The sequence below is a fragment of the Clostridium zhoujianii genome (assembly GCF_051590805.1).
Lineage (GTDB): Bacteria > Bacillota > Clostridia > Clostridiales > Clostridiaceae > Clostridium.
Window position 1 is genome coordinate 1 of the sequence record NZ_JBPUTF010000001.1, and the last position, 57,671, is coordinate 57,671.

Annotated in this window: 58 protein-coding genes, 1 tRNA gene, 2 rRNA genes, 2 riboswitches and 1 other annotated feature (1 of these 64 running past the window's edge); of the genes, 52 read left to right on the forward strand and 9 right to left on the reverse strand. The window is 30.2% G+C overall.

Translation table 11 applies throughout. From position 1 onward, the window contains the following. The 16 genes from ACSYT2_RS00005 to ACSYT2_RS00080 form a co-directional block, all read left to right on the forward strand. Nucleotides 1-108: ribosomal RNA gene (locus ACSYT2_RS00005) — 23S ribosomal RNA — on the forward strand; the annotation flags it as partial. A gap of 121 nt (nt 109-229) precedes the next feature. Then, a 5S ribosomal RNA gene (rrf, locus tag ACSYT2_RS00010) occupies nt 230-346 on the forward strand. A gap of 134 nt (nt 347-480) precedes the next feature. Further along, nucleotides 481-834, forward strand: coding sequence for an arsenate reductase family protein (locus tag ACSYT2_RS00015; protein ID WP_430857594.1), 354 nt, complete (start codon nt 481-483; stop codon nt 832-834). Nucleotides 835-842: 8 nt separating this feature from the next. After that, nucleotides 843-1,613, forward strand: coding sequence for a peroxide stress protein YaaA (yaaA, locus tag ACSYT2_RS00020; RefSeq protein ID WP_430857593.1), 771 nt, complete (start codon nt 843-845; stop codon nt 1,611-1,613). A gap of 14 nt (nt 1,614-1,627) precedes the next feature. Next, nucleotides 1,628-2,011, forward strand: coding sequence for a DUF3783 domain-containing protein (locus tag ACSYT2_RS00025; RefSeq protein WP_430857592.1), 384 nt, complete (start codon nt 1,628-1,630; stop codon nt 2,009-2,011). Nucleotides 2,012-2,104: 93 nt separating this feature from the next. After that, the gene (locus ACSYT2_RS00030) at nt 2,105-2,788 is read left to right on the forward strand and encodes a response regulator transcription factor (protein ID WP_438382712.1); all 684 of its coding nucleotides are present in this window, start codon (nt 2,105-2,107) and stop codon (nt 2,786-2,788) included. Between the two features lie 2 nt (nt 2,789-2,790). Next, nucleotides 2,791-4,017: a sensor histidine kinase gene (locus ACSYT2_RS00035; protein WP_430857590.1), complete on the forward strand. Its 1,227-nt coding sequence runs from the start codon at nt 2,791-2,793 to the stop codon at nt 4,015-4,017. 148 nt (nt 4,018-4,165) lie between these two features. Beyond that, nucleotides 4,166-4,963: a DUF368 domain-containing protein gene (locus tag ACSYT2_RS00040; RefSeq protein ID WP_430857589.1), complete on the forward strand. Its 798-nt coding sequence runs from the start codon at nt 4,166-4,168 to the stop codon at nt 4,961-4,963. A 191-nt stretch (nt 4,964-5,154) separates the two neighbouring features. Further along, nucleotides 5,155-5,775 (forward strand): hypothetical protein, encoded by a 621-nt coding sequence (locus tag ACSYT2_RS00045; RefSeq protein ID WP_430857588.1) that lies wholly within the window; start codon nt 5,155-5,157, stop codon nt 5,773-5,775. Between the two features lie 2 nt (nt 5,776-5,777). Continuing rightward, nucleotides 5,778-6,056, forward strand: a complete 279-nt coding sequence (locus tag ACSYT2_RS00050; RefSeq protein ID WP_430857587.1) for a phosphopantetheine-binding protein — start codon at nt 5,778-5,780, stop codon at nt 6,054-6,056. A gap of 4 nt (nt 6,057-6,060) precedes the next feature. Further along, nucleotides 6,061-7,269 carry a beta-ketoacyl-[acyl-carrier-protein] synthase family protein gene (locus tag ACSYT2_RS00055; RefSeq protein ID WP_430857586.1) on the forward strand — a complete coding sequence of 403 codons (1,209 nt, stop codon included), beginning with the start codon at nt 6,061-6,063 and terminating at the stop codon, nt 7,267-7,269. Between the two features lie 58 nt (nt 7,270-7,327). Beyond that, the gene (locus ACSYT2_RS00060) at nt 7,328-7,735 is read left to right on the forward strand and encodes an acyl-CoA thioesterase (RefSeq protein ID WP_430857585.1); all 408 of its coding nucleotides are present in this window, start codon (nt 7,328-7,330) and stop codon (nt 7,733-7,735) included. 35 nt (nt 7,736-7,770) lie between these two features. Next, a complete protein-coding gene (gene fabZ / locus ACSYT2_RS00065; protein WP_430857584.1) occupies nt 7,771-8,220 on the forward strand; it encodes a 3-hydroxyacyl-ACP dehydratase FabZ in 450 nt (149 codons plus the stop codon). After that, nucleotides 8,213-9,271, forward strand: a complete 1,059-nt coding sequence (locus ACSYT2_RS00070; protein WP_430857583.1) for a beta-ketoacyl synthase N-terminal-like domain-containing protein — start codon at nt 8,213-8,215, stop codon at nt 9,269-9,271. Before fabZ ends, ACSYT2_RS00070 begins: the two co-directional genes overlap by 8 nt. A 20-nt stretch (nt 9,272-9,291) precedes the next feature. After that, nucleotides 9,292-10,035, forward strand: coding sequence for a 3-oxoacyl-ACP reductase FabG (fabG, locus tag ACSYT2_RS00075; RefSeq protein WP_430857582.1), 744 nt, complete (start codon nt 9,292-9,294; stop codon nt 10,033-10,035). A 177-nt stretch (nt 10,036-10,212) separates the two neighbouring features. After that, nucleotides 10,213-10,368 (forward strand): zinc-ribbon domain-containing protein, encoded by a 156-nt coding sequence (locus ACSYT2_RS00080; RefSeq protein WP_430857581.1) that lies wholly within the window; start codon nt 10,213-10,215, stop codon nt 10,366-10,368. 117 nt (nt 10,369-10,485) lie between these two features. Here the strand turns inward: ACSYT2_RS00080 and ACSYT2_RS00085 are convergent, their stop codons facing one another. Further along, nucleotides 10,486-11,415, reverse strand: a complete 930-nt coding sequence (locus ACSYT2_RS00085; protein WP_438384984.1) for a transketolase family protein — start codon at nt 11,413-11,415, stop codon at nt 10,486-10,488. Beyond that, on the reverse strand, nt 11,412-12,230 hold the full coding sequence (locus ACSYT2_RS00090) for a transketolase (protein WP_430857580.1): 819 nt from the start codon (nt 12,228-12,230) through the stop codon (nt 11,412-11,414). The genes ACSYT2_RS00085 and ACSYT2_RS00090 overlap by 4 nt, the downstream gene beginning before the upstream one ends. 280 nt (nt 12,231-12,510) lie before the next feature. Here ACSYT2_RS00090 and ACSYT2_RS00095 point away from each other — a divergent pair, with 280 nt between their 5' ends. The 17 genes from ACSYT2_RS00095 (at nt 12,511) to ACSYT2_RS00175 (ending at nt 30,254) form a co-directional block, all read left to right on the forward strand. Beyond that, on the forward strand, nt 12,511-13,503 hold the full coding sequence (locus ACSYT2_RS00095) for a LacI family DNA-binding transcriptional regulator (RefSeq protein ID WP_430857579.1): 993 nt from the start codon (nt 12,511-12,513) through the stop codon (nt 13,501-13,503). A gap of 225 nt (nt 13,504-13,728) precedes the next feature. Continuing rightward, nucleotides 13,729-14,634, forward strand: a complete 906-nt coding sequence (gene rbsK, locus ACSYT2_RS00100; protein ID WP_438382717.1) for a ribokinase — start codon at nt 13,729-13,731, stop codon at nt 14,632-14,634. Nucleotides 14,635-14,671: 37 nt separating this feature from the next. Continuing rightward, a complete protein-coding gene (gene rihC / locus ACSYT2_RS00105; RefSeq protein ID WP_438382719.1) occupies nt 14,672-15,598 on the forward strand; it encodes a ribonucleoside hydrolase RihC in 927 nt (308 codons plus the stop codon). Between the two features lie 25 nt (nt 15,599-15,623). Next, nucleotides 15,624-16,982, forward strand: a complete 1,359-nt coding sequence (gene dcuC, locus ACSYT2_RS00110) for a C4-dicarboxylate transporter DcuC (protein ID WP_430857576.1) — start codon at nt 15,624-15,626, stop codon at nt 16,980-16,982. A gap of 4 nt (nt 16,983-16,986) precedes the next feature. Next, on the forward strand, nt 16,987-17,463 hold the full coding sequence (locus ACSYT2_RS00115) for a GNAT family N-acetyltransferase (protein ID WP_430857575.1): 477 nt from the start codon (nt 16,987-16,989) through the stop codon (nt 17,461-17,463). 18 nt (nt 17,464-17,481) lie between these two features. Beyond that, nucleotides 17,482-18,126, forward strand: coding sequence for a fructose-6-phosphate aldolase (fsa, locus tag ACSYT2_RS00120; RefSeq protein WP_430857574.1), 645 nt, complete (start codon nt 17,482-17,484; stop codon nt 18,124-18,126). Between the two features lie 305 nt (nt 18,127-18,431). Beyond that, nucleotides 18,432-19,859 carry a nicotinate phosphoribosyltransferase gene (locus ACSYT2_RS00125; RefSeq protein ID WP_438384985.1) on the forward strand — a complete coding sequence of 476 codons (1,428 nt, stop codon included), beginning with the start codon at nt 18,432-18,434 and terminating at the stop codon, nt 19,857-19,859. An 83-nt stretch (nt 19,860-19,942) separates the two neighbouring features. Next, entirely contained in the window at nt 19,943-20,080 is a 138-nt protein-coding gene (gene scfA / locus ACSYT2_RS00130; RefSeq protein ID WP_003371542.1) for a six-cysteine ranthipeptide SCIFF, read from the forward strand. 57 nt (nt 20,081-20,137) lie between these two features. Beyond that, complete coding sequence (scfB, locus tag ACSYT2_RS00135; RefSeq protein WP_438382721.1) at nt 20,138-21,505, forward strand: thioether cross-link-forming SCIFF peptide maturase; 1,368 nt, start codon at nt 20,138-20,140, stop codon at nt 21,503-21,505. A gap of 4 nt (nt 21,506-21,509) precedes the next feature. Further along, a complete protein-coding gene (locus ACSYT2_RS00140; protein ID WP_438382722.1) occupies nt 21,510-22,724 on the forward strand; it encodes a M16 family metallopeptidase in 1,215 nt (404 codons plus the stop codon). A gap of 4 nt (nt 22,725-22,728) precedes the next feature. Continuing rightward, nucleotides 22,729-24,141 (forward strand): aminotransferase class I/II-fold pyridoxal phosphate-dependent enzyme, encoded by a 1,413-nt coding sequence (locus tag ACSYT2_RS00145; protein ID WP_438382724.1) that lies wholly within the window; start codon nt 22,729-22,731, stop codon nt 24,139-24,141. A gap of 258 nt (nt 24,142-24,399) precedes the next feature. Then, on the forward strand, nt 24,400-25,386 hold the full coding sequence (locus tag ACSYT2_RS00150; protein ID WP_430857570.1) for a DUF4003 family protein: 987 nt from the start codon (nt 24,400-24,402) through the stop codon (nt 25,384-25,386). 90 nt (nt 25,387-25,476) lie between these two features. Continuing rightward, nucleotides 25,477-25,911: a hypothetical protein gene (locus ACSYT2_RS00155; RefSeq protein ID WP_438382725.1), complete on the forward strand. Its 435-nt coding sequence runs from the start codon at nt 25,477-25,479 to the stop codon at nt 25,909-25,911. Nucleotides 25,912-26,061: 150 nt separating this feature from the next. Continuing rightward, nucleotides 26,062-26,670 carry a hypothetical protein gene (locus ACSYT2_RS00160; protein ID WP_438382727.1) on the forward strand — a complete coding sequence of 203 codons (609 nt, stop codon included), beginning with the start codon at nt 26,062-26,064 and terminating at the stop codon, nt 26,668-26,670. 241 nt (nt 26,671-26,911) lie between these two features. Further along, nucleotides 26,912-28,102 (forward strand): pyridoxal phosphate-dependent aminotransferase, encoded by a 1,191-nt coding sequence (locus ACSYT2_RS00165; RefSeq protein WP_438382729.1) that lies wholly within the window; start codon nt 26,912-26,914, stop codon nt 28,100-28,102. Nucleotides 28,103-28,314: 212 nt separating this feature from the next. Further along, nucleotides 28,315-28,560: a binding site (T-box leader), on the forward strand. Nucleotides 28,561-28,608: 48 nt separating this feature from the next. After that, nucleotides 28,609-29,091: an Lrp/AsnC family transcriptional regulator gene (locus tag ACSYT2_RS00170; RefSeq protein ID WP_430857566.1), complete on the forward strand. Its 483-nt coding sequence runs from the start codon at nt 28,609-28,611 to the stop codon at nt 29,089-29,091. Next, nucleotides 29,088-30,254, forward strand: a complete 1,167-nt coding sequence (locus ACSYT2_RS00175; RefSeq protein WP_430857565.1) for an aminotransferase class I/II-fold pyridoxal phosphate-dependent enzyme — start codon at nt 29,088-29,090, stop codon at nt 30,252-30,254. The genes ACSYT2_RS00170 and ACSYT2_RS00175 overlap by 4 nt, the downstream gene beginning before the upstream one ends. 161 nt (nt 30,255-30,415) lie before the next feature. Here ACSYT2_RS00175 and ACSYT2_RS00180 read toward each other — a convergent pair whose 3' ends face one another. Next, the gene (locus ACSYT2_RS00180) at nt 30,416-31,321 is read right to left on the reverse strand and encodes a prenyltransferase (protein WP_430857564.1); all 906 of its coding nucleotides are present in this window, start codon (nt 31,319-31,321) and stop codon (nt 30,416-30,418) included. 358 nt (nt 31,322-31,679) lie between these two features. Between ACSYT2_RS00180 and ACSYT2_RS00185 the strand changes: the two genes are divergently transcribed. The 7 genes from ACSYT2_RS00185 (at nt 31,680) to ACSYT2_RS00215 (ending at nt 39,518) form a co-directional block, all read left to right on the forward strand. Continuing rightward, a complete protein-coding gene (locus tag ACSYT2_RS00185) occupies nt 31,680-32,960 on the forward strand; it encodes a PTS sugar transporter subunit IIC (protein ID WP_438382732.1) in 1,281 nt (426 codons plus the stop codon). A gap of 188 nt (nt 32,961-33,148) precedes the next feature. After that, nucleotides 33,149-33,250: riboswitch (purine riboswitch) on the forward strand. Between the two features lie 116 nt (nt 33,251-33,366). After that, nucleotides 33,367-34,716 (forward strand): uracil-xanthine permease family protein, encoded by a 1,350-nt coding sequence (locus ACSYT2_RS00190; RefSeq protein WP_430857562.1) that lies wholly within the window; start codon nt 33,367-33,369, stop codon nt 34,714-34,716. Beyond that, entirely contained in the window at nt 34,700-35,275 is a 576-nt protein-coding gene (locus ACSYT2_RS00195; RefSeq protein ID WP_430857561.1) for a xanthine phosphoribosyltransferase, read from the forward strand. Before ACSYT2_RS00190 ends, ACSYT2_RS00195 begins: the two co-directional genes overlap by 17 nt. A 206-nt stretch (nt 35,276-35,481) precedes the next feature. After that, on the forward strand, nt 35,482-35,853 hold the full coding sequence (locus ACSYT2_RS00200) for an ACT domain-containing protein (RefSeq protein ID WP_430857560.1): 372 nt from the start codon (nt 35,482-35,484) through the stop codon (nt 35,851-35,853). A gap of 149 nt (nt 35,854-36,002) precedes the next feature. After that, a complete protein-coding gene (locus ACSYT2_RS00205) occupies nt 36,003-37,385 on the forward strand; it encodes an MATE family efflux transporter (RefSeq protein WP_430857559.1) in 1,383 nt (460 codons plus the stop codon). A 337-nt stretch (nt 37,386-37,722) separates the two neighbouring features. Then, nucleotides 37,723-39,231, forward strand: a complete 1,509-nt coding sequence (locus tag ACSYT2_RS00210) for a DUF1846 domain-containing protein (protein WP_430857558.1) — start codon at nt 37,723-37,725, stop codon at nt 39,229-39,231. Nucleotides 39,232-39,368: 137 nt separating this feature from the next. Further along, on the forward strand, nt 39,369-39,518 hold the full coding sequence (locus ACSYT2_RS00215; RefSeq protein WP_430857557.1) for a hypothetical protein: 150 nt from the start codon (nt 39,369-39,371) through the stop codon (nt 39,516-39,518). 50 nt (nt 39,519-39,568) lie between these two features. Here ACSYT2_RS00215 and ACSYT2_RS00220 read toward each other — a convergent pair whose 3' ends face one another. Then, on the reverse strand, nt 39,569-40,249 hold the full coding sequence (locus ACSYT2_RS00220) for a L,D-transpeptidase family protein (protein ID WP_438382735.1): 681 nt from the start codon (nt 40,247-40,249) through the stop codon (nt 39,569-39,571). A 214-nt stretch (nt 40,250-40,463) separates the two neighbouring features. On the opposite strand from ACSYT2_RS00220, the gene ACSYT2_RS00225 reads away from it, so the two are divergent. The 6 genes from ACSYT2_RS00225 (at nt 40,464) to ACSYT2_RS00250 (ending at nt 47,226) form a co-directional block, all read left to right on the forward strand. After that, the gene (locus ACSYT2_RS00225) at nt 40,464-41,177 is read left to right on the forward strand and encodes an ABC transporter ATP-binding protein (protein ID WP_430857555.1); all 714 of its coding nucleotides are present in this window, start codon (nt 40,464-40,466) and stop codon (nt 41,175-41,177) included. Then, entirely contained in the window at nt 41,170-42,765 is a 1,596-nt protein-coding gene (locus tag ACSYT2_RS00230) for a putative ABC transporter permease subunit (RefSeq protein ID WP_430857554.1), read from the forward strand. Before ACSYT2_RS00225 ends, ACSYT2_RS00230 begins: the two co-directional genes overlap by 8 nt. 117 nt (nt 42,766-42,882) lie before the next feature. Further along, on the forward strand, nt 42,883-44,163 hold the full coding sequence (locus ACSYT2_RS00235) for an ABC transporter permease family protein (RefSeq protein ID WP_430857553.1): 1,281 nt from the start codon (nt 42,883-42,885) through the stop codon (nt 44,161-44,163). Then, nucleotides 44,164-44,934, forward strand: a complete 771-nt coding sequence (locus ACSYT2_RS00240; protein WP_430857552.1) for an ABC transporter ATP-binding protein — start codon at nt 44,164-44,166, stop codon at nt 44,932-44,934. Nucleotides 44,935-45,136: 202 nt separating this feature from the next. Further along, the gene (locus ACSYT2_RS00245; protein ID WP_430857551.1) at nt 45,137-46,453 is read left to right on the forward strand and encodes a hypothetical protein; all 1,317 of its coding nucleotides are present in this window, start codon (nt 45,137-45,139) and stop codon (nt 46,451-46,453) included. 2 nt (nt 46,454-46,455) lie between these two features. Continuing rightward, nucleotides 46,456-47,226: an ABC transporter ATP-binding protein gene (locus ACSYT2_RS00250; RefSeq protein WP_430857550.1), complete on the forward strand. Its 771-nt coding sequence runs from the start codon at nt 46,456-46,458 to the stop codon at nt 47,224-47,226. 228 nt (nt 47,227-47,454) lie between these two features. On the opposite strand, the gene ACSYT2_RS00255 is transcribed toward ACSYT2_RS00250, so the two are convergent. Together ACSYT2_RS00255 and ACSYT2_RS00260 are read right to left on the reverse strand one after the other, a co-directional pair. After that, the gene (locus ACSYT2_RS00255; RefSeq protein ID WP_430857549.1) at nt 47,455-48,804 is read right to left on the reverse strand and encodes a dicarboxylate/amino acid:cation symporter; all 1,350 of its coding nucleotides are present in this window, start codon (nt 48,802-48,804) and stop codon (nt 47,455-47,457) included. A gap of 291 nt (nt 48,805-49,095) precedes the next feature. Next, the gene (locus tag ACSYT2_RS00260; protein ID WP_430857548.1) at nt 49,096-49,731 is read right to left on the reverse strand and encodes a hypothetical protein; all 636 of its coding nucleotides are present in this window, start codon (nt 49,729-49,731) and stop codon (nt 49,096-49,098) included. Nucleotides 49,732-49,900: 169 nt separating this feature from the next. On the opposite strand from ACSYT2_RS00260, the gene ACSYT2_RS00265 reads away from it, so the two are divergent. Next, nucleotides 49,901-49,975, forward strand: a tRNA-Gln gene (locus tag ACSYT2_RS00265). A gap of 44 nt (nt 49,976-50,019) precedes the next feature. On the opposite strand, the gene ACSYT2_RS00270 is transcribed toward ACSYT2_RS00265, so the two are convergent. Beyond that, nucleotides 50,020-51,060, reverse strand: coding sequence for a C40 family peptidase (locus ACSYT2_RS00270; RefSeq protein WP_430857547.1), 1,041 nt, complete (start codon nt 51,058-51,060; stop codon nt 50,020-50,022). A gap of 176 nt (nt 51,061-51,236) precedes the next feature. Here ACSYT2_RS00270 and ACSYT2_RS00275 point away from each other — a divergent pair, with 176 nt between their 5' ends. The 3 genes from ACSYT2_RS00275 (at nt 51,237) to thiE (ending at nt 54,247) form a co-directional block, all read left to right on the forward strand. Then, nucleotides 51,237-52,547: a hemolysin family protein gene (locus tag ACSYT2_RS00275; RefSeq protein WP_430857546.1), complete on the forward strand. Its 1,311-nt coding sequence runs from the start codon at nt 51,237-51,239 to the stop codon at nt 52,545-52,547. Nucleotides 52,548-52,624: 77 nt separating this feature from the next. Then, nucleotides 52,625-52,723, forward strand: a riboswitch (TPP riboswitch). An 83-nt stretch (nt 52,724-52,806) separates the two neighbouring features. Beyond that, on the forward strand, nt 52,807-53,625 hold the full coding sequence (gene thiM, locus ACSYT2_RS00280) for a hydroxyethylthiazole kinase (protein ID WP_430857545.1): 819 nt from the start codon (nt 52,807-52,809) through the stop codon (nt 53,623-53,625). Then, complete coding sequence (gene thiE / locus ACSYT2_RS00285; protein WP_438382739.1) at nt 53,600-54,247, forward strand: thiamine phosphate synthase; 648 nt, start codon at nt 53,600-53,602, stop codon at nt 54,245-54,247. The genes thiM and thiE overlap by 26 nt, the downstream gene beginning before the upstream one ends. A 58-nt stretch (nt 54,248-54,305) precedes the next feature. On the opposite strand, the gene ACSYT2_RS00290 is transcribed toward thiE, so the two are convergent. Both ACSYT2_RS00290 and ACSYT2_RS00295 read right to left on the reverse strand, forming a co-directional pair. Next, nucleotides 54,306-55,598, reverse strand: a complete 1,293-nt coding sequence (locus ACSYT2_RS00290) for a PTS sugar transporter subunit IIC (protein ID WP_430857543.1) — start codon at nt 55,596-55,598, stop codon at nt 54,306-54,308. Nucleotides 55,599-55,624: 26 nt separating this feature from the next. Further along, the gene (locus ACSYT2_RS00295) at nt 55,625-56,239 is read right to left on the reverse strand and encodes an AAA family ATPase (RefSeq protein ID WP_430857542.1); all 615 of its coding nucleotides are present in this window, start codon (nt 56,237-56,239) and stop codon (nt 55,625-55,627) included. Nucleotides 56,240-56,315: 76 nt separating this feature from the next. On the opposite strand from ACSYT2_RS00295, the gene ACSYT2_RS00300 reads away from it, so the two are divergent. After that, complete coding sequence (locus ACSYT2_RS00300; protein WP_430857541.1) at nt 56,316-57,011, forward strand: MurR/RpiR family transcriptional regulator; 696 nt, start codon at nt 56,316-56,318, stop codon at nt 57,009-57,011. Nucleotides 57,012-57,275: 264 nt separating this feature from the next. Next, nucleotides 57,276-57,671: the 5' portion of a cytochrome c biogenesis CcdA family protein gene (locus tag ACSYT2_RS00305; RefSeq protein ID WP_430857540.1), read on the forward strand. The gene runs 282 nt beyond the window's last position; only the first 396 of its 678 coding nucleotides appear in the window; the start codon lies at nt 57,276-57,278; its stop codon lies beyond the right edge, outside the window.

Below are 57,671 nucleotides of genomic sequence, written 5' to 3' on the forward strand. Positions count from 1 at the left end.
AGCATAAGCTAGTAAGACCCCTTGAAGAACACGAGGTTGATAGGTCAGAGGTGTAAGTGCAGTAATGTATTGAGCTGACTGATACTAATAGGTCGAGGGCTTGACCAAATAAATAACGAGAATACTTGATATATACTATGTGCAATTTTCAGAGAATGCTCTGAAAAGGAAACTCAGCACAGCTGAGTACAGTTCTTTTAGCTAAATTAAAATTTAGAAAGAACTAGCATCTAGTGATGATGGCGTAGAGGAAACACTCCTTTCCATTCCGAACAGGAAAGTTAAGCTCTACAGCGCCGATGGTACTGCATGGGAGACTGTGTGGGAGAGTAGGACGTTGCTAGGTAAGTAAAAAGGATGGTTAATACTATCCTTTTTTTGTTTTATAAGATAAAAATTAAATCAATTACTTTAATTTTTACTTTTCCATAAAATATGTTATAATAAATAATAATTATTATTTAATAAGAGGTGGAGAAAATGGAAACAATTTTTATAGAATACCCAAAATGTACAACATGCATGAAAGCAAAGAAGTTTTTAATCAATAATGGGGTTGAATTTATTGATAGACATATAGTAGAAGAAAATCCAAGTAAGGAAGAATTATTGAAATGGTTCGATATGAGCGGATTAGAAGTAAAAAAATTCTTTAATACATCTGGTAAATTGTATAAAGAAATGAATTTGAAAGATAAGGTGAAAGATATAAGCAAAATAGCAGCAGCAGAGCTTTTATCAACTAATGGCATGCTTATTAAGAGACCAATACTTATAAAAGGTAGTAAGGTGCTTGTAGGATTCAAAGAAGATTCCTATATGGAAATACTATAGGTGATAGTATGTTAATGATTTTATCACCTGCTAAAACTTTAGACTTGAGTATTGAAGATATACAGAGGATAGAAGATAGTCAGTTAGCTTTTAAAGATGAAACTAAGGAGTTAGTCTCAATATTACAAGGGTACTCTATAGATGAATTAGCAAAGCTTATGAAGATGTCAGAAAAATTAGCAATATTGAACTATGATAGATTTAGAAATTTCTATGAAGAAACAACTAAAGAATACACTTCAATACTGGCATTTAAAGGAGAAGCTTACAAAGGGCTTGCTGTAGAGGATTTTACTGAAGATGATCTACAATATGCTCAAAAGAATCTAAGAATATTATCTGGTCTTTATGGAGTAATTCATCCATTAGATAAAATAAAGGAATATCGTCTAGAAATGGGAACTAAGCTTAAGAATAATCTTGGTACGGACTTATATTCCTTTTGGGGTGAAAAAATAACAATTGAGATAGAAGAAGGAATTAAATCCTCCTGCGGAGAAAAGGTTCTTATAAATTTAGCATCAAAAGAATACAGTAGTGCATTGAATATAAATAGGATAAAAGAAAAATATAAGGTTGTAGATATTAGTTTCATGGAAAATAGAAATGGAGAATTTAAACTTGTAGGGACATATGCTAAAAAAGCTAGAGGAATTATGGTAAGATACATAATTAAAAATAGAATTAATAGTATAGAGGAAATAAAGGAATTTAATGAAGAAGGCTATTTATTTAATAAACAACTTTCCAGTGATGATACAATAATATTTACAAGATAAAGGAGGAATAAAGTATGGTAAACAGACCATGTATTATTTTATGTAATTTTAATGAAAAAGAAATAAAGCTTTTAAAAAGCTATGGTGCTATGATGGGATTAAAAGATCAAATAATAGTTACTTGGAAAAATGGAAATAGTATTATAAGAGATATATTAGAGAACAATATAGATACTAATTCAGAAGTAGGAGTAAAGGATAGAGCAATCATATTTAATGATCTACCTAATATTAAAGTTAGCATGTTTATAGATAATATGAGAAAGATGAGAATTGCACCAGCAATGAAGGCAGTTGTTACAGAGACATCTATAGAGTGGACTTTAGATTATCTTCTTAGGAATCTAGTTGAAGAGAGACGAGCTGAAAAGCAAGGTAAAGTTGCCAAACATATATAGTTAAATGATAAAAGGCCAGATGGTATTTCCATCTAGGCCTTTTAATTTTCATTTAAGCTTTCTATGATAAAATAATATAGGAAGGTGATAAGAATGAGAATTTTGATAGTAGAGGATGAAAAGCAATTATCCGAAGCATTAGGAGAAATATTAGGAAAAAAAAAGTACATAGTTGATAGGGTTTTTGATGGAGAATCAGGATTAGATTATATATTATCAGATATATATGATTTAGTAATTTTAGATATAATGTTACCCAAAATGAATGGAATAGATATTCTTAAAGAAGTTAGGAAACAGGGAATATCAACTCCAATAATTTTACTTACTGCAAAAGGAGAGATAGAGGATAAGGTTTTAGGATTAGATTGTGGTGCTGATGATTACCTACCTAAGCCTTTCTATACAGAAGAATTACTTGCTAGAATAAGAGCCTTAAGTAGAAGGAAAGGAAAGATAGAAAATGATAACTTATTATCATTTAAGGATATAAATCTTAACATAGGAACATTGGAATTAAGCTGCAATGATAATAGCATAAAGCTTACAGCAAAGGAATCAGGGCTCCTAGAACTTCTTATAAATAGAAAAGATATGATAACAAATAAAGATGATATTATAAGTAAGCTATGGGGAATTGAATCAGAAGCGGAACATAATAATGTTGAGGTTTATGTTTCGTTTATACGTAGAAAATTAAATTACTTAAAATCTAAGGTGTTAATTAAAGCAATTAGAAATCTTGGATATATATTAGAATATAATGATGAGGAGTAGATATGTTTAAAAAACTTAAAATAAAGTTTGTAGTAACCTCAATGATTTTACTTACATCAATAGTAATATTAATTTTTACCTCAATTTATATAGGAATGAGTAAGAATGGTGAATATATGATGTTTTCACAAATTGGTGAAACATTAAGTAGTCTAAAAGTTGGACCAAATGGTGAATTATCTGCAAGAGGAAGGTATGAGAATGATAGCATTATAGTTGTATATGATGCAAAGAGTTCAAAGTTAATGTACAAAAGTTTTTATGATATAGATGAGAAAAAAATAATAGCTATTGTGGAAGAAGTTTTAGATAATGGGATACCAAAAGGATTCATAAAAGAAGGGGAGCTTTCTTTGGCTTACATGTATAAAAATTCTCCTATGGGTATAGAGATGGTATTGAAAGATAGTAGTATACATAATAATACAATGGAAAGGCTAATTATTACATCATTTATAATTGGAACTATTAGTTTGGGACTTTTATTTGGCGCAAGTATTATTATTTCTAGTAAAGCCATTAAGCCAGTTGAAGCAGCCTATAACTCACAGAAAAGATTTATTGCAGATGCTTCGCATGAATTAAAAACTCCATTAGCAGTTATAAAGACTAATCTAGAATTACTTAGTTCTAATGAAGAGGATACTATAAAAAATCAGAGGAAATGGATAGATTATATTTCTTTTCAAACAGAGAGAATGTCTAAGTTGGTAAATAATTTACTTTACTTAGCTAAAGTAGATAATAATGAAGAATTAGGAGTAAAGAGTAAATTTAATATTAGTGATGTGATAATGAATCAGCTATTAACATTCGAAGCTCTTGTATATGAAAATAAACTAAGCCTTAATTGCAATATAGATCAAGATATTCATTTACATGGAGATAGAGAAGGAATAAATCAACTAGTAGGAATACTTATGGATAATGCAGTAAAGCATGCTTATAAGAATACAGAAATAAAAGTAGAGTTAAAATATAGAAAACAATGTGTATACTTTTCTGTAGCTAATGAGGGGGATCCAATTCCAGAAGTAGATATAAATAAAATATTTGATAGATTTTATAGAGTGGATGAAGCAAGAGACCGGGAAAAAGGGGGATATGGATTAGGTCTATCAATAGCTAAATCTATAGTTGATAAACATAAAGGGAAACTTAGTGTAAAGAGTGAAGAAGATTCTACAATATTTATTGCTGAACTTAAAGATACAGAGGATAAAGATTAGAAAAATAGTAAAATAGTCATAATGTTAAATATAGGTTAGATTTAAGAACAAATTGTAAAAGATAAAGGAATGTCTTTGACAGTCTTAAAATGCCTATGATAAGATAAACAAAATCATTTTGAATAAAATTGAGAGAAAGAGGTACCTTATGACATTTATATTGAATTTTCTTAAAGGGATAGCTATTAGTATATCTCAGATAATACCAGGAGTTAGTGGTGGAACTATTGCAATAATTCTTGGAATATATGATAAACTGCTTCATGCAATAAATAATATTACAAAGGACTTCAAGAATCAATATAAGATATTACTACAAGTTGGTATAGGTGCAGTAGCGGGAATATTTCTATTTAGTAACATAATAAAATCTATTTTAGAGAGATACCCAGTTCCAATAGGATACTTGTTTATAGGAGTAATTTTAGGTGGAGCACCCTTGATGTTTAGAAAGGCAACTGTAAAGGGCTTTAATAAAAAAAGTTTGTTATATTTACTAGTAGGATTAGTGATAGTACTTTTGATGACTGGAGATTATCAAGAGAGTTCATCAGTAATAACATCAGTTAATATTTTTAATTTTATATGGCTATTTATTGGTGGCTTTTTAGTAGCAATAGCTTTAATATTACCAGGAATAAGTGGTTCATTTATGCTTTTAATATTAGGATTGTATAACACTGTGATTACGGCAGTTACGGAAGCTAATATTTCAATTCTTATACCTATAGCACTGGGTGGAGTTATTGGAGCATTGACTACAGCAAAAGTTATAGAAACTTTATTAAATAAGTATCCAGAAGAAACATATATGATGATATTTGGGTTTATTCTAGGATCAGTAGTAGGTGTATTTCCAGGTTTTGATGGGGTAAATAGTATAATAGGTATTTTATTGGGCTGTATAGGTTTTGCCTTTATATATTATATAAGTATGAAGGAATAATAAATGATAGTTAATGTTTCGTAGGGAGCATTAACTATTTTTTATTAATTCATAATGGGAATATATAGAATATTATACAAAAAAATATTATTATTGTTGACTAAATTCTAGCAAGATGGTATAAATAAGATAAATATATTACAAATTAATACAAATAAGTAATATAATATAAATATTAAGTGGGAATCGATATGATTAGTGAAAATATGAACTTATTTTCAAATTACTATGAAAATAATGATTTAAAGGATATTACAGTTGGAATTATTAAATTTCCTGAAAAAATATCTCGAAACAGAATGAGAAGGATAGCTCATGAAGTCTTTAGGACAAGCATTCAGGTTAAATATGATCTTTTTCAAATTAAGTTGAATGAGGTGGAAAGGAATATCCTATACGGATATACAGTAAAAAATGCAAGAAAGATTAGAATAGCTTATTCATTTTCATATGTGGAAGGTATTGCTACATTTATATATTCTGATATCTATAATGTAAGTTTAGATATTGAGAATCCATATAAAGTTGAACCACTAGATGTTTTTCTATTTAGATTAGATAGAGAAATATATAGGAAAATGGAATTATATGAATATGGTATTAAAACGTTAAGTTGGTGTTTGCAAGAAGCAATAGGTAAACTTGAGAGAACAGGATTAGATAAAAAACATGTTATATCAAATGTTGAAAAGAAGAAGAATCATTTTATATTGAATTACTATCAAGTAGGTTCAAATGAAGTGAAATACTGCAATATGTTAATAAGTAAAATCAATGATTTCTACTTAATTATAAATTATAGGAGGATATAGAAATGGAAGAAAACAAGTTAATTGAAGGACAGGTTCTAGAAATGATAATTGACAAATTAGGGTTAGAGGATATTGATGTATCAACAGTAAATTATGATACTCCAATTTTTGAGTCTTATGAGACAGATGACGAAGAGGGGCTAGGACTAGATTCAGTAGATGCCTTAGAATTAGTAGTAGGGTTAAAAGAAGTATTTGATATAAAGGTTAGTGATCAGGATATGGCAATATTTAAAAGTATAACTACTATAGCTGATTACATTAGAGAAAAAAGGATATAAAGTAATGAATGAAGAGAATAGGGTAGTTGTTACTGGAATTGGAGTAATAGCTGCAAATGGCAATAACAAAGAAGAATTTTATGAGAATTGCGTAAATGGAGTTTCTGGAATTAAAAAATGCACAATTTTTGATACATCGAAGATATGTACGGATTATGTTGGAGAGATAGAAAGAAAACTAACATATAATCCAGGAAAAGATTATGAAGATGATAGGATTACAGAAATTATACGTATTGCTGTTAATGAAATGTTTTTAGATGGTAAGTTAACCCCAGATGATATTAGGGAATGTGATAATAGGGCATATTTATCATTAGCAACTTCACTTGCTGGTAATAGTAGAGTATTAAGATTTGTAAGAGAACAGGAAAAAGGAAATTTTGAGGTTGAATCAATATTACAGAGTGCAGACTTTGTAGCATGGATAAAAAAACTATGTAAAATCAAAGGTGGCTGTTATACAACGATGTCTGCATGTGCAGCAGGATCCACTGCTGCAGGAATAGGATTTGATTTAATAAAAGAAGGAAGAGCAGATTTAGTAATTGTAGGTGGAGCTGATCCATTAACTGAATTTTCTTGCATGGGATTCCATGCATTAAAGTCACTAAGTTCAGATGTATGTAAGCCATTCGATGAAAATAGAGATGGAATTAACATAGGTGAAGCAGGAGCTTTTATGATATTTGAAACCCTTGAACATGCAAAAAAAAGAAATGCTCATATTTATGGAGAGATTCTTGGATATGGAATAAATAATGATGCATATCATATTACAAGTCCAGATCCTAATGGGACAGGAGCAATAGCTTCAATGAATATGGCAATTACTGAAGCTGGATTAGAGCCAAAGGATATAGATTATGTAAATGCACATGGAACTGGGACAAGGCTTAATGACAAAATGGAAATGTATGCAGTAGATAATGTTATGAAGGATAGAAAAAATGATATAGCTGTATCATCAACAAAGTCTATGACAGCACATTGTTTAGGTGCAGCTGGAGCATTAGAGTTAGTAGCTACTCTACTTAGTGTTGAAAATCAAAGGTGTATGCCTACTTCAACTTTGAAAGAGAAAATGGAGGAATACAAGGACAGCTTCCTACCTACTGAATCTGTTGAACATAATATTAATTATGCACTATCAAACTCATTTGCATTTGCAGGTAATACAGCTAGTATCTTAGTTGGAAGAGTAGAAGAGTAGTTTTTACTCTTCTAACACTTTATAGGGAAGAAGAATAATAAAGAGTGGTGTAGAAAATATGGAGTGGTTAAAATATCGATATAAAGTTAGTGTAAGGTTTAGAGATACTGATGCATATGGAATTGTACATCATAGTAATTTCTTTTGTTATTTCGAAGAAGCACGTTATGACTTTTCTAAATATGTTTTAAAGTTTCAAGAGGATATGATAGATGGTAAACGTATAAAATTTCCTGTATTAGAAGCTTACTGCAATTATAGGCATGCAGTTAAATATATGGGGGAAGAACTTTATGTGGATGTGTCTTTCAGAACAGTAAATGATTCAAAAATAGAGTTTAAATATACACTTATCAGTGAAGATAACAAGAAAGTATATGCTACGGGTAGGACAGTTCATGCATTTGTAGATGAAAATGATAAGCTTTGTTTAACCATTCCAACTTGGTTTAGAGATAAATTATAAGGGGTGGAGGATTTACTTAGGAAGGAGTATTAAATATGGAACAGAGAGAAATATATGGATCATTACCGCATAGATATCCAATGCTTTTTATAGATGATATTTATGAGATAAGATATGGTGAGTATGTAAAAGGGGTTAAATGTATATCAAGAAATGAACCATGGGCACAAGGTCATTTTCCAAATGAAGCAGTATTTCCAGGTGTATTAACAATAGAAACTATGGCTCAAATATGTGGTTTTATGTTTTATAAAAAGACAGATGAGGCTTTAAATTTAAAGGCCTATATATCCAAAATAGATGAAATGAAGTTCTTAAGACAAGTTATTCCAGGAAATCAATTGATTGTTGAAGGTGAATTCTTAGAGAAATTTAGCAGATTTGTAAAGGTAAAATGCAAGGCTACTGTTAACGGAAAAATTGTAGCTAAAGGTGTACTAACTTATTATTTTGATTCAGATTTTGAGGTGGCTGTAAATGAGTAATGTAATTATATCAGGAATAGGTGTTATTAGTGCTTTAGGTTGTGATGTAGATTCAGTGTGGGGAAATTTAAATGATAACTCTAATAAAAGATCGAAAGAAAATATTATTGAATTTGAGCCAGTTTTAAAAAAGAACAAGCTTAGAAGGGTTAATAGGTATTCACATATGGGGCTGTATGCAGCAATAAAAGCTAAGGATGATGCAAAAATAAATTTAGATAATATTGACGAATATAGAGTAGGAACAATATTTACTACTGGATATGGACCATTAGTATCTAACTTAGAATTCAGTAAAAGTGTTATAGGAGGAGATCCAGACCTTTGTAGTCCAACATTATTTGCCAATACTGTATCTAATTCATGTATTGGGCATATATGCATGAATTTAGGGTGTAAAGGTGTTAGTACCATAGTAATGGGTAGTAATAATATTGGATACTCAAAATCTCTTATAAATAGTGGTAAGGCTGATTATATTATAACTGGAAGTGTAGAGGAGCATTGTGAAGAATTGTATACTGCTTTAGAAAAAAGTTATACTTCTAAAAATGTTGATGTAAGAGAAGGAACTATAGGTTTTATTCTTCAAAAGGAAGAGTTAATGCAAGAGGATAGTACAAAATATTGCTCAATTAAATCATATACTGAATGTGATTTAGGTGGATATCCATTGACTATGTCAGTTAACGAGATTGAATCAAAAAGATTAATTATGAAATGTATTAATGAGTGCATTGACAGAGATAGAGTTAAAATAGATGCAATAATTACTTCAAATAATAATACATATTTTGATGAGGTTGAAGATGAGGTTGTAGACTTTGTTCTAAAGGGTATTCCTAATATCAAAAGTGTAAAGAAGTATTTTGGAGAAACACTGGGTTCAGCATTTAATATGAATATTATGACTGCTGCATTATGTTTAAAAAATAATTGTATACCTAAAGGTCTAATGGATAATAATGAGGAACTTAGAGATATTGAGAATATTTTAGTAACTGGATATGATGTTTCAGGAAATTATATCTGTATGAATTTAAGTAAGTAACTTTAGAAAGGGTGGATAAGGTGTTGAGACTAAAGGGGAAAAATGTAATAATAACTGGTGGGGCTAAAGGAATTGGAAGATCAATAACTATGGAATGCATAGAAGAGGGGGCTAATATAGCTATTACTTACAATGGATCAGAAGCTAGTGCCAATGAATTAATCCAAGAATATAAAGATTATGACAATGTCATAAAGGCATATAAGATGAACGTAAAAGAACCGGAAAATGTAAGGGAAGTAATGAATAGGATTATAGATGATTTTGAGGTAGTAGATGTATTAGTTAACAATGCAGGTACAACAGAAGATGGATTATTTATGATGATGAGTGATGAAAAATGGGATTCAGTACTTCAAACAAATTTATATGGACCATTTTATGTTACAAAAAGTATAATTACCACAATGATTTCTCAAAAAAAAGGATCCATAGTAAATGTTAGTTCAGTAGGTGGTGTTATAGGGGTAGCAGGCCAGACCAATTATTGTTCTTCAAAAGCAGGAGTAATTGGACTTACAAGGGCTCTATCAAAAGAGGTATCTTGTAAGAATGTAAGAGTTAATGCAATTGCACCAGGATATATTGATACAGATATGATTCAAAAGATACCAAGTAAGAAATTAGCTGAATATAAAGCACAAGTACCTATGAGAAGATTTGGAGATCCTAGGGAAGTTGGTAAGTTAGTTGTATTCTTAGCAAGTGATGACTCAAGTTATATAACAGGACAAACAGTTGTCATTGATGGTGGATTAACATAAATCCATAGAAGAGAAGATTTAAATAAGTATAAGCGTAAGGGAAATAATATTGCAAGAGATATGAAATTATGTTATAATAAAACTTGTAATAAAAAAGGTTTTTTATAGATATATAGATTTCTCCGAATAGAGAATATATGAATCAATATTAATCTTTATTTTAAGGAGGATTTTATAATGGAAGATAAGACTTTAGTATGCAGAGATTGTGGTAAGGAATTCGTATTTACAGTTGGAGAACAAGAATTCTACAAGGAAAAGGGATTCACTAACGAACCAACTAGATGTATAGATTGTAGAAGAGCAAAGAAGGCTCAAAATAACAGAAGATAATTTTAGTTATTAGGAAAGTCGTAAGTTTTACTTACGACTTTTTATTATGTATTTATATCTGTTGAAGAAAGTGAAACATAAAACCACCTGCTATGCGGGTGGTTATGACTGGTAATATTAAAATGATTTAATAACTCTAATGATTTCATCAGATGTTAAATTATATTTTTCAAATAATTCATCTGGCTTACCACTTTGTCCAAATACATCCTTAATACCAACTTTTTTTACTGGTACAGGATAGGATTCACAAACTACTTCGCTAATGGCTGAGCCTAAACCACCTATTATACTGTGCTCTTCAGCTGTAACAATTTTACCAGTTTCTTCTGCTGCTTTGATTATAATGTCTTTATCAATTGGCTTGATAGTATGTAAGTTTATAACTCTAGCATTTATACCTTCTAATCGTAATTTATCAGAAGCTTCAAGAGATAATTGAACCATGGAGCCAGTTGTTATTATAGTACAATCATTACCTTCTCTTAAGGTAACACCTTTACCAAGTTCAAATTTATAGTTATCTGAAGTATTAACTGTATCTACAGCTAATCTACCTAATCTTACATAACAAGGACCATTATAGTTAGCAGCAGCCTTAATACATTCTTCTGTTTCTATAGAATCACAAGGTGAAAGAACTGTCATATTAGGAATAGAACGCATTAAAGCAATATCTTCTATAGCTTGGTGAGATGCACCATCTTCACCAACGGAAATACCAGAATGAGTAGCACAAAGCTTTACATTTAATTTTGTATAGGCAATAGAATTTCTTATTTGTTCAAAGGCTCTTCCTGCTAAGAACATAGCAAAGCTACTTGCGAAAACAGTTTTGCCACATGAAGCAAGACCTGCAGCAACACCTACCATATTTGCTTCAGCAATCCCCATATTGTAAAATGATTCTGGTGATGAATTTTTAACATCACAAGTTTTTGTTGATTTTGATAAATCTGCATCAAGTACTATTATATTTTTATTTACCTCAGCTAATTTAGCTAAAGTATTTCCATAAGCTTCTCTAGTTGCAATTTTAGACATTATAAAGCCTCCTTAATTTCAGTTAAAGCTAGTTCAAGTTGTTCTTTATTAGGTGCTGTACCATGCCATCCAGCTTGGTTTTCCATAAATGATACACCTTTTCCTTTTATGGTTTTAGCTATTATTACAGTTGGTGATCCTTTAAAGTTTTTTGCTCTTTCATATGCGTCTATAAGAGCATCTATATCATGACCATCAATAATTAAAACATTCCATCCGAAAGCTTCGAATTTTTTATCTATAGGAGTTGGGTTCATAACTTTTGTAATGTCACCATCTATTTGAAGACCGTTAAAATCTACTATGGCAAGTAAATTATCAAGTTTATAATGACTAGCACACATTGCTGCTTCCCAGACTTGTCCCTCTTCTAATTCACCGTCTCCTAGTAAACAATAAACTCTATTTGATTTTTTATCAATCTTACTTGCTAAAGCCATACCAACAGCTGTTGATATACCTTGACCTAATGAACCGGTAGACATATCTACTCCAGGAACATAATTCATATTAGGATGCCCTTGTAATTTAGAATCTATAGATCTAAGTGTTAACAAATCTTCTCTAGGGAAGAAACCTCTGTTACTTAATGTAGCATAAAGAACAGGAGCTGCATGTCCTTTTGAAAGAACAAATTTATCCCTATTATCCATTAAGGGATTATTAGGATCTATATTCATCTCATTGAAATAAAGTGTAGTTAGAATTTCTACAGCAGAAAGTGATCCGCCTGGATGACCAGAGGAAGCTGATGCGATTGATTTAACAATATCTTCTCGGATATTTTTAGTAATAAGATTTAATTCTTTTTTTTTCATATTGCTTGCTTAAGATTAAGCAATTCACCTACCTTTTAAATATTAGTAAGTAATTGCTTAGAAAGAAAAGTTTTAGAAAGAATATAATTATATTGATATGGACAATATAAAAGAAAAATAACTATATGTCAAGTGGAAAAATTTAATTTATAAATATTGAATATGTTTTAAGTCCGCATTATTATTAATGTTCAGAGTTAAATATGATATAATAATAAATAATATTATTGACAAGAACTATAAAATCAATGTAAAATTCCGGGGAAAAGGTGGTGAATAAATGGCTACAATTAGGGATGTAGGTAAATTGGCTGGGGTATCTGTAGCTACAGTATCCAGAGTTATAAATAAAAAAGGCTATGTGAGCAAGGAAACAGAACAAGCTATTTTGAATGCAATGAAAATGTTGAACTATACACCAAATGATGTTGCAAGAAGATTAGCTGGCAAAAAATCTAATACAATAGGCTTAATAATACCTAATATACTCAATCCTTTTTTCCCAGAGGTTGCAAGAGCAGCAGAGGATACTGCTAATAAATTAGGATATAACTTAATATTATGTAATACAGATAATGATAGAGAAAAGGAAAATCAGTATTACGATATGTTATTTAATAAGCAGGTAGATGGAATTCTTATTTGTTCATATACTGTTATGCCAGATGAATTAATATCAATTATAGATAGAAAAATGCCTTTAGTTGTATTAGATAAGGAATACAGTACATATGATATACCTTCTATAAGTGGTGATAATAAAGAGGGTGGAAGATTTGCAGCTAGGCATTTGGTACAGTGTGGGTGTAGAAATATAGCACATGTTACAGGGCCTATGTATATAGAATCATTACAACAAAGATTTAATGGATTTGAAGAAGAATTAAAAAGCCAAGGATTATATAAAGCAGATTTGGTAAGAGTAGGAGAATTCTCTCTAAAAGGTGGATATAATGCTACCAAGATACTTCTTGAAGAAGAAAAGAATGTGGATGGAATTTTTGCTGGAAATGATATATTAGCTATCGGGTGTTATAAAGCTTTAAGGGATATGGGATATGAAATATATAAAGATATAAAATTAATAGGATATGATGGGTTAGAAGCTAATATTAATTATTTAGAAATATCCTCAGTTGCTCAACCAATGTATGAGTATGGTAAAAGAGCTGTTGAATTATTGATTAGAAAGATTGAAAATGGAGAAGATATTTCTAAGGAGAAAGTTAAATTAAATGCAAAGGTAATAGAGAGAAGATCTACTATAGGATAAGAGCAGTCGAAAGACTGTTCTTTTTTTTGAAAAAAATTTTTGATATTTTATGAAAATGATTTCAAAAAATATATTGACAAAACAAAATACTCATGTTAATTTTAATATATAACCGGTTACACAAAATGTAATTAGCTTAGAAAAAAAAGTTTTATAAGTATTGATATTACTATGATTGTATATAAATTAAATAATATAAAAACGATTTGATATTTGGAGGAAATAATGAAGAAGGTAGTCGTGGTAGGAAGCCTTAATATGGATCTAGTTATGGCAGTAGAAAGAATGCCGAAAGTTGGAGAAACTATTAAAGGTGAAAACATAAATTATTTAATTGGTGGTAAGGGAGCAAATCAAGCAGTTGCTGCAGCTAGATTAAGTAATGAAGTAAATATGATAGGATGTATTGGGAAAGATACTTTCGGGGAAAAGATTCTAAAACATCTTAAAGATGATGGCGTAAATGTTGAAGCTATAAAAGTTGATGAATGTACATTTACAGGTTTAGCTACAATATTTAAAACACCAGAAAATAATTCAATAGTAGTTATTCCAGGAGCAAATGATTTTTGTGATAAAGAACTAGTAGATAGATATGAAGAGATTATAAAAGATGCAGATATACTAGTTACTCAACTAGAAATTCCAATAGTTACTGTAAAATATGTATTAGAAGTTGCAAAAAAGCATGGTGTAAAAACAATATTAAATCCAGCACCAGCACAAAAAATATCAAGAGATATACTTTGTAATGTTGATATTTTAACTCCAAATGAAACAGAGTTTGAAATAATAACAGGGCAAACATATGGAAATGATAGAATATTTGAAGATGCAATGATTAAATGGCAAAAAGATAATAACACTAAATTGGTAGTAACTAGAGGGGAAATGGGATCTTCCTTTGTTGAGGAAGGGAAAGTAGAAACTGTTGAGGCTATGAAAGTAAAAGCAATAGATACAACAGGTGCAGGAGATACATTTAATGGAGCCCTTGCTCATTCACTAGCAAATGGATATAAGATGAGAGATGCGGTAAGATTTGCAGGATTAGCAGCATCATTATCCGTTACTAAGTTTGGGGCACAAACAGGAATGCCAACTTTAGAAGAAATAAATAACTATATTTAATAATAAATTATTATGGTAAAACTAGGAGGGTAAATTTATGATAACTAAAAGACCAATTATTATTGACACTGATCCAGGGATTGATGATGCTGTTGCAATAGCAGCAGCAGTATTTTGTGAAAAACTTGATGTAAAGCTTATTTCAACAGTATCAGGTAATGTTTCAATTAACCATACTACCAAAAATGCTCAAAGATTAATTGAGTTTTTTGGCAAGGATATCCCTGTTGCACAAGGTTCATGTAAACCTTTAATAAAAGTTTTTGAAGATGCAAGTCATATTCATGGTGAAACAGGAATGGCTGGATTTGAATTCCCAGAACCAACAAAAGCATTACATCCTAAGAATTCAATAGATGCAATGAGAGAAATTATTTTAAATTCAGAAGAAAAAATTACATTAGTTCCAATAGGACCATTAACTAACATAGCATTATTATTATTAACGTATCCAGAAGTTAAGGATAAGATTGAAGAAATAGTTTTAATGGGAGGTTCATCTGGTAGAGGTAATCATACACCAGCGGCAGAATTTAATATATATGCTGATCCAGAGGCGGCAAAGATAGTATTTGCTTCAAAGGTAAAGATTACTGTTTGTCCACTAGATGTTACATCCGTTGCAACTTTAGATTTAGAAACAATTAATACTCTTAGAGATATGAATAAAGTTGGAGAAATGTTCTATTCTTTATTTAATCACTATAGAGGTGGAAGTGTTGCTAAGGGCGGCTTAAAAATGCACGATCTTACTACAATAGCTTATCTTGATAAACCAGAGCTATTTAAATCAGTGGAAACATTTGTAGATATAGAGACCGGTTCAAGATATACAGAAGGATTTATGGTAGTTGATTTTAAGGGGATATACAATCAACCTAACAATGCAACCTTCTGTACTGAAATTAATGTAGAAGAATTTAGAACATGGATGTTAAACATATTTAAGAATATTAATTTATAGAATAAATCTTTAGGAGGAACGAAAGATGTTTGAAGTTATTATAGCTTTATTAGTTGTTTTAGGTGTTGGATACTTAATTTACAAGAAGTATAATGCAACTATTGCTTTAGCAGTAGGGGGATTAGTATTACTATTTGCAGCAGTTGCATTAGGTCATCCAATTTTATCACCAGAGGAAACTACTGGAATAGTATGGTTAGATCCTTTTAAAAAGGTAGAAATATCATTCTTAAAAAATTTAGGTAATATTGGGTTAACTATAATGACATTATTTGGATTCTCAAGTTACATGAATCTAATAGGAGCAAATGAAGTTACAGTAAATATAATGACCAAACCTTTAGGTAAAATAAAATCTAAATATATATTAGTGCCAGTTATATTCCTACTTGGAAATTTATTATCATTAGTAGTGCCAAGTGCGTCAAGTCTAGCAGTATTACTTATGGCAACATTATATCCAGTATTAACAAAAGTTGGAGTTACACCATTAACAGCAGGTGCAGTAATAGCTACTACAGCTACAATAATGCCAACACCACTTGGAGCAGATAATGTTCTTGCAGCAGAAACATTTGGAATGAATATTATGGATTACGTTATAGCTCATGCTAAGGTTTCAATACCATCATTACTTATAATAGCAGTTGCGCATTATTTCTGGCAAAAATATCTTGATAAAAAAGAAGGTGCTTTAGCTGAAACTAAGATTGATGAAAGCAAGCTTACTAAGTTAAATGAAAATTTGCCACCAAAATACTATGCTATCTTACCAATACTTCCATTAATTCTAGTGTTATTCTTTAATCTAGCTATGAAAGATGTAAATATAGGACTTGTTAGTATAGCCATTATATCTTTAATAGTAGCAGTTATTATTGAATTAATAAGAAAGAAAGATTTTGGAGTAGTATCAAAAGATATTAATGAATTCTTTAAGGGAATGGGTAATGGATTAGCTATGGTTGTATCATTACTTGTAGCAGCATCACTTTTAGTAGATGGATTAAAAGCTCTAGGAATAGTAGATATGATAACTAATTCAGTTCAGGATTTACAAGGTGCAGGAACAATATTGATGCTTGCATTTAGTGGAGTAACATTCTTAATAGGATTAATTAGTGGTGGGGGATTATCAGTATTCTATGCATCAGTAGAAATGATACCAGATCTTGCAGCAGCTGTTGGAGTATCAGGTACTATGATAGCACTTCCAATGCAAATGGTAGCTAATTTAGTTAGATCAATATCACCAGTTGCAGCATGTATAATAGTTGTTTGTTCAATTACAGGTACAAATCCGATGCAAATTGTTAAACGTACATCGGTTCCGGTATTAGTTGGTGTAGTAGCAGTTTTAGTTCTTTCAGCAGTTATATTATAAGAAAATGAAGATAAGAATAGCCAAATTAGATGAGGTTCCACAAGTCAGAAGATGGCTTGTGGATACAGCGAAATGGCTTGATGCTAAAGATATTCATCAATGGGAGAGATTTCTAGTATATGAAGCAACAAAAGTATGCTTAAAAGATTATTATAACAATAAGTTATTTGTACTTTTAGATAATAATGAAAATATGGTAGGGGCATTATCTTATGGTGGAGATCCGGAAGAAATAGATAAGAAACTTTGGGAAGATTATGAAAGTGCATATTTTATTCATCGTATAGTTGTTGGAAAGCAGTATCGTGGAATGAAATATGGAGAGTATATGATTAGATGGGCAAAGAAATTAGCAATGAAAGATAATAGAGAAGTTAGGTTAAACTGTGTAGAGTGTAATGATTATCTATATAAGTATTATCAAGCCCAAGGCTTTAAATATTGTGGCAGCAAAATGGGATATCATTTATTTAGAGCATAAAAAATAGGAGGTAGTAGAATGAAATTTTTTTTAGATACAGCAAATGTTGAAAGTATAAAGGAGATATACGAGTTAGGTGTTATATCAGGTGTGACCACAAATCCTTCATTAATTGCAAAAGAAAAGAGAGATTTAAAGGAAACTATTAATGAAATAGCGTCTATAGTGGATGGTCCTATTAGTGGAGAAGTTATAAGCTTAGATTATGAAAATATGATTAAGGAAGGGGAAGAATTAGCCAAGATTCATAAAAACATAGTTGTTAAGATACCAATGACTAAAGATGGATTAAAGGCAGTTTCATATCTTTCAAAGAAGAGTATAAAGACAAATGTTACATTAATATTCTCAGCGACCCAAGCTTTGATGGCTGCAAGGGCTGGGGCAACATATGTATCACCGTTTTTAGGTAGACTTGATGATATAGGATCTAATGGAATGACTCTTGTAAGTGATATTAGTGAAATATTTAGTATTCATGGAATAGAAACGGAAATTATTGCGGCTTCTGTACGAAATCCAATTCATATAATTGAAGCTGCTAAAGCAGGTGCAGATATTGCAACAGTCCCTCCAACAGTAATAGAAGTATTAATAAAACATCCACTAACTGATTTAGGAATTGAAAGATTTATAAAGGATTGGGAAGAGGCCAATAAATAATATTTTATTTAGAACATAGATTTACAGATATCTTCTTAGTGTAGTTATTTATATAGCTAACTAGAAGTTGTAGTCTATGTTCTTTTTATATTACTTAAATTTATATAGTATGAGGATTTAAAAATAAGAATACATACTTATAATTAAGATAAGAATTTTAGAATATATATTTTATAAGGCTGATTTTCAAAAAATAGAGCAGACTATAATTAAATATATTATAAATATTATTATATTTAAAGGATAAGAGAATTTCACTTGGAGGGATTAACTTGTATAAAATAAATTTAAAAGAAAATAGAAATATGAGTATGCTTATGGATTTTTATGAACTTACTATGAGTAATGCTTATCTTATAGAAGGGGTAGGAGATAAAGTAGTATATTTTGATATGTTTTTTAGGAGGGTGCCAGATAAAGGTGGATTTGCAATTGTTGCTGGGCTTCAGCAATTAATAGAATTAGTTGAAGGATTAAACTTTGATATAGATGATATAGATTATTTAAGAAGTTTAGGTATATTTAATGAAGAATTTTTAGAGTATTTATTAAACTTCAAATTTAAAGGTTCTATATATGCAGTCAAGGAAGGTACACCAATATTTCCTAATGAGCCTATAATTACTGTTAAAGGAAAGGTAATAGAAGCACAGCTATTAGAAACCATGTTATTAATAACTATTAATCATCAGTCTTTAATTGCTACAAAAGCAAACAGGGTATGTAGAGCAGCGAAAGGAAGAGGGGTTCTTGAATTCGGAGCTAGGAGAGCACAAGGTTATGATGGTGCATTTTATGGAGCTAGAGCAGCATATATTGGTGGATGTATTGGAACTGCTACAGCACTATCAGGAGAGGCATTTGACATTCCAGTTGTAGGAACTATGGCTCATAGTTGGATACAATTATTTGATGACGAATATGAGGCATTTAAAGCATATGCAAAAAACTATCCTGATCAATGTAACCTATTAGTAGATACTTATGATGTTATTCATAGTGGTGTTCCTAATGCAATAAAAATAGCTAAGGATATATTAATTCCCAAGGGCCATAGATTAAAGGGAATAAGACTTGATAGCGGTGATATGGCATACTTATCAAAGAAGGTAAGAGCTATATTAGATGAGGCAGGGTTAGAGGATTGCCAGATAGTTGCATCTAACTCTCTTGATGAATATACGATTACTTCATTATTAAATCAAGGGGCTAAAATTGATATTTTTGGAGTTGGAGAAAGATTAATAACTTCAAAGAGTGAACCTGTATTTGGAGGAGTATATAAATTAGTAGCTGTAGAGGATGAGGAGGGGATACCATCACCAAGAATAAAATTATCTGAAAATGTGGAGAAGGTTAGTAATCCAGGGTACAAAAAAGTTTATAGATTCTTCGATAAAGTTACTAATAATGCATTAGCAGATGTAATTACACTTGCAAATGAAGTAATAGATGGGGAAGATACTTATACAATATTTGATCCTGTGTATCCATGGAAGAAGAAAAAACTTAAGGACTTTTATGTTAAGGAGCTACAAGAAGAAATTTTTATAGAGGGAAAATTGGTATATAAATCTCCTACAGTAAAAGAAATACAAAGGTATTGTAAAAAAGAATTAGATACATTATGGGAAGAACTTAAAAGATTTGAAAATCCTCACAATTATTATGTGGATTTATCTAAAGATTTATGGGAACTAAAAAACAATTTAATAGCTGATAAGAAAGAGTGATGGAATAATTTGATAATGTATTTTATATAATGGAAGAGTATGATATAATATTCACGAAAAATACGAATACGGGGGATAAGCATATGAAGCATATCAAAACTATCAATAAGACAAACATAAAGAACAGCTTATGTAAACCAGGATGCAAAGAATGTGCAAATTCATGCCAATCAGCATGTAAGACTTCTTGTACAGTTGCAAACTTAGAGTGCGAAAACTAATTATTTAAGGGCAGTAACTATAGAGTTACTGCTTCTTTACAATTTTGGAGGGACTAAATGGCATTAATTCATAAATTTAAACAAGGCGAAAATTATTTTATTTTAGACGTAAATACTGGCGCAGTACATGTAGTGGACGAGCTTGTATACGACATATTAGGGGATGAAAAGTTAAATAATAAATTTGAAGTATTAGGATTTCTTAAAGGAAAATACAAGGAAGAAGATATTTCAGAAGCTTATGATGAAATACAAGAACTTGTTGAAGATGGAGTTCTGTATTCAGAGGATCAATATGAAGAAATAGCTCACAGTTCGATGGATGATAGGGATTACATAAAGGCTGTATGTCTAAATATTATTCATGGATGTAATTTAAGATGTAAGTATTGCTTTGCTGATGAGGGAGAGTATCATGGACACAAAGGTGTAATGAGCATAGAAACAGCAAAGAAAGCAATAGATTACGTAGTTAAGAGAAGTGGTCCAAGAAAGAATATCGAAATAGATCTATTTGGTGGAGAGCCAACTATGATTATGGATACTATAAAAGAAATCATAAAGTATGCTAGAGAAAATGAAAAAGAGTGGAAGAAGAATATTAGATTCACTATGACAACTAATGCAACTCTTCTTAATGATGAAATGATGGACTTTATGGATAAGGAAATGGGTAATATTATTCTTTCATTAGACGGTAGAAAATCTGTTAATGATAATGTGAGAATAAAGGTTGATGGTAGTGGTTCATATGATGATATACTTCCTAACATAAAAAAGATGATAGATAGAAGAACTAAAGGAAAAATGTATTTTGTTAGGGGAACATTCACTAGACAAAATACAGATTTCTATGAAGATGTAGTTTCAATGATTAATGAAGGTTTTAGAGAGATATCAATAGAGCCTGTTGTTCTAGAAGAGGGACATCCACTTTCATTAAGGGAAGAAGATTTACCAACTATTTTTGATAACTATGATAAATTATATGAAGAAATGAAGAATAGAAAAAGAGAAGGAAAAGATGAGTTTAATTTCTATCACTTCAATATAGATCTTCAAGGTGGACCATGTGTATATAAAAGAATATCAGGTTGTGGGGCAGGATTTGAATATGTAGCAATTACTCCACAAGGAGATGTTTATCCATGTCATCAATTTGTTGGGAAAGAAGAGTACAAGCTAGGTAGTATATATGATGATACTTATGATGCAAAAATGGGCAAAGAGTTTAAACAAGCTCATATTTATAATAAGCCAAAATGTAAAGACTGTTGGGCTAGATTCTATTGTAGTGGTGGATGCCAAGCAAATAATGTTAACTTTAATGGGGATATGAAGATTCCTTATGAGGTTGGATGCAAAATGCAAAAGAAGAGAATAGAATGTGCAATAGCTTTAAAAGCTGAAGAGATGCAGGAATAAGAATATGAAAGAATTAGTCTTAGAAAATGGAATAAAGCTAATATATGAAAAGTCAATGACTCAGTTAACCTCTATATCTATTGGACTTGAAGCAGGAGCTTCAGTAGAAAAAGAAGTTTTAGGACTTGCTCATGCTACAGAACATATGCTTTTTAAAGGTACTAAAACAAGAAGTGAGTCAGATATCAATAAAGAATTGAGTAAGATATTTGGATTTCATAATGCTATGACTAATTATCCTTATGTAATATACTATGGAACTTTACTAGGGGAAGATTTTGAAAAAGGAGTTGAAATATTTTCAGATATTTTGATAAATCCTACCTTCCCAGTAGAGGGATTTAAAGAAGAAATGGATACTATAATCGAAGAGTTAAAGGAATGGGATGAGGAGCTTGACCAATATTGTGAGGATAAGTTGTTCATCCATTCTTTTAATAAAAATAGATTAAAGTATCCTATAATAGGTAGATATGAGGATATTAGTAGCATTACTTTAGAAGATATAAAAGGTTTTCATAATAGATATTATAGTCCTAAAAATACTAGGATTTCAGTGATATCTTCTTTAGGGATAGATGAAGTAAAGTCAATAATAGAAAAGTATTTTCTTAGATGGCAAGGGGAAACAGTAGATGTTTTAGAGTCTGCAGAATTACCTACAGTAGGTGTTTATAGAGATATAAAAGAAGGCATAAATATTTGTAGGGTCCAATTAATTTTTTCAATAAGTGAGCTGAGTCATGAAGAAATAAAGGGATTTAGATTATTTAATGAATTCTTTGGTGAAGGGGTTAACTCAGTACTATTTGATAATCTTAGAACAAAGAAAGGTTTAGTATATGATGTGCTGGCTAGTATATCAAATGAAAGGCATATAGGTCTATATAAAATAACATTTAACACGTCTGAAGAAAAGTTAGATAAAGCTTTAGATATAGTTAGGGAATCTATAGAAAATATAGATAAGTATAAAGAAGTTTTAACAAAAGAAAAGATAAAAGAACTATCTAAAAGTATAAAGCTTAAGAAACTTTTTAAAGAAGAACAAAGTATAAGGTTAGCTAATAGTCTAGCAACATTTAGTGTAATGTTCAAGGATTATAGAATTTATGAAGGAATCCTTGATGGAATTGAAGATGTAGAACCTTCAAAAGTTATAGAGATAGCTAAAAGAGTACTTAAAAATCCATCAATAGAAATAATTACTCCGAGGTAGATATATGAATAAGAAATTACCATTAGTAAATGCATTATTAGATTATCATAAGGAAGAGAATATTATATTTTCTATGCCAGGAAATAAGTGTGGTAAAGCTTTTGAGGGAGATGAAATAGGAAAAATATTAGTAAATAACTTAGGGTATTTGGATATAACTGAGGTAGACCCATTAGATAACCTTCATCATCCAGAGGGTGTAATAATGGAGTCCCAGGAACTTTTAGCTAAATACTATGGAGTAAAAAAAGCATACTTTATGGTTAATGGAAGCTCAGGAGGCAATCTTGCATCTATTTTTTCAGCCTTTAGCGAAGGTGAAGAGGTTCTAGTTGAAAGGAATTGTCATAAATCTATTTATAATGCTTTGATTCTTAGAAAACTTAAAGTTACTTATATAGAGCCTGTAGTTTATGGAGATGGAGGTCTATTTCTTCCACCAGATAAGAAAAATATTTATGAAGCATTAGATAGATGTAAGAATCCAAAGGGAATAATATTAACTTATCCAAATTATTTTGGAATATCTTATGATATAGAAGAAATAATTAAAGATTTAAAGGGGAGGGGACTTAAAATAGTTATAGATGGGGCACATGGAGCTCACTATGGAGTTACTGATAGATTACCCAAGAATATTGGAACAATAGCTGACTATACAGTAATAAGTGCTCACAAAACAATACCCGCACTAACAGGAGGATCATATCTTTTAGTAAATGATGAGTCAGAAGATATTCAATTTTATATAAGTGCATTTATGACTACATCACCATCTTATTTAATAATGGCATCCTTAGATTATGCAAGATATTACTTAGAAACTTACGGCAAAGCAGATTATGAAGAGTTATTAAATGTAGCTAATGATATGAGAAATAAGATTAATTTCCTGGGAAAAGTAGAAGTTTTGTCGAATGAGAATATGCCAGATGGTTATGAGATAGATTTGAGTAGATATGTATTAACCTTACCTAAGGGATATAGTGGACATAAATTACTGGATTACTTAAGGTGTAATAAAATTCAATGTGAAATGAGTTTCCATCAAGGAGTAGTTCTTATTTTATCTCCATCTAATGTAAAAGAAGGACTTGATAAACTGTATATAGTCTTAAAAGAATTAGATATTAATTTATTAAAGGATGAAATGAAGCCTATAAATTTTAATACAATTATACCTAAAAAAGCTATGGAGCCTCATGAAGTATTCAATCATAAAGGAGAATGGTGTCTTTTAAATAATGCAATAGGAAGAATAGCAAAAGAAGCTATAGTTCCATACCCACCAGGAATACCATTAGTTTGTAGCGGTGAGATTATCAGCAAAGAAATAGTTGACAGTTGTAATATATATCTTGAAGAGGGATGTAGTGTACTTGGAATTGAAAATGAAAAAGTCTTTATAATAGGATAAAAAATGAAATGGTTGTACCAATAAATTATAGAATAGGTAAATTGGTAAAGCTAAATAAAGTTATTGAATTAATTCAATAGCTTTATTTTTTCTTTAAATATGATCAATAGAATAATAGACAAATTTATATAAATTTGATTTAAGAGAAAGAAATAACAAATAGGATATAATAATGTAAAAATATTACTGGAAAACATCTTGAAATATAGTATTAAATACTGTATTATATAATTATAATAACTTTAAGGGGAGATTATAATGAATTATGGAAAAGCTGAGTTGTTAATAAATAATAGTAGAGAATTAGATATGGCAGGTGGGATTTTCACCCAAAATGCTTTTAGAAAATGTAGTGCATTATCATTAACATTAAGAGGTGAAATAGCAGATGCTAGTAGAGTTAATGAGGCTATAAAGATTATCAAAAATAATACCTCTGTATTATCAAACTTTAGGGGGAATAATTTATTTACTACTGCAGTTACCATTTCTTTTTATGAGGATATGGAGGGTAGTCTTAGGGAGATTAATATTGTTTATGAGAAGTTAAAGAACCTTTTCTTTACAAACCAATACCTAATTTTAGCATCTATTGTAATTTTTAATGCAAAAGATAGAATGAATATAGATGAGGCTGTTAAAAATACAAGAGTTGTTTATGATTATATGAAAAAGAATCATAGGTTTTTAACAGGCCAAGAAGATATCTCAGCAGCAGCTATGATTGCAGTTACTTCAACTAATATAGAAGAAGCTTTAAAAGAAATAGAAGAGTATTATGTAGCTCTAAAATACAAGGGATTTTGGGCAGGGAATAATCTTCAAAGTTTATCACATATATTGCCACTATTTTCTGGAGAGGTAGATGAAAAAGTTAATAAGGTTGTTAAAATTGAAGAAGCTTTAAGAAAGAATAAAGTACCATTAAAAAACTATTCATTACCACTTCTAGCTATAGCCTCTGTTGTAGCAGAAAATCCAGATGATTTTGCAAGAGAGGTAAGAGAGGTCAGTGAGAAAATAAAATTAGAAAAAGGCTTTGGTAGCTTTAGCTTAGGTTCTCTTATTAGAAATATGATAGCAGTAGGCGTAGTTGCTTCAGATTATGTTGAAAGATTAGATGATACAGATAAAGAAAAATTAATAAATACAACAAATAATGTAACATTAACAATACAAATAGCAATTCAAATAGCCGCTGCAAGTGCAGCCACAGCAGCTGCAGCTGCATCAGCATCTTCTTAAGAAGGAAAGAATAAAAGTGGTTAATAGAAAATTGAAAAATAGTAATTAATTGTATATAATATAGGTTATAAGTGCTATAGGGGGATAAATATGAAAAAAAGAAATAAAGATGAAGATAGTTTTGGGGTCAGTAATAATTATGATGTAGGTAGAGAAAGAGGAAATATACTAACTTTTTTTTCTGGAATAGTGATATTTTGTATAGGTGCTTTTATGATATTTCAAAACACTACAATAACAACTAGTTTTGGATTATCAAGAATGATTGGATTTGAACCACCTTTTGGAGTTGTATTATTACCACTTATTATAGGGATAATTGTTCTATTCTTTAATGAGAACTCAATATTAGGATGGCTTTTAGTCATTGTTGGTGTATTAATAATATTAGTTGGAATATTAATGGGATTACAAATTACCTTTAGAAGAACAACATTATTCGTTACCATTATAATGTACGGAATGGCGGCAGCTGGAATTGGAATAACCTTAAAGGGGCTCTTTGGGAAAAGTAGATATAGATAAAATGAGAAAGATTATATTTTAAATATAATCTTTTTTTTATTAATTTTTAGAAAAGTGACAGGTTAATATGAATAATTACGTTTATAAGAGTGTAAGGCAGATACAGTTAATGTAATGTAAATAAAAACAAATTTGAAGGGATTGAGTTTTATGGAAATAAAAAATAATGAGAATAATTTAAATGAGAAGTCAGAAGAAGTAAGAGGTATAACTAAAAAGAAATATGAGTTAATAGATAATGTAGTAAAGGGATTTGATGAAGATGAGGTATTAATTGATAGCTTTAATACATGGGCATATTCTGAAGATACAGCAAGAGTTGCATTAGCCCCTGTTTCCCGTGCAGCAGCAATGCCAATGATGAATTGGTCTAAAATCACATTGTTTATACTATCAAATAAAAGACTATATTTAGTAGGAGCAACAGATTATATGGATCATGTAAAAACTGAAACTATAGATCTTATGGGGGAAAATAATCTTGAGAGTTTAGATATATACAAAAAGGGTGAAGATGAAGTTTTAATTTTGAAGTTAAAAGGTCATAAATCAGTACAATTTAAAACTAACAAAGAAAAATTCACAAAGCTTTACGGAGAGATAAGGAATATTGTAAATGAAGATAAGATTAAATATCATGATAATGAAGAAGCAGAAATGCCATCGGGGAAGAAGGCAATTATTGTTGAGAATTGGATTTATGTCGGAGTTATATTAGCGTTCTTTCTATTAGTTGCAATTGGAATAATAAATTATTAAAAGATAGTAGATAGAATTAATAAGGAGGAATTATAGCATGAAAATGTTATAGTTCTTCCTTATTTTTATTAGACTAACCATTGGCTAAGGCTGGTATAAGAGTGGTATAATAGTAGCTATAATTGGATAGGATGATTGTTTGTGGTTAAACAAATAGGAAAATGTAAGAAGATATTATTTCTGTTACATAGGTGAAGATGTAAGTAATAGATAAAAATAGATATTTAAAGGGGGCAAAAATATGATTTCAAAGAAGATGGAAGGACTAGTGAAAAATAGTTCAATAATTAGGGCTATGTTTGAGGAAGGGAAAAGATTATCAAGTATATATGGGGAGGAAAATGTATTTGATTATAGCTTAGGTAATCCAAATGTAGAGCCGCCAAAGGCAATTAAAGAAGCGATTGTAGAGATACTGTCAGAGGAATCTCCTAACTTAGTTCATGGTTATATGAATAATTCAGGCTATGAGGATGTTAGAGATGATATAGCAAAATATGTTAATAAGAAAAATAATCTTAAGCTATCAAAAGATAATATAGTAATGACTTGTGGGGCAGCAGGCGGATTAAATATTATTTTAAAGACTTTATTAAACCCAGGGGATGAGGTTATTGCAATTGCACCTTTCTTTGGGGAATATGCAAATTATGCTTCAAACTTTGATGGAAAGCTTGTTGTAGTACCAGCTGAAACTAAAACATTCCAACCTAATTTAGATGAATTAGAAAAAGCAATAACAGAAAATACAAAGGTGGTAATTATAAATACACCTAATAATCCAACTGGTGTAGTCTATTCTGAAGCATCAATTAAGAAAATGGCAGAAGTATTAGAAGAAAAAGAAAAAGAATATGGGATTAGTATTTATTTAGTATCAGATGAGCCATATAAAGAAATAGTTTATGATGGTGTTGAAGTGCCATATATACTAAATTACTATAAAAATTCTTTTATAGGTTATTCATACAGTAAGTCTTTATCATTACCTGGGGAAAGAATTGGTTATATAGTAGTTAATAGTGAAATGGATGATTTTGATGATGTTATGGCTTCTTTAAATGTTGCAAATAGAATTCTTGGATTTGTTAATGCACCTTCCTTGTTCCAAAGAGTTATTGGAAAAACTTTGGGTGCAGAAGTAGATGTTAATATATATAAGAAGAATAGGGATTTGTTATACAATCATTTAATTAGTATTGGATTTGAGTGTGTTAAGCCAGAGGGGGCATTTTACTTATTCCCTAAAGCTTTAATCGAAGATGATAAGAAATTTGCTGAAGCAGCTAAAAAATATAATTTATTAATAGTGCCAGGGTCATCTTTTGGATGTCCAGGATATTTCAGGCTATCTTATTGTATTAGTTATGAAAAGATTGAAAAATCATTGGATGCATTTACTAAATTAGCAGAAGAGTTTAAATTAAGATAGTGTTTATATGGAGTTATAGTAAGATGAAAATTCTATTATAGCTCTATTTTATTTTTATATATGTCTAGGAAAAGTTAATATATTAATAAAAAAATAGAGGTTATATAGACAGTAATATTTATATTTGCATAAATTAATATTATTATGATAAGAAAAGATAATATTGACTTGGAACAAATTATGGTAGATAATAATATATAATGAAAATATATTAAAAGATTATGATAAGGAAGAGTATTTAAAGTTATTCTTTTTAGAGAGCTGGGGGAAGGTGTAACCTGGTAAGAAGACTTTTTTGAAGCAGCCTTTGAATCGCTTATTGAGAACTAAGAATATTCTTAATGTAGATAATGACGTGACCCTTACGTTATAGAGGGAAGAATATAAAACTATATTCTAACTGAGTGAGCATTTTGCTTATTAGGGTGGTACCGCGGAAGTTTAACTTCGTCCCTTGGTTGGGATGGAGTTTTTTTATTTTATAGAAGATTATAGGAGGTATGATCATGGAAGAAATTTTAGAGATATTAGAACAAAATAGTAGATATACTGATGAACAAATTGCTGTAATGGCGGGGAGAACAGTAGAAGAGGTTAGAGAAGCTATTAGGGATTATGAAGAAAAGAGTATCATTGCTGGATATACGACTCTTATAAATTGGGAGAATACAGGAAAAGAAACTGTTACTGCATTAATAGAGGTTAAAATTACTCCACAAAGAGGGGATGGATTTGATAAAGTTGCCGAAAGAATATATAAATTTGATCAGGTAAAAGCTTGTTATTTAATGTCCTCTGGTGGCTTTGACCTTACAGTTATTGTTGAAGGAAAGACTATGAAGGAAGTTGCTATGTTTGTATCTAATAAGCTTGCATGTCAAGAATATGTTACTGGTACTGCAACTCACTTTGTATTAAAGAAATATAAGGATCATGGAACAATATTTAGAGAAAAGAAAGTTCAAGATAGGGAGGCTATATTTGTATGATACTAGAAAATATGATAAGAGACGACGTTAAGAACATGCCGCCTTCTGGTATAAGAAAATATTTTGATTTAATAAATGAAATGGAAGATGTTATTTCTTTAGGAGTTGGAGAACCTGATTTCGTTACTCCATGGAATGTAAGAGAGGCTGGAATATATTCATTAGAAAAAGGACATACTCATTACTCTTCTAATGCAGGATTTATTGAATTGAGAGAAGAAATAGCAAAGTACTTAAATAGAAAGTTTGATTTAACTTATGATCCAAGAGAAGAAATATTAGTTACTGTAGGTGGTAGTGAAGGAATAGACCTTGCATTAAGAGCATTGGTGGGACCTGGAGATGAGGTAATTGTCCCAGAACCAAGTTTTGTTGCATATAAGGGTTGTACGGCTTTCACAGGAGCAACATCGAAAGTTATTAATTTAAAAGCTGAAAATGAATTTAAACTTACAGCAGAAGAACTTGAGGAAGCTATAACTGAAAAAACCAAGGTTGTTATAATACCATTTCCTAATAATCCAACAGGGGCTATTATGACTAGAGAAGAGCTTAAGCCACTTGTTGATGTATTAAAGAATAAGGATGTTATAGTTATTTCAGATGAAATATATGCAGAATTATCTTATGATAAAAGACATGTATCAATAGCAAGTTTTCCTGAAATAAAGGATAAGACATTAGTTATTAATGGGTTTTCAAAGGCTTATGCAATGACTGGGTGGAGACTTGGGTACGTATGTGGACATCCTGTATTATTAGATGCAATGAAGAAGATACATCAATATGCAATTATGTGCTCACCAACTACTGCACAATATGCTGCAATAGAAGCTCTTAAGGGGGGAGATGAAAGTGTAGAGAAGATGGTTAAAGAATATAATAGAAGAAGAAGAGTTCTTGTGGATGGATTTAGAAAACTTGGACTTGATTGCTTTGAACCACTTGGAGCATTTTATGTATTCCCATGTATTAAATCTACAGGACTAACATCAGATGAGTTCTGTGAGAGGCTCTTAATGGAAGAAAAGGTACTAGCTGTGCCAGGAAATGCTTTTGGAGATTGTGGTGAAGGCTTTATTAGAGCTTGTTATGCTTCATCAATGGAAAACATAATGGAAGCATTAAAGAGAATTGAAAGATTTCTATCTGAGATAAAATAATTTATATTAAGTGTACACGAAACTATTTATGGGTTTTAAACTAGAACAAGGACTCTCATATATCTTTTCAGGTCTACTAGCTCTTCGAGAGGTAGCCTTCCAAGAAATATGAGAGTCCTTGTTCTTATTTTATGAATCTTTTAATACGCACTCTAAGTACATTACCCTAACAATAAGGTTATTGCTAGGAGTAGTGTGAATTTCCAATGGAGAGCATTTGTATAAGGTATACCTAGTTTTTGGAATGTAGAAACTGCAGTTACAGCCTTTTTTGCTGTTGGGATAGTAATAAATACTAATAATGAAGTAATAGGATATAAGCCAGTAATCACGAAGAGTACAGTCAAAATATATGCTCCATATATTAGAGATTTATAAAGTATGGTACTAAACTTGCTTCCAAGCCTTACACTTAGTGTTCCAAGACTTAACTTTTCATCCCTTTGGAAGTCTCTCATTTCATTACTTATCATCAATGCTGGAATTATAAACGAAGCAGGTAATGCAAGTAATATTGGATATAAGTTTAATTCATTAGAAAATGGGAAGTAGGCGCCCAGAACCATTAAAGGACCCATTAAAATAAAGGAAAAAGGTACTCCTAGTCCTTTAGTCTTATATACAAAAGGCTCACCAGTATATGCATAAGCTCCAATTATACCAACTAAACCTAATAATAGCATCCTCATATCAGTTAGATATATTAGTAAAAGTCCTATTAATGCAGATATAGCAAAGCAAGCCATAGCCCATAAAAATACATATACATCAAAATAAGTTCTTTCTACACCTAAGAATCTAATTTTTCTACCAGAGGGTCTGTAATATCTGAAGTCTCCTTCAAAATAATCATTAACAAGATTTGCTCCTGATTGAGCTAATAAACCTGCAATTGTTATTAAAGCTATAAGTAGAATGTTATAGCCAGTTGAATTTAAGTTCATTGAGTTATCTCTATAGGCAGCAATAATACCCAAGGAGGTAGACCCAATAGCAAGTGTAAGTGAAAATGGTCTAAAAGCAACCCAAGAATCCTTAATAAATTTTATAATATAATCTTTATTCATAAGTCCCATCCTTATCTTTCATAGTAACCTATATATTATTACATATATAATGTCGAATTTAAAGATAGATAATCAAAGAAAATACAATTAGCTGATTGTTGTTAGTATAAATATTATTTGATTATAAATAGGGGGATAAATTAGAATAAAAAGGATATAATAATATGTAGAAATATAGCAAAACTTAATATTTAATAGCAAATGAATAAAATGGTGTGGGAAAAAGTTTTCAATTAGATTAAATACCATTTTTTAATTGTTGACATAGAAGGTTGATAACAGTTATCATATAATTTGCTTTTGTGGTGGTGGTCACAAAATCTTTCTCTAACATGGGAAAAGACAGGAGGAAAAACATATGAGAAAATTTTCAGAAAAACTAGCTGAAGTACTAGGCCCTATAGCAAATAAGTTTTCTTCACAAAGATATCTTATGGCTATAAGAGATGGTTTTATAACAGTAATGCCATTGGTCATTATTGCATCATTTTTCGTACTTATTAATAATGTAGTTTTAGACTCTACAAATGGAATCTTAAAAGGTTTAGGAAACTTCGATACTTATAAAGATATTGGAGCAAGTGTATATAATGGAACATTAGGATTCCTATCTATATTCTTAGCTTTCGGAGTTGCATATAAACTTGCAGACTATTATGAAATGGATCAAATAGGAACAGGATTTGTAGGAGTTGCGTCAACAGTTGCATTAATGCCGGGGGTAATAACTGTAGGTGGAGAATCAGTAGGTGCATTTGCATCAACATATACATCTCCAACAGGATTATTCGTAGCAATTATTGGATCTATATTAGCAACAGAGGTTTTAAGACTTTTCAAAAAGTCAAAAGCTTTAAAGATTAGTATGCCAGATTCAGTTCCACCAACTGTATCAAAGAGTTTTAATCTTTTAATACCTGCAACATTTACTTTAACAATATTTGGGCTTATTGCATTCTTAACAGTTAAATTCACTGGAATAGATGTATATGAGATAATAACGAACATGATTCAAACACCAATCAAGGCAGCATTCCAAGGGCTACCTGGAATAATAATAGTAGTAATACTTCAAGGATTACTATGGAGCTTTGGTTTACATGGAGCTTTCGTATTAAGCCCAATTACAGAACCAACGCTTTTAACAGCTATTGATGAAAATATCAAAGCTTTAGAGGCACATCAAGCAATACCTAATATAGTAACAAAACCTTTCTTAGATGTTTTTGTTAATATGGGTGGTGTTGGTATGACAATTGGATTAGTAATAGCTTTATTGCTATTCTCTAAGAAGGAAGCTGATAGAGCAATATCTAAATTAGCATTTGCACCAGCTTGCTTTAACATTAATGAACCATTAATGTTTGGTCTTCCAGTTGTTTTAAATCCAATATACACAATTCCATTAGTATTTGTACCAGTTATTTGTTTAGTTATAGCATATCTAGCAACCTCAGCAGGATTAATAGCTAAGACAGTGGTAATGGTTCCATGGACTACACCACCAGTTATATCAGCATTCCTAGCTACAGGTGGAGACTGGAAAGCTGCAGTTCTTTCAATTGGTTTAATAGTAATTTCAGTAGTACTTTATATGCCATTTGTAATCGCTGCAAACAAAATGAAGGACGAAGTTTAAATATAGACAAAATGACCAGATAAACATTAGTAAGAGCTATATGATTTAGGTATCATTTAGCTCTTATTTTCTATTATTTGATAAATTAAAATATATTATATAAATAAAAGTATAATAGTAAACCTTTAAAGTTTAAATATTATCAAAAAATATACAAATACGCACAAATAAAAAGAAATATGATATAATGTTCGTATATCAAAAATGCTCGTATATCATCGGAGATATGGTCCGAAAGTTTCTACCTGCTAACCTTAAATTGGCAGACTACGGGGTAATGTATTTTAGTATAGAGAAAATCTATATTTGGATTACTACACCTCAAATTTTATTTGGGGTGTTTTTTATTTTCTAAAAATATATTACCGTTGCAAATGATAAAATTTATGTAGGGGATTGATTAAAAATGGAAGATAACAGACAAGCTATTGGTAGCGATGAGCTACTTTACAACATTGATGACAAGCCAAGTATAGGAACACAAATATTATTAGGATTCCAAAATATATTTGCAGCTTTTGGAGGAATTATAGCAGTTCCATTAGTTATTTCAGCGGCATTAGGACTAGATGGACCAACTTCAACTGCAGTATTAAGTGCTACTATTTTAGCATCTGGAATAGCAACAATAATACAATCTAAAGGTCTTTGGAAGATGGGGGCAAGAGTTCCTTGTATAATGGGTACAGATTTTACTTTTGTTGCACCGTCAATTACAGTTGGATCAGTGGCTGGACTTCCAGGAATAATAGGAGCAACTATTTTAGGCTCATTGGTTGAAATAATTTTAAGTTTCTTCATTAAACCTTTAATGAAGTTATTCCCACCAATAGTTACTGGAACAGTAGTATGTTTAATTGGATTAACATTAATACCAGTATCTATGGATTGGGCAGCAGGAGGTGTAGGTTCTGCTGATTATGGTAGTTTAAGAAATGTTTCAATAGCTATGTTTGTATTAGTAATAACTTTATTGTTAAATAGATATGGTAAGGGTATGGTTAGTAGTGCTTCAGTTCTTATAGGTATGGGAATTGGGTACATAGTTTGTATTCCATTAGGTATGGTAGATTTTACATTAGTTAAAGAATCAAGTTGGTTCGCATTACCTAATATATTTGCATATGGAGTAAACTTTGATTTGAAAAATGTAATTGCATTTATTCCAGCGTATATAGTTACAACAATAGAAACAGTAGGATGTTTAGCTACAATATGTCAAGTATCTAAGGTAGAGGCCGATAATACTAGGATGGGTAGAGGAGTACTAGCAGATGGTGTTGGTAGTGCACTTGCTGGAGCTTTAGGTACATTCCCAAATACAACATTTAGTCAAAATGTAGGATTAATTCCTCTTACTAGAAATGCAAGTCGTTCTGTTGCAATAATGGCTGGTATACTTTTAGTAGGGCTTGGATTTTTCCCTAAATTTGCAGCATTAATAAACATCATGCCTCAACCAGTACTTGGTGGTGTAGGTATAGTTATGTTTGGAACAATAGCTGCAGCAGGAATTAAAACATTAAGTACAGTTGAAATTAATAATAGAAATTTATTAATAATTGCAACAGCAGTTGGATTAGGACTTGGAGTTACATTCCGTCCAGATTTTATAGCTCAGTTACCAGAAGGATTAAAGATGGTGTTTTCATCAGGTATATCAACAGGTACAATAGCTGCACTTATTTTAAATAAGGTACTTAAAGAAGATAAAAAAATAGAAGGTGGGAATATTAAAGATGGAGAAGCTGCATAAAAAAATATTAACTGAAGGAAGAGCATTAGGTGGTAATGTTTTAAAGGTTGATTCTTTCTTAAATCATGGAGTAGACTCAAAACTTATGTATGAAATAGGTACTTATTTTAAAGAGTATTATAAAGATAAGGGTATAACTAAGATATTTACTATAGAAAGTTCAGGTATTGCACCAACTGTAATGACTGCTATGCAAATGGACTTACCTATGGTAACTTTAAAGAAACAAACTTCTAAGATCTTAAAAGGTGAAGTTTATCAGACTACAGTTCATTCTTTTACAAAGGGAATTGATTATGAATTAACTTTGTCAAAAAACTTTATTAATGAGAATGATAATGTTCTTATAATTGATGACTTTTTAGCTAATGGGGAAGCAGCACTTGGAGCAGTTAGATTAGTAGAAGGTGCTGGAGCTAAAGTTGGAGGTATTGGAATTGTTATTGAAAAATCATTCCAACCAGGTAGAAAGCTTCTTGATGAAAAGGGATATGATGTTTATTCTCTTGCTAGAATTAAGAGATTAGACAAGGATATAATTGAATTTGTAGAAGAATAAAAGGTTAGTAAATTAAAATCCAGCGAATTTTTGCTGGATTTTAATTTATCCTATCGCTATAGTTGTTAACCATCTTACATTCTATAAGTAGGAACTAAGATGCACTTTATAGAAAAGACCCTTAGAGATGAATTAGTTTACTAATTAAATGGAAAATTATATAATATAATTATGTATACTATAGAAGATAAAAGGGGGGATCTATTATGAAGATGACAGTGTTAGAGGGAAAGTTTGTAGTTTGTAGATTAGATTGTGAGGATGTAATTCCAAATTGGGTAGATACTAAGAGTTTTATTTCAATTACAAGAACAGAGGCAGAATTAAGCATTGTTTGTGCAGATAAAAATGTTCCAGATAATATAAAGTGTGAGAAGGAGTGGAAAGCTCTAAAGGTAGAGGGCCCATTAGACTTTTCATTAATAGGAATATTGGCAAAAATAAGTTCATTACTTGCAGAAGAAAAAATAAGTATATTTGCTATATCAACATTTGATACGGATTATATCTTATTAAAAGAAGAGAACTTAGGGGATGCTATAAAAGTTCTAACTATGAATGGAATAGATATTAACTAGAAAGAATATTAAATCCCTTGCATAATGCAAAGGATTTTTATTTTAGTTACATTATGAACTAAAATTCACTTTATTTTGTGAAATTATAGAGTTTAGTGATTTTATAATGTATAATTACTTTTACAGCAAGAAGAAAGAGAGGAATAGAGATGTCAGAAACAAATGATTTAGGTAAAGGTAAAGTAGGGAAATTACTATTTAGTTTGGCAGCCCCTGCTATAGTAGCACAGCTTGTTAACGTTCTTTACAATATTGTAGACAGAATATTTATAGGGAGAATGGATAATGGGGAAATAGCTATGGCTGGTGTTGGGGTAGCGTTTCCTATATTAATAATAATATCAGCATTTAGTGCTTTGATAGGTGCAGGTGGGGCTCCTATTTGTGCTATAAAAATGGGAGAAAAGGATAATGATGAGGCTGAGAAGATAATGAGTAATGGATTTTCTATGCTTATTATAACAGGGCTAATTTTAACTGTAGGATTTTTTATTTTTAAAGAACCAATTTTGTGGGCATTTGGAGCTAGTGAAGCAACAATTGGATATGCTACAGATTATTTAAGTATATACTTGCTTGGAACAGTATTTGTCCAAATAGCATTAGGAATGAATCCTTATATTAATACACAAGGTTTTGCAAAGATAGGTATGTATACAGTTATGATTGGTGCAGCTATAAATATAGTACTAGATCCTATATTTATATTTGTATTTGGATTAGGAGTTAAAGGGGCAGCCTTAGCTACTATTTTAGCCCAGGTTGTATCAGCAATATGGGTACTATTTTTCTTATTTGGAAAGAAAAGTATATTAAAGATAAGAAAGAAGTACTTAATGCCAAGGGCTAAAATTATTCTACCTACTTTAGCATTAGGAAGTGCACCATTTATAATGCAGTCAACTGAAAGTTTAGTACTTATATCACTAAATACACGGTTAGCTGAATATGGTGGAGATTTAGTAGTAGGGGCTATGACAATAATGAGTAGTATAATGCAAATTGTATTATTACCACTACAGGGAGTAACTCAAGGCGCTCAGCCTATAATAAGTTACAATTATGGCGCAAAGCAAATGGATAGAGTTAAAAAGACTTTTAAGTTAACCCTTATTACTTGCTTATCATATACAAGCATTATGTTTTTGGCACTAATGATATTTCCAAGTATATTTGTATCAATATTTAATAAAAATCCTGAGATTATAGATATAACATCTTGGTCAATTAGAATATATTTTGCAGGAATATTTATATTTGGAGCGCAAGTAGCATGTCAACAAACGTTCTTGGCATTAGGTCAGGCAAAGATTTCATTATTCTTAGCTTTATTAAGGAAAGTAGTATTATTAGTACCACTAATATATATACTACCAAATTTCTTTACGAATAAGGTAAGAGGAGTATTAATAGCAGAGCCAGTAGCTGATATAATTGCAACACTAACAACAGTAATTTGTTTTATTATTTTCTATAGAAAGACATTCAATGATAGTGATGACAACATTCTAATGGAAGATATAGTGAAATGAATATAGGTATAGATCAAATTCATCATATTAAAATAAATTATGTAAATAAAAGATAATAATATGGTAAAAAAAGAGCAGAGATTATTAAATCTCTGCTTTTGTATCGCCTTTAAAAAAGGGGTGATACGTATAACATAATATCACTTATAAGAGGTATTTGCAATCATCAGATATATATGAATAAAGCTGTAATAATAATAGAATAACTTAGAAATTATACTAATGAGCTTAAATAATACAAAAACAAAATTTACAACCACAGAGGTATATGTAATAATATGAAAATGTGTTTTTAAGAATAAAAAATTAAAATAAAATATATCAAGCGAGGTACATTATGAAAATAGGATTTGATCATGTAAAATATCTAGAAGAACAATCAAAATACATATTAGAAAGAGTAAATAATTATGATAAGCTTTATTTAGAGTTTGGTGGAAAGCTTATGTTTGATAAGCATGCAATGCGAGTACTTCCAGGCTTTGATGAAAATGCTAAAATAAAATTACTACATAAATTAAAGGAAAAGGTTGAAGTTGTTATTTGTGTTTATGCAGGAGACATAGAGAGAAATAAGATAAGAGGCGACTTTGGAATTACATATGATATGGATGTATTAAGGCTTATTGATGATTTAAGAGACTATGAGCTAGATGTTAACAGCGTAGTTATTACTAGATATAATGGACAACCTGCAACTACTGTATTTATAAATAAGCTTGAAAGAAGAGGAATTAAAGTTTATAAACATAAAGCAACTAAGGGATATCCGACAGATGTTGATACAATTGTTAGTGATGAAGGATATGGTAAAAATCCATATATAGAAACAAGTAAACCAATAGTTGTTGTTACAGCACCAGGTCCAGGAAGCGGAAAGCTAGCAACATGTTTAAGTCAGTTATATCATGAAAATAAAAGAGGAAAAGTAGCAGGATACTCAAAATTTGAAACTTTCCCAGTTTGGAATGTACCATTAAAACATCCTTTAAATATTGCTTATGAAGCGGCAACGGTTGATTTAAAAGATGTTAATATGATTGATTCATTCCATTTTGATGAGTATGGTGAAGTTGCAGTTAATTATAATAGAGATATAGAAACATTCCCAGTACTTAAGAGAATTATAGAAAAGATTACAGGGGAAGAGTCAGTATATAAATCACCAACAGATATGGGTGTTAATAGAGTTGGGTTTGGTATTATAGATGATGAAGTAGTTAAAGAAGCATCAAAGCAAGAAATTATAAGAAGATACTTCAAAACTGGTTGTGAATATAAGAAAGGTTATGTAGATAAGGAAACTTACGATAGAGCTAAACTTATAATGGAAGAGGTAAATTTAAAGGAAACTGATAGAAATGTTGTTATTCCTGCAAGAGAAAAATCTGCTCAGTTAAAGTTATCAGCAGGAGAAAATGAAGTATGTCCAGCAGTTGCAATAGAGTTAGAAGATGGAAGAATTGTAACTGGAAAGAGTTCAGAACTTATGGATGCGGCAGCAGCAGCAACTATAAATGCAATAAAGCACTTAGCCAATATTTCAGATGATATATATTTAATTTCTCCAGTTATACTTGAGCCTATTAAGAATCTTAAGTCTAATACATTAAAAGAAAGAAATGTTGCATTAAGCTGTCAAGAAGTTCTTATGGCATTAAGTATATCAGCAGCTACAAATCCAACAGCGCAAGTTGCTATGGAAAAGTTAGCTAAGTTAAGAGGATGCCAAGCGCATTCAACAACAATTTTATCAAGAAGTGATGATCAAACCTTCGGTAAGCTAGGAATAGATGTTACAAGCGATCCTAATTATCCAACAGAAAACTTATTTGATAACAATTAATAAGACTTATAAACAAGGTAATATATACAATTATATTTATGAATAGGATGGTACATGTATTACAAATAATATCATTAAAAGCTTTTAAAATATTTTTATGCTTTTTTATAATTATAAGCAAATAAAGGAGTGATATTATGGCTAAGGCAGGAATGAGGAGACCAAGTGTAAATGAACCTCATGGAACAGAAAGTAATCATAAACCACGTTTTAATAAACAGGAACCAACAGTTCCTGAAATACAGGGAAAAGCTAAAACAGGAAATAAAAAAGCAAGACCTATATAAAAAGGAGAGCAATGGCTCTCCTTTTTTGCTGATTATAATAAAGAGTTTAGTTATTCAAATTTTGGAAGTCCTATAGAGTTAAGAAAAATCTCATCTATCTTTGAGTCACCAGAAAGATTATGTTCTTCTCTATATTGAGTTACGGCTATCTCTAAGGGGTATCCATATATTCCATCTATGACACCAGTATAGTAACCTAAATCCTTTAAGGCTTTTTGTACATAGAATACATCTGTTCCTTTATCCTTAGGTTTAATAATCCTTACATATGGAGAAAACCGCCAAGTAGGGCCACCTTGAATAATAACTTCAGTGTCATAGTCCACTAGGTAGAAAACTTCTTTTATATTATAATTATACATTCGTATACACCCATTTGATGCGAGACTACCTATGGAACTAGGATTACTAGTACCATGTATTCCAAAGGTATCCCAAGGAGCATTTAGACCTAACCAATAACCACCAAAGGGACCTTCCTTAAGAGCTTTACTAGTTATTTTCCACTGACCTAAAGGAGACGGGGTTTCTTTTTTTCCTATAGCAATGGGATATATCTTTTCTGATTTTTTTGTTTTCTTATCAATAAGGGAAAGGGTCAGTTCGTTAACATCAATAAAGATTATATAGTCTTTTTTTTCTAAAGGTTTATTTGAGCTTCCTTCTACTCTCACGAATGAAAGGGTATTAAAGAATATAAGGGCAAATAAAAATAGTATATATTTTTTCATAGGTTCTCCTATCTTTTATTTATCTATTTAATTATAAGATTCGAAAAATCATCAAAAAATATTCATATCAAAGTAGAGGAAAAATAAAGAAAAGATTGTAACAAGAAAAATATAAAAAAGTATTAAATACTACTTGCACTTTTGGTTGACCTGTTATATATTATATATAACAGGTGAAAGAAAATAAATCATAATAATTCAAGGGGGTTAAATTATGTTACAGATAAAGAATTTTTCAAAAGCTTATAAAGGTAGTAAGAAGGCAGTTGATAATATTTCACTAGAGGTTAAAGAAGGAGAAATATTTGGGTTTATAGGACATAATGGAGCTGGTAAAACTACAACAATTAAGTCAGTGGTGGGAATAAATGAATTTGAAGAAGGAGAGATCTTAATTAATGGAAAATCAATTAAGGATCAACCTGTAGAATGCAAAATGGAAATGGCATATATTCCTGATAATCCAGATTTATATGAGTCATTAACAGCTATTCAATATTTAAACTTTGTAGCAGACATATATGGAGTTTCTCAGAATCAAAGACAAGAATTAATATCTAAATATGCAGATGCATTTGAGATAACACAGTATTTAGGAGGATTAATATCATCTTTTTCTCATGGTATGAAACAAAAACTTGCAATAATTTCTGCCTTAGTTCATAAACCAAAACTATTAGTGCTAGATGAACCTTTTGTTGGACTTGATCCAAAAGCAGCTCATATATTAAAGGGATTTATGAGAGAAATTTGTGATGAAGGAACATCTATATTCTTTTCAAGTCATGTATTAGAAGTAGTTGAAAAATTATGTGATAGAATTGCGATAATTAAGGATGGGAAGATAGTGGCTCATGGAACAGTGGATGAGGTAAGAGGAAGTAGCTCATTAGAAGATGTATTTATGGAGTTGATTGATAATGAATAATTTATTGAGACTTTTAAAAATAACATTTATAAATAATTTAGGGCTTAATGCTGTGATAAATAAAAATATGAGCAAAGAAGATAAGAAAAAAAGCTTAAGAACTTTTGGAATGTTGCTACTTATAGCAGTAGTAGTCTTATTTGTAGTATGTGTCTATACAAATGCAATAGCTATGGGATTAATAATGATTAACTCATTAAATCTGCTTCCTATGATTGCAGGATTAGTAGTCTCAATCGTTGTATTATTCACATCTATGTTTAAAGCTTCAGGAACATTGTTTTCATCAAAAGATTATGATTTTTTAATGTCATTACCATTAAGTTCAAAAACAATATTAACAAATAAGATGATAGAATTATTATCATTAAACTTTGTAATAAGTGCTCTTGTATTAATACCATCAACAATAATATATTTTATTAGAGCTAATGGATCACCATTATCTTTTCTAGTTATGATCATAGGTGTGTTTATATTACCTTTAATACCAATAGTTATTGCATCAATATTTGCATTTATTATAAGTTTTATTTCTTCTAAAGTAAGATTTACTAAGATATTTTCATTAGTAGGAGGCTCACTATTAATATTAGGTATTATGCTAGCCTCAGCTAAGGCTAATGTTCTTATAGAGTATTTATCAAAAAAAACAGATACTATAATTAATACACTTAGTAAAATTTATCCACCTTCAGCTTGGTTTGCAAATGGGATAGTTAATAATGATATTATAAGTTTAATAAAATTTATACTTGTTTCAATAATACCTTTTATTATATTTATTATTATCTTTGCAAAACAGTTTAAGAAGATTAACTCAAAACTAGGAGAAAGCTATAAGAAGTCAGATTATAAGATGACTACTTTAAAAACAAAGAATGCATTAGCTGCATTAATAAGTAAGGAGTTTAGAAGATTATTTTCATCTGTGCCTTATGTTATGAATACAATTTTACTACCAGTAATACTAACAGTAATGTGTGGAATATCATCATTTACGGCTGGAGATCAGATTAATTCATTGCCAGAATCAATAACATCCAGATTGATTTTATTATTAATAGCAGGATTGAGCATAATGATGTCTATGGGATCTACTACCCCATCCTCAATATCAATTGAAGGTAATAATTTGTGGATATTAAAGTCTTTGCCTGTCAAAATTATAGATATATTTAAAGCTAAAATAGCTGTTTATGTTATACTAGCTTTTCCTTGTATAGTGATAACTTCAATTTTGGTTAAGATTGGATTAGGTATTACTTTAATTGAAATGTTATGGGCAATTATTATAGTAACAATGTATACTCTATTGACTTCTATAATTGGATTATTTATAAATTTGAATTTCCCTAAGTTTAATTGGCAACAAGAAATACAGGCAGTAAAAAATACTATTAGTGTTACAATTGCCTTATTCGCATCATTGGTACCAGCAGTTGTATTAGGTGCAATATACTTCATATTTATAAATATTAATATGAATATATTTCTAGTAATATCTACTATTATATTATTAGTATTCATAATGTTAGCATGGAAAGTATTAAAAACAAAAGGAACTGAATTATTTAGAGGTTTATAAGAAGAGTTTAAAAGTACTGATATTAAATTAATATCAGTACTTTTTTTAATAAAGTGACAGAAACTATGATTTTTATCCGTATATAGGATGTATTAAATAAAACAAGGGGTGGTAATCATGGGTAATATTAGATTTGCTATGAAGATGTTGTTTGAAGATATTGGTCAAGCTATATTTTATGTAGTATCAATGACATTTTCAATTACAGTAATATTCAATATTTTTAATGTAATATATAATGAGGATTTTACAGGACCGAATGATGAGGCATACATAGTATTCTCTGGAATAGCATTTATTATATTAATTGTTTCATTATTATTTATAGCTTTTGCTAATTTATACTTTATATATGGTAAGACTAAGGAACTTGCAATAGCAGTTCTAAGTGGAAGGTCAGTTTATAAAGTTGGAGGGATTTTAACAGTTCAAAATGCAGTTTTAGGGATTATAGGTATAACACTAGGATTAATATTAGGATTTACTACAATGCCTATTGTAAATAAAATAGCCTACATGAGCCTTGGTAGGTCGGGAGATACATCAGCCTTTTCAATTACAGGATTTACATTAACTATAGCAATTATTGTATTACAATTTATAATGATGATACTTGTAGATATGGGATATGTTTATAGGAGAGAAATAGTTGATTTAATAAGGGAAAAGAAGATTATGTACGAAAGGGATGATAGAAAACTAAAAGTTTCTAACTCTCTATATATAAATATATATTTTTTACCTTTGTTAATTTTGTTACTACCAATAAGTATAAGAGACAAATCTATTTTATATAATCATGGAATGATTATTTCATTAATAGGTATGGTTGGAATAGTGAGATACGCATTACCGAAGCTGATTATGAAATTGAAATTAAAAAAGTATTTATATGAAAAAATAAAGCTACAGTCTTTAAGTAACCTACATTATTCATTAAGAAAAGCAAATTATTTAATTGTGATATTAGTTGTAAGTATAAGCTTATTAATAAAAATAATTTGTCAATATAATGATGAGCCTCAAATTAGAACTGTTACAATAGCATCATATATTGTAGTTACATTATTAATGGCAATTACAATTATTTATAAAGTTTTTATAGAGAGCATAAATAGAAAAAACTCTTTTAAGCAACTAAAATTAATAGGTTATAAAAATGAAGATATAAGAAAAATAATACTAGAAGAAGAGATTTATTTTTATGGAATCATCTTAGGCATACCTTTATTTCATATGATTATACTTTTGCTAACTAATATAGTAGCAGGGAATATAGATAGTGGTAATGCAATATTATTAATTGGAATATATCTAGGGGCATATTTATTAAGTTTTATAATTTCAGTGATTGGGTATAAGAAAATAATATTTGATTATTTAAGGGAGGAAAAATAAGTGAGTACAATACTAGTAGCAAAAAATCTTATTAAAGAATATGGGAATAAGGGGCAAATTAAAGCTTTAAATGATGTGAGTTTAGAAATAAATGAGGGAGATTTTATTGGAATAATGGGACCTTCAGGCTCAGGAAAATCAACCTTTTTAAATATGATAGCTACAGTAGACAAGCCTACTAAGGGAAAAGTTATTATAGATGGAACTAATGTAACGGCTATGGGTGAAGGTCAGATAGCTAAATTTAGATATGAAAATATAGGATTTATATTTCAAGAATTTAACCTTATAGATTCATTAACATTAAGAGAGAATATAGGAGTTCCATTAGTATTAGCTAGCAAAAGTAAAGAAGAAATAAAGGTTAAAGTAGAAGGAATAGCAAAGAAGCTAGATATTTATGATTACTTAGATAAGTTCCCTGTAGAATGTTCAGGTGGACAAAGACAAAGAGCAGCAGCAGCTAGAGCCCTAGTAACTAATCCAAAGCTAATAGTAGCAGATGAACCAACAGGTAATCTAGATACTAAGAATTCTCATGAATTATTAAATTTCTTAAAAGAGTTAAATGATAATGAAGGGATAACAATTCTTATGGTTACTCATGATTCAATGATAGCAAGCTATACGAAGAAGCTTGTGTTCTTAAGAGATGGAAAAATTGAAGAGGTACTAGATAAAGGAGATAAAGATCAAAAAGAATTCTTTTATGATATTGTTGATGTTACATCAAAAGAAACTCAGAACTTATTTAATATAATGAAGAAATAAGATTATATATGAAAAGATATATTATATTAAGTGTGTAAAATAAATCTAGTGTAGAAACATTAGATTTATTTTTTTGAAACTAAATATTGTTATTTTTTATTATGCAATATTACAGTATTGTGACAATTATTGTATATGTGGATACTTCTATGATAATGTTTAAATAGTCAGTAAATAAAGGGGAATGAAAGGAGTAATGACAATGGGTAATCTGAGATTTGCAATAAAGATGTTATATAATGATATTAAACAATGTACTTTTTATATTGTATCTATGATATTTTCTACTGCAGTAATATTTAATATTTTTAATTTAATTTATAATAAGGATTTTACAAATCCCGATATAGAGATGAGTTTAAATTTATATGGGACAACAGTTAATGATTCATATTTAACATTTTCAATTATAGCACTTATAGTAGTATGTGTAGGAACACTTTTATCATCATTTGCCAATATGTATTTTGTCTATGGTAAAACTAAAGAGTTAGCAATTGCAGTAATTAGTGGTAGATCAGTGTTTTCTGTTGGTGGAATACTAACTATTCAAAATGCAATTCTAGGATTTATAGGAATAGCTGGAGGGTTAATATTAGGATTAATAATGATGCCTATTATTAATATAGTAACCTATAAAAGTATAGGACAGCCAGTCAATATAATGGCATTTTCTAAAATGGGGTTTATGATAACATCTGTAATAATAGTACTACAATTCATAATGATGGTACTTGTTGATGTTGGGTATGTCTATAGGAGAGAAGTTGTAGATTTAATATCAGATAAGAAAATAATGTATGAGAGGGATAAAAGAAGCATTAAAGCATATGGGTGGATATATATATTTTTATATTTCCTACCGGTAGGAGTATTTTTCTCATCGGCTAGTAACAGGGATAAAGCATCATCTTATGCATATGCAATGTATATAGCCTTAATAGGAATGAGTGGCATAATAAAATATGTGCTACCACAATTCATAATATCAATTAAAAGAAGAAAGTATGTATATAGTAAGATAAAATTACAGTCCATAAGTAATTTGCATTATTCCTTAAGAAGGGCTAATTTGTTAGTAATAATATTAGCTATTTCAGCATCATTATTGATTCAATTTATATGTAGAGGAAAAAATATGCCACAGGTTATATCAGTAACAACAGCAGCATTTATCGTTGTCATATTATTAATGGCTATAACCATAGTGTATAGAGTATTTATAGAAGCAATTAATAGGAAAAATACATTTAAACAACTTATGCTAGTTGGATATACAAAGAAAGAAATAGGAACTATTATTTTTCAAGAAAGTACGTATTTATACTTAATAACACTTATAGTACCCTTATTTCACATTATTATTATGATAGTAAGTAACATTAAGGCAGGGGATATAACTGAAGGTTTAGGGGTACTTATTATAGGAACTTTCTTAGGAACATATCTATTAAGTTTTATAATATCTTTAACAGGATATAAAAAAATAATATTTGATTATTTAAAGGTGGGGGTATAAGGATGAGTGAAATATTAGTTGCAAAAAACCTTGTTAAGGAATATGGGAATAAGGGTCAAATTAAAGCATTAAATGATGTGAGTTTGGAAATAAATGAGGGAGATTTTATTGGAATAATGGGACCTTCAGGGTCAGGAAAATCAACCTTCTTAAATATGATAGCTACAGTGGACAAGCCTACTAAGGGAAAGGTTATTATAGATGGGACTAATGTAACGGCTATGGGTGAAGGTCAGATAGCTAAATTTAGATATGAAAATATAGGATTTATATTTCAAGAGTTTAACCTTATTGATTCATTAACATTAAGAGAGAACATAGGAGTGCCTTTAGTATTAGCTAGCAAAAGTAAAGACGAGGTGAAAAGCAAGGTAGAGAAAATAGCAAAGAAGCTGAATATTTATGAGTACCTAGATAAATTTCCTGTAGAATGTTCAGGTGGACAAAGACAAAGAGCAGCAGCAGCTAGAGCTCTAGTAACTAATCCAAAGCTAATAGTAGCAGATGAACCAACAGGTAATCTAGATACTAAGAATTCTCATGAACTATTGAACTTCTTGAAGGAATTAAATGACAATGAAGGGGTAACAATTTTGATGGTTACTCATGATTCCATGATAGCAAGTTATACGAAGAAACTTGTTTTTATACGAGATGGGCAGATTGAAGAAGTACTAGATAAAGGTAATAAGGATCAAAAAGAATTCTTTTATGATATTGTTGATGTTACATCAAAAGAAACTCAGAACTTATTTAATGTAATGGGGAAATGATATACCAAGGACGAAATAACTATAGTTTATTTTCTTAGTTGATATGAGAATAGATTTAATATTAGGATATCGTGAAATTTAATTGTATATAAAATAATAAGAAGGACTCTCATATTTCTTGGAAGGCTACTTCTCGAAGAGTTAGTAGTCCTGAAAAGACATATGAGGGTCCTTGTTCTAGGTTACATCACATTTATTGGTTAGTACGTAATTTAAATACAAGATGTATTATTTGTTATAAGTTTCTTCATCAAGCATTCCTTCAGACTTTGCAACAAAAACTGCTGTAGCGGAATCTCCAACAACATTAAGAGATGTTACAAGCATTTCAACAGGTCTGTTAATTGCAAGTATTAATGAGTAGGCAAGTAATGCTGCATCATTATTGTATCCCATTCCTGTTAGAACTGTGAAAAGAATGATAGCTCCTGCACCAGGTGCTGCTGGTGTTCCGATAGAGGCTATTAATGCTAGTAAGCCAATAACTATTATATTTCCAATTGTAACTTCATATCCTGCACTTGAGGCTATGAAGATAGCAGCAATTATTTGCATTATAGCTGTACCATTCATGTTTATTGTCATTCCAAGTGGTAATGTAAAGGAGGCTATCTCATCGCTAACACCAAGCTCTTCGACAGTTGTTTTTGTATTAAGAGGCAATGTTGCAGCCGATGAAGAAGTTGAAAAACCAAATAAAGCAACTTTAGCAATTTTCTTTACAAAAATAACTGGATTTAATTTAGCAGCAATAGCAACGAAAGTAGCATAACCAAAAGTTAAGAACAGTAGTAGTGCTATTACAGTAGTTAATACATAAGCAAGAGCAGGTTTTAAATGATCTATTCCGTATATTGCAAAGGTTCTAGTTATAAGGACGAATATAGCGATTGGTCCAAATTTAGTAATAACAAAAGTTAAGAATACTGTAATTATATTATTTATATCCTCTAAGAATTTCTTTAAAACTTGTATTTGATCTCCTAAATGGTTTAGAGAAAGACCAGTTACTACAGCTAAGAAAACTACAGCTAGAATACTACCATTTTGTGAGAAAGTAGCAAATATATTATTAGGAATAGCTTGCAGGATTACTAATAAGGGATTACTACCTGTACTACCATTTTGAGCAGATAGATCGTTTATACTTACATTAAATAGACCTAATTTATCTGCCGTAAAACCAAATATTCCAGCTAGGATTAAAGCAAAAATAGATGTTACTAAAAATCCTACTATAGTTTTATATGAAATACGACCTAATTTTTTAGTATCTGTGATTTTGCACATAGCAAGAGATATTGAAGTAAATACCATAGGTACTATAACTAATTGTAGAGAATTTATAAATAGTTGACCTAATATATAAAATATACCAATTCCATTAAGGCTTTCAGCTTTAGAAATATCTTGGAATAGAATTCTATTTATTGAATCCCAAAGATCAGTATTACCATTTGTAATTAGAGATTCTCTAAGAAAGATGAAAGAAGTTCCTGCTATTAATCCAATAACAAGGGATAGGGCCATCTTGATTGCTAACTTATTAGCATCGTTCTTTTGTATAGTTGTTTTCATAATGTCCTCCTGAAGTTTTTATAGTATAGGACACCATAAAAAATAAAAACCTTAATACCAAAAAGATATTAAGGTGAAAAAATACACAAATATGTATGTTGCCTTATTAGTCTCACGGGACTATCTTAAAGGTATCCTATGAGTTAAAAGTATACATTAGCAAGGGTGTTTCGTCAATATTCAACAAGAAAATAATAAGTTTTTATAAAAAATATAAAAGCCCACCAATTCCTATAAAAAATAGGAACTGGTGGCAGTATGGGTATTGAGATTATTATTCTAACATGGAATTTACAAAACCATTTTTGCTAAGCACTTTAAATCCTTTGCAGTTTCTTTAGCTATGCACTCTAAAGCAGTAATGTCTTTTTCGATACATTTAATAAGATTCTTTTCTTCTCTAGTTATGCATCCTCTTTCACATAATAACTTAACAAGGCATTTGAAAGTCTTTCTAATTTTTTCGATATCTTTGTCTAAATCACAAAGTAAATCAAATAGCTTTTTAAAAGTCATCTTAATTTCTTTATCTATATTTCTCTTCTCACAAGGATCCCACTTTTCTTCCTTATGGCACTTATCTTTCTCTTCTTTTTTACACTTATCTTCTTTCCAATTATAACATTTATCTTTTTCTTCTTTTTTACACTTATCTTCTTTCCAATCATGGCATTTGTCTTTTTCTTCTTTTTTACATTTATCTTCTTTCCAGTCATAACATTTATCTTTTTTTTCATGGTCTTTCTTTTCTTTACAGAAATCATCTTCATAGTCATCTTTTTTAGAGTATTCTTTATCCTCATCATAGAAATTGTAAGAGTACTCTTCTTTTTCATACTTTTCTTCGTATTTATCTTCATATTCCTTTTCTTTGCATGGATAATAAGATGATACTTCTGAATCTCTATAATAATAATTATTTCCCATTTAATTCACCTTCGTAAAAAAATTAGAAGAACGAGCTTCTTAATACATATTATGTTAATATTTAAAAATGGTGATTATAAATATCTATTTAATTACAGATTAATATGCAATATATAGTGGAAATAATATTTAAAAAAGTATTAAATTATGATATAATTAATTTTATTAATGGGGTATAGCCAAGTGGTAAGGCATCAGATTCTGACTCTGAGTATGGTCGGTTCGAATCCGACTACCCTAGCCAAATAATAAAAGGTAAAGTATATCAATACTTTACCTTTTATCTTATTATGCACCTATTACTCGCCTAGCTCTCCAAAATTTAAATACAAAAGAAATCTTTACTACATCACCAGTTTGAGGAGCATGAATCATTTGTCCACCTCCGATATATATTGCAACATGACCTGAATGTGGAAATACTAAATCTCCAGGTTGCAGTTCTTCAAAAGATACTTCATTACCGTATTTAATTTGATCATAGGTTGTCCTCCCTATATCAATACCTAAAGCTTGCTTATACACGTATTTTGTGAATCCAGAACAATCAAAGCTATTAGGGCCTGCTGCGCCAAAGAGATAAGATTTCCCTAAGTGCTTAAATGCCTCATCTAATAGGGTTGAAATTTCATTTTGTGGTCTTCTGTCTGGAATATGGTATCCATCTTTATCTATAAGTTTTCCATCGATTTTTGTATTAACAGCCATTTCTCCATTTTCATAGAAGTAACACCACTTCTCTCCGAAGTTCACCCAGCCTGTTTGCCTCTCACCACTTGGATTTAGAAAGTATTTCTTACCCTCAATAGTAATCCAGCCAGTTTGTTTTTCACCAGTATTATTTAGGTAGTACCATTTGTCAGATGTATTTAGCCAACCTGTTTGTAGTTCCCCTTTATCATTGGTGAAATAGCTTTTATCATCTAGAGTAATCCATCCAGTTAACATTTCTCCATTTTCATTAAAGTAATGTAGCTTGTCCATAATAGGAATCCAACCATATTGTATTTCTCCATTATTATTAGAGAAATACCATTTGTTATTAAGTTGAAGCCAACCTATCTGCAATTCTCCATTTAAATCAAGGTAATAAGTTTTACCATTATCCTTAAGCCATCCAATTTTTCTGATATTATTTTCATAAAAGTATTTTTTAGTGCCGGATTCTATCCAACCAGATTTGATATTAGAATTGAGCCATGAGTTATTAGTTTGTGAATATTCCATATCTTCAGCAGTAGCCATTGCTTGTACATCAATACATGGTATAGCAATTACTGTTGTTAGAATAAATGCAGATATTATTTTAGTAACAAATTTTGACTTCATAATTAACCTCCAACTTATTTATAAGGAAATAATAACATTAAATACATATTATGTAAATATATGACGAGGAAATTAATTAATTGTTTACAAAACTTTATATTGTAATAATTGAAAATTAAGATAGTATATGTTAATATAGATACAAAAATAAAAAATCAAAATTATGGAGGAAAATAATGGACGACGAACCTGACCCTGATGCGACTATAGCATCACAAATTTTACTTTTGGTACTATTAAACCTAATTAACGCATTTTTTGCATCTGCAGAAATGGCTATTGTATCACTTAACAAGACTAGGATGAAAATGTTGGCTAATGAAGGAAATAAGAAAGCAGAGATTCTTTGTAATCTTATAGAAGAACCAACAAAATTTTTATCAACAATTCAAGTAGGTATTACTTTGGCGGGATTCTTTGCCAGTGCATCGGCAGCAACAGGAATTTCAGATGATTTAGGAACAGTACTAACTGGAATGAATATTCCTTATGGAAATCAGATAGCTTTTATAGGGGTAACTATATTGTTATCATACTTTACCCTTGTGTTTGGAGAATTATTCCCAAAGAGATTGGCATTAAAGAAGACAGAAATGATAGCAATGATGTCTGTAAGGCCAATTATGTTTCTTTCTAAAATAGCAGCACCCTTTGTTAAGATACTTGCTCTTTCAACATCTTTACTTGTAAAGATTACAGGATTAGACAAGGATGGATTAGATGAGAAAGTTACTAAAGAGGAAATCAAGTCTTTAATGGAAACAGGAGAAGAGCATGGAGCAATAAATGAAAGTGAAAAAGAGATGATAGAGGGAATATTTGAATTTGATGATAAGAGAGCAGAGAAGGTTATGACTTCAAGAACTGAAGTATACTGTATCGACATTGAAGAACCACTAGAGTCTTATTTGGACGAGCTTTTAGAAAAGCGATATGCTAGAGTTCCAGTATATGAAGGTGAAATAGACAACATTATTGGTGTCTTATATATGAAGGATTTTATAATTGAAGCTAAGAATAAAGGCTTTGATAATATAGATATAAGAGGGATACTTCAAGAACCATGCTTTGTACCAGAATGTAAAAAGGTACAAGAATTATTTAAAGAGTTACAAGCATCAAGACGTCATATAGCAATAATAATTGATGAGTATGGTGGTTTCTCAGGAATAGTTACAATTGAAGACCTTATAGAAGAGATAATGGGTGAAATTGATGATGAGTATGATACTAGTGATGAGGGAATTAAGAAAGTCGATAGTAATAACTTCTTAGTTGATGGGGTGACTGCATTAGAAGATCTAGAAGATAAGCTAGGCATAACTTTAGAATCACAAGATATGGATACTTTAAGTGGATTCCTTATTAGTATAATTGGGAAAATACCATCAGAAGAGAAGGATAGGACTATAGAGTATAATAATATAGTCTTTAAAATAGAAGAAGTAACAGATAAAAGAATAGAAAAAGTTTTAATAAGTCTCTAGGTTTACCTAGGGACTTTCTTTACAAAAATTAATTGGAGGAGTATACTTAGGTTGTAACAAAATGGAATAATAAACTGTATATTTTGCAGGGGGACCGATTGGTTGAGAAGGTTAAAACCTGACCCTTAGAACTTGAAGTAGTTAATACTATCGTAGGGAGCAAACTTTTATTTTTAAGAATATAAGAAGCTTACCTATTCAGGTAAGCTTTTCTTTTTTATAGATAGAGTTTGGCAGTATAAGAAAGGTGGAAAGAATTATGAGCAATATTAAAGAAGAAGTTAAGGTGGCTTTGAGTAATGTAAGGAAAGCAAAACCTTTAGTTCATTGTATAACTAATTACATAACAGCAAATGATTGTGCAAATGTAATTTTAGCTTTAGGTGGATCACCAACTATGGCAGATGCAATAGAAGAGGTAGAAGAGATGGCAACACAAGCATCAGCTGTAGTAATAAACTTAGGTACAATTGCAAATGGTATAGTAGACACTATGATAAAAGCAGGTAAGGCTGCTAATAAGTCAGGTGTTCCTATAGTATTTGATCCAGTGGGGGTTGGAGCAACAACCTTTAGAAAAGAATCTGCATTTAGATTACTTAATGAGGTTAAATTTTCTGTCATAAGAGGTAATATGGCAGAAATTAAAATATTATCTGGATTAGAAGCTAATTCAAAAGGTGTTGATTCAGCAGAAGAGGTAAGTTTTAATGATGCAAGAGAAATTGCAAGAAACTTAGCTAGAAAATTAAACACTGTAGTAGCAATAACAGGGGTAGTTGATTATATATCAGATGGAGAAAGAGTTATAGTAATTGAAAATGGAAATGAAATGCTTACGAGAGTAACTGGGACAGGCTGTATGACAACAGCATTAGTTGGAACATACCTTGGTGGAAACAACAATTACTTAGCAGCAGCAACAGCAGCTATTGCAACAATGGGAATTTCAGGAGATATAGCTTTTGATAAATTAAGAGCTGGAGAAGGTAGTGGTAGCTTTAGAGTGAACATTATTGATGGAGTTTATAATTTAGATGGAGAAATTTTTGATGAGAGAGGTAAGATTAGTGAATAGTAAAAGTGTTGATTATACTCTATATTTAGTAACGGATACAGATTTATTAAAGGGAAAAAGTCTAATTGAAACTGTAGAAGAAGCAATTAAAGGTGGAGTTACATTGGTCCAATTAAGAGAAAAGGATGTTACTTCTTTAGAGTTCTATAATATAGCAAAGGAAGTAAAGAAGGTTACAGATAAATATAATGTACCATTAATTATAAATGATAGACTTGATATTGCTTTAGCAATAGATGCAGAAGGTCTTCATATTGGACAAAGTGATTTGCCATGTAAGGTAGCTAGAGAAATATTACCTAAGGGTAAAATATTAGGAGTGTCAGCACATACTTTAGAAGAGGCATTGAAGGCACAAGAAGAGGGAGCAGATTATGTGGGATGTGGAGCAATGTTTTCAACTTCAACTAAGAAGGATGCATCTAATGTTTCCTTTGAAAGTTTAAAGAAAATAAAAGACAGTTTAGAGATACCTGTGGTAGCTATAGGTGGAATTAATGAAAATAATATTAGTAAATTAAGTGGAACAGGGATTGATGGAGTTGCAATAGTTTCTGCTATTATTGGAAAGGAAAGTTCAAGAGAAGCAGCGGAGATGTTAAAAAAGATATTTTTAAAGTAAAATAAAATTGGCTGTACTTAAAATAAAGTTATATTTTAAGTACAGCCTTTTTTTATTATTACATTTCTTGTTTTAATTGATTCTTCTCAAATATCTTATAGAAAGGATAGTATATTAACATTGAAATTGGTACTAATGCTAATACAAATACAACATTTCTCCAATCAAGTGAGCTTAAATAAGCTTGTGCGAAGAATGGAGTAAATGAAGGATCTATTATGTATCCAGGAGTAATTAATCCAATCTTTTGAACAAAGTATGTTAATGAAACTGTAACTATTGGAGTTAGTATAAATGGAATTCCTAGAATTGGATTGAAGACTATAGGACCTCCAAATATAACAGGTTCATTGATTCCACAAATACCAGGCACTATTGATAATCTTCCTAATGATTTAAGGTGAGTTGATTTACTCTTCATCATTAATATAATAAGACCTATAGTATTACCAGCACCTCCAAGAATTGCAACTCTAAACATTTGTAAGTTCATTAAATTTGTTGGATCTTGACCAGCTGCAACAAGTTCTGTATTTAAACCAGTATTAGCAATACCAAGTGAGAATGCTATAGGGAATATGATTGAAGTACCATTAACCCCAAATATCCATAGTAAATTTGAGAATGTTATAAGGAATAAGAATCCCCATATATTATCAACCACTGATAAAGCAGGAGTTAAAATGCTCATTATAGCTTCTGGTAAACTCTTATCGATATTAATAACTAATATTATGTTTAATCCATAAAGTAAAATGATATTAGCTAAAACAGGCAGTATTGAGTTAACAAATGCTGCTACTGCTGATGGTACTGAATCAGGGAATGACATCTCAAATCCCTTAGCCTTTATAAACCTTGAAATTTCTACTGATAATATAGAAATTATAATAGCAACAAATAATCCGTCAGCGCCTAAGAATTGAGTACTAATACCACCTTCAATAGCTGGAGCACAAATCATTAAAAATAGTGATGTTGAAATTAGTCCTGAGATAGATGCTTTCATTTTATATTCATCTGCTAAAGCATAAGCAATTGAGAAAGCACTCATAAGACCAAATACACCCATTGTCATATTAAATGGTGCAGTTAGTATAGCATAATTATCAACTGCGAATTCTTTCCACTTTAATAAGGCTTTCACAAAGAAATTAGCTGTCTCTGCATTTACTATATCTGGATTTATTGGTGGGTTTGCAACTATTAAGAATAGAGCTCCCACAACGATTAATGCTAAAGGCATCATCATACCAGCAGATATAGCCTTTAAATGTCTTTGACTTCCTAATTTTGCGCCAATAGGTGATAACACCCTATCTAATTTATCTAAAAATTTATTACTTTCCATAGCCCACTTCCTCCTACCATGCTATTTTAGTATTGCCAGCCGTTATATTTAAATGCTGAATCAACAGCTTCTTCTGGCTTATAAGTTTCTAAAATCTTACCATAACGTTCTTTGTAGTCATTATCCACTTCCATTTGTGGTATAACCTTACTTGCTTCATTTAAGAAATGGAATGAATCTCTACCCATTTCAGCACCTCTTACAGTATGCTTATCTAATGCATAATCAGGAATTTCAGGAACTTCGCCCATTGCAAAACCTTTTATAACAATATTCTTTAATAAATCACTTGATCTATCTTTCATACAGTTACAAAGGTATCTTATTGCATGAATAAAGTATATTGGTCTATCTCCATCTGCATAGTCGAATTGTAATCTTATTTGATTTAAGTTGTTTATTAATATTGGAGCATTAGGGTCTCCCATACCAATATCCTCAACAGTTATAGTTAATAATCTTCTCCATAACTTATCTTCCATTTGAGGTGATGTAATATACATTTCATAAGCAAATTTACATGCTTCTTCGGCTAAGCCTCTTCTTATTGATTTTTGTAAAGCTGAAATAACTTCATCTCCATTTAAGCCATTACGAGTAGTAACTCTAGCCCATGGATCTTGTACAAACTTCTTGCTCATAGTGTCATTCTCCTTTGTTTAATAATTTATTTTAAAATAGGGCAAACGTATTGTATAATACCATAGAGGTGAGTATATGAATATTGAAAATTTAATCCATAAACACAATTTAGATAGTCTTGAGCGTAAAATTATTCAATATCTGTATAATAATATTGAGAGGATAAAAACTATTGGTATTAGAAAAGTAGCCTCTGATAATTTTACATCTACCTCTATGATTTATAAGCTTGCTAAGAAACTTGGCTTTGAGGGATATGCTGATATGATTCACTATATTGCTTATTCTTATTCTCAAAGTGAAAACTTAGAGAGATTAAGTAATTATTCTGAATTATATAAATCAGTACAGCCCTACAAAGAAGATTTTAATAGACTTATTAATAGTTACAAAAACAAACAAATAGTAATCACTGGAATGGGTTTTTGCGATATAATTTCTAATTTCATTAGTGAAGCTTTGTTTATAAAGGGATTTAAATGTGCATCCACATTACATATGGAGCTTCTTTCTGAAAATTATAAAGATGATTTATTAATTATAGCCATCTCGCAGTCAGGTGAAACTTCTAGGTTAGTAGAAGTAATTAAAGAGGCAAGAGGTAGTGGCTTCAAAGTTATAACAATAACAGCCAATAAAAATTCTCATCTTGCTAATATGGCTAATTTAATTATTCCAATAGGTGAATATGATAGCTTCAAAACTGTATCAAAAAGTTTTAATACATTTTTCGGCGAGCTTTTGATTGCTTTTGAATATTTAATAAATTAAATAATATATGTGATTTGTGACATAAGATATATTATTTAGGGATATTATAATATTTCTAAGCAGCATATTCAGTAGAAATTTACTAGAAAAAAACATGTTATAAAAGTAGTAACTTTTTTTGAAAACTTAAAGATTAAAGATGATGAAATCAACGGTTTCATCATCTTTTTTAAGCTTTATAAAAATAAAGTTATGTGATTTTGTTACAGTATTTAAAATAAAAATGTTGTATAATTAAAAAAATATACCCAATGGAGGGAGTAGATGAATTACTTAATTTTATTTATGGAAGGGATAATAACCTTTATTTCACCTTGTATTTTACCTATGCTACCTATTTACATTTCCTACTTTATGGGAGACTCGGGAAAGGGGAGTAAAAAGAAAGCAATAATAAATTCTATAGGATTTGTTATAGGTTTTTCAGCTATATTTACACTATTAGGGGCAGCAGCAGGAAGCTTTGGAGCTTTTTTACAAAAATATATGAGTGCATTTAATATTATTGCAGGAATAATATTAGTGATATTTGGATTAAGCTATATGGGAATTTTAAAAATTGGGTTTATACAAAGAACATTTGGATTTAGAGATAAAGCTAATGTGAAAAATCTTAATTTAGCTTCATCTATATTATTTGGAATGATATTTTCTATTGGA

Coding starts and splice junctions, on each gene's coding strand:
- ACSYT2_RS00275 (WP_430857546.1), top strand. CDS start 51,237: ATGGACGACGAACCTGACCCTGATGCGACTATAGCATCACAAATTTTA.
- ACSYT2_RS00055 (WP_430857586.1), top strand. CDS start 6,061: ATGAATGAAGAGAATAGGGTAGTTGTTACTGGAATTGGAGTAATAGCT.
- ACSYT2_RS00170 (WP_430857566.1), top strand. CDS start 28,609: ATGGAAGAAATTTTAGAGATATTAGAACAAAATAGTAGATATACTGAT.
- ACSYT2_RS00250 (WP_430857550.1), top strand. CDS start 46,456: ATGAGTGAAATATTAGTTGCAAAAAACCTTGTTAAGGAATATGGGAAT.
- ACSYT2_RS00200 (WP_430857560.1), top strand. CDS start 35,482: ATGAAGATGACAGTGTTAGAGGGAAAGTTTGTAGTTTGTAGATTAGAT.
- thiM (WP_430857545.1), top strand. CDS start 52,807: ATGAGCAATATTAAAGAAGAAGTTAAGGTGGCTTTGAGTAATGTAAGG.
- ACSYT2_RS00255 (WP_430857549.1), bottom strand. CDS start 48,804: ATGAAAACAACTATACAAAAGAACGATGCTAATAAGTTAGCAATCAAG.
- ACSYT2_RS00155 (WP_438382725.1), top strand. CDS start 25,477: ATGAAAAAAAGAAATAAAGATGAAGATAGTTTTGGGGTCAGTAATAAT.
- ACSYT2_RS00180 (WP_430857564.1), bottom strand. CDS start 31,321: ATGAATAAAGATTATATTATAAAATTTATTAAGGATTCTTGGGTTGCT.
- ACSYT2_RS00145 (WP_438382724.1), top strand. CDS start 22,729: ATGAATAAGAAATTACCATTAGTAAATGCATTATTAGATTATCATAAG.
- ACSYT2_RS00225 (WP_430857555.1), top strand. CDS start 40,464: ATGTTACAGATAAAGAATTTTTCAAAAGCTTATAAAGGTAGTAAGAAG.
- ACSYT2_RS00090 (WP_430857580.1), bottom strand. CDS start 12,230: ATGAAAAAAAAAGAATTAAATCTTATTACTAAAAATATCCGAGAAGAT.
- fabZ (WP_430857584.1), top strand. CDS start 7,771: ATGGAACAGAGAGAAATATATGGATCATTACCGCATAGATATCCAATG.
- ACSYT2_RS00245 (WP_430857551.1), top strand. CDS start 45,137: ATGGGTAATCTGAGATTTGCAATAAAGATGTTATATAATGATATTAAA.
- ACSYT2_RS00140 (WP_438382722.1), top strand. CDS start 21,510: ATGAAAGAATTAGTCTTAGAAAATGGAATAAAGCTAATATATGAAAAG.
- ACSYT2_RS00125 (WP_438384985.1), top strand. CDS start 18,432: ATGAGTATGCTTATGGATTTTTATGAACTTACTATGAGTAATGCTTAT.
- ACSYT2_RS00080 (WP_430857581.1), top strand. CDS start 10,213: ATGGAAGATAAGACTTTAGTATGCAGAGATTGTGGTAAGGAATTCGTA.
- rihC (WP_438382719.1), top strand. CDS start 14,672: ATGATAACTAAAAGACCAATTATTATTGACACTGATCCAGGGATTGAT.
- ACSYT2_RS00175 (WP_430857565.1), top strand. CDS start 29,088: ATGATACTAGAAAATATGATAAGAGACGACGTTAAGAACATGCCGCCT.
- ACSYT2_RS00190 (WP_430857562.1), top strand. CDS start 33,367: ATGGAAGATAACAGACAAGCTATTGGTAGCGATGAGCTACTTTACAAC.
- ACSYT2_RS00210 (WP_430857558.1), top strand. CDS start 37,723: ATGAAAATAGGATTTGATCATGTAAAATATCTAGAAGAACAATCAAAA.
- rbsK (WP_438382717.1), top strand. CDS start 13,729: ATGAAGAAGGTAGTCGTGGTAGGAAGCCTTAATATGGATCTAGTTATG.
- ACSYT2_RS00040 (WP_430857589.1), top strand. CDS start 4,166: ATGACATTTATATTGAATTTTCTTAAAGGGATAGCTATTAGTATATCT.
- ACSYT2_RS00195 (WP_430857561.1), top strand. CDS start 34,700: ATGGAGAAGCTGCATAAAAAAATATTAACTGAAGGAAGAGCATTAGGT.
- ACSYT2_RS00205 (WP_430857559.1), top strand. CDS start 36,003: ATGTCAGAAACAAATGATTTAGGTAAAGGTAAAGTAGGGAAATTACTA.
- ACSYT2_RS00045 (WP_430857588.1), top strand. CDS start 5,155: ATGATTAGTGAAAATATGAACTTATTTTCAAATTACTATGAAAATAAT.
- ACSYT2_RS00300 (WP_430857541.1), top strand. CDS start 56,316: ATGAATATTGAAAATTTAATCCATAAACACAATTTAGATAGTCTTGAG.
- ACSYT2_RS00030 (WP_438382712.1), top strand. CDS start 2,105: ATGAGAATTTTGATAGTAGAGGATGAAAAGCAATTATCCGAAGCATTA.
- ACSYT2_RS00095 (WP_430857579.1), top strand. CDS start 12,511: ATGGCTACAATTAGGGATGTAGGTAAATTGGCTGGGGTATCTGTAGCT.
- ACSYT2_RS00165 (WP_438382729.1), top strand. CDS start 26,912: ATGATTTCAAAGAAGATGGAAGGACTAGTGAAAAATAGTTCAATAATT.
- ACSYT2_RS00160 (WP_438382727.1), top strand. CDS start 26,062: ATGGAAATAAAAAATAATGAGAATAATTTAAATGAGAAGTCAGAAGAA.
- ACSYT2_RS00150 (WP_430857570.1), top strand. CDS start 24,400: ATGAATTATGGAAAAGCTGAGTTGTTAATAAATAATAGTAGAGAATTA.
- ACSYT2_RS00115 (WP_430857575.1), top strand. CDS start 16,987: ATGAAGATAAGAATAGCCAAATTAGATGAGGTTCCACAAGTCAGAAGA.
- ACSYT2_RS00185 (WP_438382732.1), top strand. CDS start 31,680: ATGAGAAAATTTTCAGAAAAACTAGCTGAAGTACTAGGCCCTATAGCA.
- thiE (WP_438382739.1), top strand. CDS start 53,600: ATGAGAGAGGTAAGATTAGTGAATAGTAAAAGTGTTGATTATACTCTA.
- dcuC (WP_430857576.1), top strand. CDS start 15,624: ATGTTTGAAGTTATTATAGCTTTATTAGTTGTTTTAGGTGTTGGATAC.
- ACSYT2_RS00025 (WP_430857592.1), top strand. CDS start 1,628: ATGGTAAACAGACCATGTATTATTTTATGTAATTTTAATGAAAAAGAA.
- ACSYT2_RS00015 (WP_430857594.1), top strand. CDS start 481: ATGGAAACAATTTTTATAGAATACCCAAAATGTACAACATGCATGAAA.
- scfB (WP_438382721.1), top strand. CDS start 20,138: ATGGCATTAATTCATAAATTTAAACAAGGCGAAAATTATTTTATTTTA.
- ACSYT2_RS00260 (WP_430857548.1), bottom strand. CDS start 49,731: ATGGGAAATAATTATTATTATAGAGATTCAGAAGTATCATCTTATTAT.
- ACSYT2_RS00270 (WP_430857547.1), bottom strand. CDS start 51,060: ATGAAGTCAAAATTTGTTACTAAAATAATATCTGCATTTATTCTAACA.
- scfA (WP_003371542.1), top strand. CDS start 19,943: ATGAAGCATATCAAAACTATCAATAAGACAAACATAAAGAACAGCTTA.
- ACSYT2_RS00070 (WP_430857583.1), top strand. CDS start 8,213: ATGAGTAATGTAATTATATCAGGAATAGGTGTTATTAGTGCTTTAGGT.
- ACSYT2_RS00035 (WP_430857590.1), top strand. CDS start 2,791: ATGTTTAAAAAACTTAAAATAAAGTTTGTAGTAACCTCAATGATTTTA.
- ACSYT2_RS00215 (WP_430857557.1), top strand. CDS start 39,369: ATGGCTAAGGCAGGAATGAGGAGACCAAGTGTAAATGAACCTCATGGA.
- fsa (WP_430857574.1), top strand. CDS start 17,482: ATGAAATTTTTTTTAGATACAGCAAATGTTGAAAGTATAAAGGAGATA.
- ACSYT2_RS00220 (WP_438382735.1), bottom strand. CDS start 40,249: ATGAAAAAATATATACTATTTTTATTTGCCCTTATATTCTTTAATACC.
- ACSYT2_RS00290 (WP_430857543.1), bottom strand. CDS start 55,598: ATGGAAAGTAATAAATTTTTAGATAAATTAGATAGGGTGTTATCACCT.
- ACSYT2_RS00295 (WP_430857542.1), bottom strand. CDS start 56,239: ATGAGCAAGAAGTTTGTACAAGATCCATGGGCTAGAGTTACTACTCGT.
- ACSYT2_RS00060 (WP_430857585.1), top strand. CDS start 7,328: ATGGAGTGGTTAAAATATCGATATAAAGTTAGTGTAAGGTTTAGAGAT.
- ACSYT2_RS00235 (WP_430857553.1), top strand. CDS start 42,883: ATGGGTAATATTAGATTTGCTATGAAGATGTTGTTTGAAGATATTGGT.
- ACSYT2_RS00230 (WP_430857554.1), top strand. CDS start 41,170: ATGAATAATTTATTGAGACTTTTAAAAATAACATTTATAAATAATTTA.
- ACSYT2_RS00050 (WP_430857587.1), top strand. CDS start 5,778: ATGGAAGAAAACAAGTTAATTGAAGGACAGGTTCTAGAAATGATAATT.
- yaaA (WP_430857593.1), top strand. CDS start 843: ATGTTAATGATTTTATCACCTGCTAAAACTTTAGACTTGAGTATTGAA.